The following is a 47,784-nucleotide window of genomic DNA, read 5'->3' as shown; positions in this document are numbered from 1 at the left end:
CACGTATGGCGTGCCGCACGACGGGACCGGCCTCACCCGCCGCCACCCCGACCGCCACAGTGCTAGAGGTGCGAACGACACCCACCCGCACCAGCCGGGGATCACCCCGCCACCCCAACCGTCGGCATCCATCACCACACAAGCCACCCCGCCGGCAAGCCCCTTACAGCGGCCAGCCCCGCCCCCGGGCACCACGCCCGACACGAGCGCATGCCCCACAACCACAGCAGGACCAGGCGCCAAACGCGAGCGGCCCATCGGTGGACGAACCCAGAAGCTGACCGGCTCCGCGAGGTCTTCCGCGGTGATTACGCGAGTCAGCCACAACTGGTCGAAGTGGCACTCGGCAAGCAGGCCTTCGCCCTCCTGCGGCAGTTGGAAGCCGCCTGCCTCGCTGCTGACGAGCTCGCCGAGGCGGGCGACGAGTCTTTTGTCCAACACCCGGATTCCAAAGTCCTCTTGAGCTTCCCCGGTCTCGGGGTCCAGCTCGGCGCCCGGGTGCTGGCCGAGATCGGCGATGACCGCCAGCGCTTCGCAGACGCACGTGGCATGAAGGCCTATGCGGGCTCTGCCCCCGTCACCCGCGCGTCCGGGAAGAAACACCACGTCGGGCGGCGCATGGTCAAAAACGACCGGCTTAACCATGCCGGCTACCTGTGGGCCTTCTCCGCTCTGCGGTCCTCACCCGGCGCGGACGCCCACTACCGGCGTCGACGTGAGCGAGGAGACTGGCACGCGGCCGCCCAGAGACACCTGTTCAACCGCATGATCGGCCAACTCTACCGGTGCCTTCAGGCAGGCGAACTGTTCGACGAACACATCGCCTTCCCCCGCGAACTGACCTCAGCGGCTTGACGACTTGGGATCGTGAGATGTCTACCTCGACCAGCGCTGGCAGGAGGGCTGCACCAACGCGTGGAAACTGTGGGAGGAGCTCTGCGAGCAGGGCTATCCACGCGGCTACAACAGCGTCCGCGACTACGTCAGCCGGGTACTGCGCGGCAAGCCCCAGCCGGTTGGGCCTCGGCCCCCATCCCCCCGTGCCGTCACGCGTTGGATCCTCACGCACCCCGACGCCCTGACCGAAAATGACCGGCTCCAGCTCAAGGCCGCGCTGGCGAACTGCCCTGAGCTGACAACCCTCGTCGAGCACGTGCGCTCTTTCGCCCACATGGTCACCCACCTGCAAGGCGACTATCTCCCGCAGTGGATCGAATCGGCCAGAGCCACAACCGACCTGATCAGTCTCAGCCGGTTCGCCCACCACCTTGAACGCGGCCTCGACGCCGTCACCGCCGGCCTCACACAACCCTGGAACTCGGGTGTCGTGGAGGGACACGTCAACCGCATCAAGATGCTCAAGCGCCAGATGTTTGGCCGCGCAGGGTTCGAACTCCTTCGCAAACGAGTCATATTGGCGTGACCAGGCGTCAGTACATCATATAAAGCAAACAAAAGCCGCAGATCCACTACAAGGCCACGAAGTGCGAGTCGGCGCGTCACTGCTCATCGAGGGATGCCTGCCGGGCAAGGAAGTCCTCGAACGCCGCCCTCTGCTTCGGATTCATGAAGCCTTGGCGGACATTGCGGGCCTTCTCCTGGAGCCAGTGAGCCTCATGGGGGTCCAGTAGCTCGGCGACCACCACGCCTTTGCGAGCAACCGCCGTACGCCCTCCTACGCGACGACGAAAGAGCGTGAACGCGCCGAATTCCTTTGGATGGGCCAGTTCCGGCTCCTCTGCCACAGCCTGGTTCTCGTCTCCAGTTCCACTCGTCGGGTACGCGGCGGGGGCCCAGTGCTCCCAGAGCGCCAGCGTGGCCGCGGGCACCAGCACCGCGCGTTCCGACTCTTCACGCCCCTCCCACATGAACGTGACAGAGACGGGCTCGCCGACCGCCTCGGCCAACCCGAGCACCCTCTCCATCTCATCGTTGATCGGGTAACCCGCCACTACATCAATCTGTATGCCCATGGCGCCTGAGGCTACTGGCCACTTCTGACATGCCAAGCCCACAGCTCCTGCGGCTCGTCGACCACGGCCCACCACGTGTACCGTCCGAAACCGGTAATTTCACCGACTGAGCGCATGCCCGAAGACCGCGACGGAGAGTAACCGCTCCACACAATTTGGGCCAGAGCCCGTTCTCGTGGACAAAGCCAGCAATGAGAGAACGCACGGCCTCCTCGGCGAACACCAATGTTGGGCCGTCCACGAACACCTTGACTATTGCCCCACCGGGGTGGACTGCCACGACACGGTCGAGGAGATCGACCTCCATGCCGTCTGGACCCTCGATCGCCTCCACGGCATCGAAGCCTTGATCGAACAGGGCAAGAGCCCCCGTCCGGTGCAGGGGATCCATCTCCGGCTTTCCCGCAGGAACGGAGGTATCTACGGTCACGACGTACACCACGCCGCTAGCGTGCCAGGCAGACGCGTGCTGCGCGGCAGAGCTCCGAGAACTGCACGTAGCCAGGCGCGCGTTATGTGTGGCGGGCGTCACTGATGAAACCGCACTTCGGCGGTGGCGTACGACTCCATCAGGTGCAAAACACCGGTCTCGTACGTGGCGGCTGCAGCGCCGAGCACGACCTCGAAGGCCCGTGTGGCGGCGGTCCGCATCTCGTTCAGCGGCTCATCGGGCCCGAGATCAAAACTGAGCCCACGGCTTGACACAAAGGGGAGCCGCGAGCGGATGCCGATGACAGACAGCTACCGACGCAGTTGGCCGAGTCGGCTGCGGGTCAACCTCCGATACGACGGAGTGCGTCATCAGGCGCCGGCGTGGACGTGTGCGGCCCACACCGACGGCAGGTTCGGATACTTCGTCCTGAGTTGCCTGACCGTGCGATGGACCGCCGCCGACGCGCACAACACACCGGATCGATCCGCGATCAACTCGCCGTAGATCTGCTGACTGAAGGCTGGCGCCACGGCGTCGTCGACGCGCCAGAGTGTGCCGACTACCTGGGAAAACCCGGCTATCTGAAAAGCCGCCAACGGGTGGATCGCCTCGTCGGACAGGCGCGCGGTGGTGCGGGCCGTGTCGCAGGCCGACAGGAAAGCGAACTCCGCGTTCCGCAGGCGCAGCCCGGAAATGTCCAACACCCGAAACGGCGTGCGATTGTGGTCGTGCAGCGCAAGGTGGCTGTCCGAAGGGTTGTCCGGGTCGCTGTACCCGTGGCAGGCGAAGTGCGCCCAGCCACTGGCCGGCAATGCGTCGAGAACGGCGTCACGAGTCGCGTCCGCGCCGACCAGGAGCGTGGCGCCGGGTATGAGAGCGGCCAGGTGGTCGGCTTCGGCCTGTGCGCCGGGCAGGTCCGGGGCGTCCGGGGTGTGCGGCATCGCGACCACCAGCAGCCGCGGCTCGTTCCGGTCGTCGCGGCGGCCCGCGCGGGCGTGCCCCAGGGCGCGGATCGTCGGCGTCGTCGAGGAGATGACGCGGTCGAGGAGCACAGGTCCGCCGTCGCGGTGGTGGCCCGCCGCGTGCAGCGGGAGCAGGCTGAGCGATCCGACCGGGGCCCACCAGATCCTTGGCCACGGACCATCCGCCGCCGGTTCCGCCGTCAGCCCCAGTTCGCTCAGCACAGGGCCCACGACGGTGTCCCACAGCCACTCGAGCGTGTCATGGATCGCCTGCTCGGCGATGAGCCGCCCTTCCGTGAACGCGGTGTGCAGAGCGCGTACGCGGTGACTCACGGTCTCTTCGCTCAGACCGTCCAGCGCGCGTGACCGGACCCCGTCCGCAGTGATGATCAGCGCGTCACACCGGTGCCGGCTGACGTTGATGTACACGATCGGGCCCTCGTGCGCCTGCGCGGTGAGGTCGGTGAGCAGCGGCGGCCGTAGGAACCGCTCCATCCCGGGCAGCGCACGGATCCGGTCGGTCACCGCGTCGAGCTCGTCGGCGAGGGCCACGCGGTCGCTCGTGGTGTCGGTTTCGAACTCCGCGGTGAGCGTCCGGAAGCGCTCGGCCAGCTCGGGTGCCTGCTCGCGCAGACCGGAAAGATCGCTGCGGCTGTCGAGTGCCTGGGCAGCGAGCACGCAGCGCCCGGATTCAAGCAGGGTCACCGCGCTCACCTCGTCGCCGACGGCCAGCGCGCACGCAGCCGCGTCGGCGGCAACCCCGGCGAACCGGCCGAGCCAGTACTGGGCGTCCTCGCGGCCCAGGCGGCGCCCGGCAAGCCGGGGCAGCAGCCGGACCGCGGCGGCGTACCCCTCAGCGGCCACGTCGAACTGCCCCGCCTCGGCTGACAGACCGCCCCACCGGTCCGCCGCTTCCGCCCGACTCGCCGTCGGCGATCCGGCAGACGCCGCGGCCTCCCGATAGCAGCCGAGTGCCTCGGCCAGCGCGTCGCCGTCGCCGAGGTGCCGGAAGCCGAGCGCCAGGACGTCGGCGACGCGGGTCAGCGAACTCGCCCGCCAATAGGCGTCCTGCTCGGGCCTCCGCGCCGCACTCCGGGCCAGGCCGACCGCCTCGGCGAGGACCTGCGGATCCGGCGGCTCCCGTCGCGCGACGGCGGGTGCGACGGGGTCCGTGCACCAGTCGCCGAGCGCAGCGGCCAAGCTCGAGGTGTACCGGGGCCAGTGCGGGCTGTCCTCCGCAGTCGCGGCCACGGACGCGCGCCGCGCGGCGATGGCGTCCCGCAACGCGTTCCGGTCGCCGAACTTCTCGTACGCCATCTCCAGCACACCGCCGAGATTGGCCAGCCGCACTGCCCGGTCCGGGTCGCCGTCCGCCGTCACATCCGTGGCCGCGCGGTGCGCGTCGATCGCCTCGTCGAGCACGCTCGCCTCGCCCGTCCTGGCGAAACAGTCGGACAGCATGGCGCCAAGGTTGGACAGCCGCTGGGCCTGCCCGGGGACGAGGCTCGCGCCGAGGCGGACGGACTCCCGCGCGCGGTCGACCGCCTCTGACAGAACCTGCAGTTCGCCGGTCACCCGGAACCGGGTGTGCAGCACGACGGCGAGGATCTCGAGTAAATCCGGGTGGCGGTCCTGCCCTGCGGTGACCTCGGCGGCACGGCGAGCAACGTCGATCGCGTCTACGACGTGAGCCAGCTCTCCGGTTGCATGGAACAACGCGTGCAGATTGACGGCGAGGTTGCCCATGAACTGGACCCGCCGCGGATTCCCCGCGGATGTGCACGCAACCGCCTCCCGCTCGATCATGACGGCCTCCGCGAGCGCGACGCGGTCCCCGAACGCTTCACCGCGGGTGGCCAGCGCCGCAGCGAAGTGGTCCAGCCGCACGCCGCGGCGTGGGTGCCCGGCGGGGGTTGCCGCCGCCACCGAGCGTCCCAGCTCGATCGCCCGCTCGAGCAGGGCCGAGTCCCGGGTCAGCTCGAACTCGGCGGCGTAGCGGCCGCACGCTTCGGCTTCGGTGTCGGCACGTTCCCAGTCGGGGGTCCCTTTCGGGCCCTCGCCGGTGAGCGCGGCCCAGTCTCGTTCCGTGGTCGTCAGCTCGACGAGGTTCTGCGAGTGCCGCGGATCGGTGACCGGGGTGTGGGCCACCAGCGTCTGCCGGACCCGAAGCAGTTCGGACAGATCATCCCGCGCTCCGCGAGCCTGGTAGCGGTCGTCGAGAAGGTACGCGAGGTTCTTCAACCGGTCGAGCACGTCGGACGACCCGGCCGGCGTGAGCTCCACCGCTCGCCGCGCGGCGTCGACAGCCTCCTCCACGACACCGGTCTCCCCGGTCTCATGGGACCAGTCGCGCAGGACCACGGCGAGGAAGTGCAGACTCCTCGCGGTCAGCACGTCATCGGGGGAGCACTCGACGGCGGCCCGCGCGTGCTCCACTGCTTCCGCCAGGGAGGCGAGGTCCTTCGTCACAGTGAACGCCGTCCGCAGCGCGACAATGAGGTTACCCAGGTAGAACGCCTTCTCCGTGGACGGTTCCTCGTCAACGGCCGTCCGGCTCCACTCCAGCGCGTCGGCCAGGGTTCCGCGGTCCTGGTTCTGCCGGAACGCGGTATGCAGCAGCATGCCGATGTTGTTGGCGTAGCTGGCCGAGTCCTCCGGGCTTTCGTATGCCAGGAAGTAAGCCTCCGTGACAATGCGGACGGCTTCCTGCAGGAACTCGAAGTCGCCGGTCTGGTGGTAGCGGGTCTGCAGCAGGCCCCCGAGATTGGACAGGACCAAGCGGCGCTCGGCCACGTCCTCCGCGGCCAGCACGGCACGGCCGAGGTCGATCGCCTTCTCGACCGACGCGGGGTCCGCGCTGTGCCGGGCCACGTGGAACGCCTCCCAGAACCGCTCGGCCAGGCCGTTCACGGGCCCGCCTCCCACCCGTCAGTCCTCGTTGCCGTTCGAGGTGCCAGCCGGGCCGCCAGGCGCCTCATCCGGCTCGGCGACCGTGCGTTTCGGGGTATAGCCGCGATCCGCGGCCTCCTGCAGCAGTGCCAACTCTTCAGGCGAGAAATCGGGTTCGGGCGAGGGCACGGGTTCGTGCGCCATTATCGCTCCTCCTCCGGCACGGTCACCGGCTCTCCGGGTTCGACGAACTCCAGCACGTCAAAGTCATCCGCCCGCAGCCGCAGGCCCGCCGTCCCACGCACGCGCGCGCCGAACGCCCCGTCGGCACCCATCACGCGCGCCGATTCGAGGTACAGCTCGGCCGGGTGGGGGTACGAGGAAGCGTACGACCGGTTCCCGTACCAGCCGCCCGCCCAGTTGCCGTCCTTGAGCCGCACGCGCACGAAGCATGGTTCGCGGTCGCGGAATGCGTGGTCCCAGGCGCTGGGCGTGCGCAGGAACCTAGCCTTGCGCCGCTGCCGATCCACCAGGGAAACGGTGACCGCCGCCATGGCCGGCACGACGAGGAACAGCACCACGGCGACGAAGCCGACCACTCGCGGCCGGTCCACGAAGCCGTCCCAGCCGCCGCCGGCGCCTCGAGCCAGGCGAACCAGCGCTGGCCCCGCCACCACTGCGTACACAGCGTCCAGCGCGATCGACGCGACGATCGCCCGCAACACCCGCTCACCCAGATCACGCTCACCGGGCACCGGACCACGGCGGCGTTCCCGGACGAACTGATAGGTGACCCCGGGCAGCACCAGAAGGACGAGCAGAGCGAGCTGCACGACGGTCGCAGGCGCCTGCACTCACCACCCCCATGTCTCACGAACTCCGCTCGATCAGGCTACTGGCTTGCGTCTCCGCGGTCGGCGGAACACCCCCTTCCCTTCCCCGGCTACTGCGAGGCAGCGGGCCGACCTCGGCGACGGCGGTCCGCATGAGCCTGTTGCTCTGCGGGACGGGGCTCTGTCCTACGGCCGCGCGGACGTAGCCGACGACGGCTGGGGCCGATGGGGTTCGCCGTAGGGAGGACGCGGCCGTCATCGGGTGTCCACCTGCTCATGGTCGGGACGGCCCAGAGGGCGCCATGAGTAGAACGGCAGGCTGCGGTCGCAGGGCTCTTGCTCGACCCAGCAGATCAGTGGGGCGCGTTCGCCGACGGCTTCGACGCCGTCGTCGGGGACGGCCGACACCGGAAAAGTCGGGTACGTGGCAGCGCCGGGGATCACCGCCTGCCGTCACGTCGGAGGGCTACCTGAAGGCGTGGAACGCGACGATCCCCTGCCACCACACCCGCCGATGCCCCTGCGGCCATTCCGCGCCGCTTTCCAGTACACACTGGCCCGCATACCCGCCGTCGCGAACCGTGGCTGCGGGCGATCTACGACCGCGGGTACTGACCTGCCCGGACGCCTACGCGTGCCAGACCGGGCGGGGCTCGCGGGCGTGATGTGCGGGGGCATCATCCCGTCACGCGCAGCGGATTTACGCCCGCGGTCGAAGGCTCAGAGCCACCCCCGCCGCGCCGCCGCCAGCCCCGTCTGGAAACGGGTGGACGCGCCAAGTTCGGTCATCAGGCGGTGGATGCGCCGCTGCGTGGTCCGGGCGCTCCAGCCCTGCGTGCGGGCGATCGCCGCGTCCGTGAGCCCCGAAGCCAGCAGGCTGATCAGGGCCAGGGTCTCGGCATCCGGCTGCCCCGGCTGCCCCGTTTCCGCCGAAGTCGTGGGCGCCGCCTCCCCCAGCGGGATCGCCCGCTCCCACTGCGCCTCGAAGAGCGACTGCAGGGCCACCAGCATCGGCGACGGATGGATCAGGTACGCCGCGGACTGGCCGCCCGGCGCCAGGCTGAACGGGATGATCGCCGCCCGGCTGTCGCTGATCACCAGCTTCAACGGCAACTCCGGCCGCATCCGGGCCTGTTCCCCGGCCCGCATGCTCGGCATGATGTCGTCCTGCAGCCTGCCGGGCCAAGCCACCGCCTCACGGTCGTAGATCACCCGGTGGGTCACCCCGGTCCGCTGCCGCTCCAGCTGGCCATCAAGGTTGCTGCCGGGCCGGTCGACGTACGGAGGGCGGTCGAAGGCGCACACCTCGCGGCGCGCCCCGGTCGTCAGCCGGTGCACCGCCTTGCTGATGTCCTCGCGGTCCGTGAGCAGTTCCGCGGCCATGTCCGGGTGGCTGATCCTGGCAGCCTCCCGGTGCGTCTCGACCAGCCGCTGCACCTGCGCCCGCGCCTCGCCGAGCTGCTGCTCCCGTTCGTGGATCAGCGCGCCGACCGCGACATCGGGAGCCGTGGCCGAGAATCTCGGCGGCCGACCCGCGCTGCGCACCGCCAGGCCGTCCCTGACCAGGCCGGACAGCAGCTTCCCCGCCGCGGGCGCGGCCAGGCCGCACGCGGCGGCGACCTCCGCCGCCGTGCACCGCGGCATTCCCACCAGCGCCGTATATACGCGCTCCGCGTCCGCCGTGAACCCCAGAACGTTAAAATCCATGCCCTCTCCCACACCTCCGTGGCACCAACCGGCCACCTGGCGGAGGTAGGCCACCTTTCCCACCTTGCGTCTCGTCCGCCGCACTTGACATCTTCCAGCAACGAGCGCGCTGCCCTGCGTTGAGGTGGGCGTCAGCGCGCCACGGTGTGTCCCCCGCACACCCTCGCCCCGCTGAAAAGGTGTCCCATGTCGCGTGCCCATCCGCACGGAAGACGGCGGCTCGGTGCCGTGTCCGTCACATCCGTCGTGTTCCTGGCCCTCACCGCCGCGCTCCCGGCCTCCGCCGCTCCCGCTCCTACCAGCCGTACGCCTCTCGGCGACGCGTCGCCGCAGAAGGTGCCGCCCGCCCAGCGCGCCGGCGTCGTCCCGGGCCAGGTGCTGGTGACCCTCTCCCCGCAGACCGCCGTGACCGGCCGCAAGCTGCCGGGCAACAGGGCACAGGCCCATTCCCCCGGGACCAGCAGCGCCGCCGTGAACGAGAAGCTGAACGCGGTCGGGGCCACCTCGCTCCAGCCGCTCCTCCCTTCCCTGTCGGCCGTGGCCACCGAGTCGATGACCACATCGGCTCGCACGCGCCTGGGCGATGACGCCGCCGACCTGTCGCGCACCTACGTCGTACGGACCGGGAACCGCGACTCCGCCGCCGTCGCCCGCGCCCTCCAGGGCACGCCGGGGATCACCCACGCCGAGCCGAACCGCTACGTGAACACGATGAACACCGGCGGGCAGCGACTGCCCGCCACCGTGAAGGCGTCCGCGGAGCACGCACCACCGGCAGCGCCGAGTGCCTCCCCCATCCCCACCAACTTCGCCCTCACCGACTCCGCCCAGGCCTTCCTCAACGCCGGCGGCGTCAACGCGGTGGGCGCCTTCGGCATCCTCCAGGGCCGCTACGGGCAGCAGCCCGGCGCCGGCCGCACCATCACCAACGTCTCCATCGGCGACCTGACCGACCAGGCCATGGCCGACGCCGGTGACCCCTACGTGCAGGGCCACGGTCCGACCACCGTGCTCAAGGACGGTCAGCGCTACCTCGACCTCCCCTCGATGCCGCTGATCCCCGCCTACGTCGCGGCTCCCGACGGAACCCTCAGCGGTTCGGCGTCCACCAAGGACCAGGACCCCGGCCTCGGCGAAGTCCTCCTCGACTTCAGCGTTTCATGGCGCCCCTGGCCCACGACCGGCAGCGCCCCGACCGGACCGGAAGCGACTACACCGACCTGCTCGGTGTCGCCCCAGGCGCCGAATACCGCCTCGTCGTCCCGCAGCAGCCGACGATGGACCAGATCGCGAACGCGCTCCTGGCCGCCGCCCACCAGTCCCCCAAGCCGGACGTCATTACGGCCAGCCTCGGCTTCGGCACCGACGCCCAGGGCTTCCCGGGACGCTACCTCGAGGACGACCCGTACATCCGGTCCGTGGTCGCCTCGATCGTCCAGAAGGACCACGTCGTGGTGGTGATCTCCTCCAACGACGGAACCCGCCTGTACACCCCGGCCGCCGTCGGCCCCGACGGCGGCAGCACGCCCACCGACACCGCGAGGAACGACAAGAACGGCAAGGAAGCCACCGACATCGACGACGTGGCCTACTCCACCACCCCGTCGCGCGTCCCCGACAGCGGCGCGATAGCCGCCGGCGGCACCACCCTGGACGACACCCTCGCCTCCCGGACCGGGCCCGCCACCACCGCCGAGACCCGGATCAGCGGCTTCGGCACCTTCTCCTCCGGCTTCGGCGCCCGTATCGACCTCTCGGCGCCCAGCGACAACATCGTCGCCTTCACCCACACCGAGCGGGGCGACGCGCAGTCCGTCACCCCCGTCCTCAACGGCGGTACGTCCGCGTCCGCACCCGAGATCGCGGCGGCCGCCGCCGTGGTGCTCCAGGCCGCCGGTCTGGCCGGACACCACCTGACGCCCGCGCAGGTACGGGACGTGCTGAAGCGGACCGGCCGTGAGGTCGCCACCCCGGCGCAGATCGACCGCGAGCTCAACGTCGGCCGGCAGATCGACGTCACCGCCGCCGTCGAGGACGTCCTCGGGCACCACGGCAGCGCTACCGCGACCGTTCGGCTGTCGGTCGCCCACCGGGTCACCAACGCCGGCCTGGGCGGTCAGTTCCTGGAGACGACCGACCCCAACCGCATCGACCTCGGCGACATGGCCTCCGGCGGCAACGGCATGGGCCTGGTGGGCCCGGTCACCTTCGCCGGTGACGTCACCGGCCTCCCCAAAGGCGCCAGCCCCACGTACACGCTCACCGTGGGCGCGCGGACCTGGCGGTCCGCCACCCCGGCGATCCGGGTGACGCCGACGGAACTGCTGAACGCCGCCGGACTCCCCGTGGTCTCCGACTCCGACCGCACGATCACCGCCACCTACCGCGTACAGATCGGCGGCCGGACCCAGGCCACCGTGCGCCGCACCCTCACCGTCGGTCCCAGCGACGGCCGTTACGTGGAGAGCACCGCGCCCAAGACGCCCGCGGTGGTGAAGGCCGGCCATGCGGTCACCGTCACCTACGACCTGACCGGCGTCGCCAAGCTCAACGACCCGCAGCTCGTCGTGTCCACCGTCGGCCACTGGAACCCCGCCCTCGCGCCCCTGTTCAGCGCCGCGTGGCACCAGGCCCTGACGGCCACTTCCGGCACGGTCACCATCCCCGCCGACGCGTTCGGCGCCGGGGGTGGCCTCTACGGCATCGGCATCGCCCAGTCCGGCTTCGGGGGCAACCCCAGCCTGACCACCTACGGGGAGTTCGCGCCGGTCCGCGTCGATGGCGGAACCGCCGAGCAGCGCCCGCAGGCACCGCTGGTCACCGGGCAGGACGGCATCCCCGCGCACAGCACCCAGGTCACCCGTGCCAAGGCCGGCTTCGCCGTCCGGTACGACGTGCGCGACGTGCCGGGGGCGAAGTACGCGCAGGTGGAGTTCGCGGCGCCCGCCCCGACGCTCCACAACTCGCTGAACACCTTCACCAACGCCAACGGCACGGCCCTCGACGACAACGGCGTCGACGCGCCCTCCACAGCCCACCGTGTCCTGCCCGCCACCAAGGGTGGCATCGACCTCGACGCCCTGCGGCTGGGCCTGTCCTCCTCCACTGTCTACGGCGTGCGCGTCATGGCCCTCGACAGCAAGCACCGGGTCATCGGCCAGGCGTCTCCCGTCTCGACCATCGAGGTCGACGACGGCGTCGCCCCGGCCGGAAGCACGGTGCTGTCCTTCGCCGCCGCGGGCGACGACTCGGTCGCCGCACTGCGGACCGTCTCCGGTGCCACCGAGATCCGCCACTACTCCACCAGGACCGGCGTCTACGGCCCGGTCATCGCCTCGGACAGCGGCGACGGATCGGAGTACGAGGTCCTCGGCGTGGCCCCCGCCACGCACCGCGCCCTTGCGGTGCACCAGGCGGAGCCCGGCGGCGATGTGCAGGTGGAGACCTGGAACACCGCCACCGGCACCCTCGTCGGGCGGACCACGCTCGCGGCGGCCGACTACCGCTTCGTCGTCGGACGCGTCGACGCCGCCCGCGCCCGCGGCGCGCTGCTGCTGCGGGCGGTCTCCGACAACACCGACCTGGTGCTGCCCGTCGACCTCGCGAACGGCACCACCGAGGATCCCATCCCCGCCGATCTGCCGAACGTCGCCAAGGGCTCGTACAGCCTCCTGGACATAGACTCCTCCGCCGGGGACGTCTATCTGGCGAAGGGCGCTCCCATCGCCCTCTGTCTGGGCGGCGTCCAGATCCCGCGCGTGAACACGGGGACCCGCAGCGTGACGCTCGTGGGGACCATGTCCGGTTGCAGCAACGGCTTCGGCTCCGACGGCGCGGGCACGCTCTACAACCTGTCGGCCACCGCGATCAGCACCAAGATCGTCCCGACCAGCGTCCTCGGCTCGCTCGACGTGGCGACCGGCGAGACGGACGACCCTGTGGCCGTGCGGCGCGGCCCCGCCACGGGGATGGCCGTGGACGGCGCGAACGGGCTCGCGGTGGCGGCGTTCACGGCGCCGGAGGGCACGAGCTACGCGGGCTCCGGCACCGCCGTCGTCGCGGACAACAACGCCACCGGTCAGATGCTCGTCATCGACGTGACGACCGGGGAGGTGGTGCGGACGCTGTCCGGTTTCCAGATCGGTGGACACGGCGGTCCCCTGGTCCACGGCGGTGTGATGAACTCCGTCCAGCTGGACCCGGCGACCCGCACGGGCTGGACGTACGGGGCCTACGACGGCCAGATCCGCCAGTTCTCCTACTGAGCGCGCGGCGGTACGGTCAGTGCGGCACCGTCCGCTACGCCGCGACCCCCTTCGATCCCACCTCCGGCGCAAGCGAGGGGGAGCTCGTGGGCCTGCAGGACGAGGGCAGCGCGATGAAGTACTCCGCAGCACCTCCGGGAGCGAGTGGACCTACGTCGCCAGCGACGGCTTCCCCGCGGGCCCGCACGGCTGCGGCGACATCCCGCAGATCCCGCGGGCCCTGGCCACGGCCTGGAGGAACTGCGCCGTCGCGGAATGAGGTGCGCCGCCGCGCGGGTCGCGCGGAGCGGCGCTGGGGATCACCGACGCGCGCGCACGCCGCTCGACGCGTGCGCCGCGTCGGCATGATCGGGCCGACTCCGCTGCACAGAACCCGCCCTGTCCCGTGGTGCGAGTGGCAACGGCCGGGGTCAGCGATGCGGACGGCGTTGCCGGCGCCGCCCGGTGTGGTGTCGAAGAGCAGCAGGGAGGGAAGCGCCTCGGCGCTGGTGTGCACGGTGCCGTCGATTTCGTCGCGGCTGGACCGACGCACACCCAACAACGTGACAACGCCGTCGAGCTGTGTACCGCGGTCTACGCGGTGCGGCGGGTGTCAGGACTCGAAGCTCCTGACACCCGCCGCAGTACCGTCCGGACGGGACACGTCACCGGCTGCGGCGACTCACTTGCCGTGCTGCATGTACGCGCGGACCACGGTCTGCTGGACGCTGTTGCCGGCGGCGTCCGTCGCGGTCACCCGCAGCGTCACGTACTTGTCGCCGTGCAGGTCCGACGGGCGCTCCACGGTGACGGTGAACTGCCCGTTGCTGCCGTTGGGCACCGCACGTGCCTTGGCGAAGTTCTTCCCGTCCTCGAACGAGGCCTCCACCTTCAGCTTCACCCCGCGCGGGGCGGCCATGCCGTCCTGCATGCGGGCTGTCAGGCCGAAGGTGTGCGTACGCGCCGAGCGCACCGAGTTCTGCATGTCGACCGGCACGTCGTAGTCCAGCTGGAGCAGCGGCAGCGGGGTCTCCCCGGCCGTGGTGCCCGAGTGGAAGGTCCACGACGTGAAGGTCTTGGTGCCGAACTCCCAGTCGTCCGAGTCGCGCGCGGTCGTCACGTCCAGCCGGTACTCGGCGTCGCCCGCCGGCACCTCGAACTTGCCCGCCGCTCCCCTGTCGGACTCGGCGATCTGCTCCCCGTCGCGGTACAGCACCGCCACGGCTGTGTCAGGCTCGTCGTCGGCCCCGGCAGCCCCGGCGGCGATGGGGCCGAAGTTGGAGAGCTCCGCGAACGACCAGTGACCGGTGCCGGAATCGTTGAACTCCGGGATGTCCACCGACAGGGTGTCACCGTGGCGCACCGACTTCCGGGACCACCCACGCGGGATCGACGGGCGGACCACCGCCCCGAACCACCGCTCCGTGGCGCGCTGGCCGTGCCGGTAGGTGTGCGGGGCATCCTGCGACCCGACCGTCCACGCCCAGCTGGGTATCAACCAGGGGACATCGTGGTGCACCACATGGTTCCACAGCGTGTCCTCGGCGCTGCTCACGTACTCGACGCGTTTCTGTCCCTGCGGAACGTAGCGGGCCCACTGGTTGAGGATGACGTCCTCGTAGGACCGCCACCCGAAACGCTGCTCGATCGCCCAGGACGAGGCGCCGGTGCGGGCGTAGGTGCTGCGCACCACGGCGCTGTTCCGCTCCGAGACGGTGTAGACCGTCTTCTCGGGGATGGAGCCCTTCCAGACCGGCATCACGTCGTACAGGTACGGGCTGCGCACCGTGCCGGTGAACTTCACCGTCGTGGTGCCCTGCTTGATGCGCTCCAGCAGGGCCGTTCCGTTCGTCCAGTCGGTCCGCATGGCCGGCAGCTCCATCCGGTCACCGTCCGGCTGCCAGCGGCCCCACACGGCGTGCCCGACCGGCTCCCACGCGAACAGGACCGCCTTGGCCCCCGCGTCTGCCGCGAGTCGCATGAACTCGGAGTAGTCCTCGGGCCACTTGTACCGTGCGACGGCCAGCTTGCCACGGACATCGCTCAGGTCGGGCTCCTGCACCGATCCGGCGTCAACGGCGGTCAGCTGCGCACCCCGGTCCCCGAAGACGGGGGAGAACGTCTCGTAGAACGGGGCGAACCGCAGCGAGCTGCCGGAGACGTCCGCCTGCAGTTGCGGGGCCGTCATCTGCCAGCGCGAGTAGTACTCGAAGGTGCCGTCGGTGACCGGGGCCGTGGGGGTGACGTAGAGGTGAATGCCGTCGTAGTACTGGGAACCGAAGCTCATGCTGCGGCCGTCGATCTGGCGGTGGAACATGGTGCTGACGACGCCGTGCTCTTCGGCTGGACGCGGAGTGCGGATCTTCACCTCGCTGAGCTTGGTGAAGTCCAGCGTCACCGTCGTGTCCTTGGTGACCTTCACCTCGGGGACCACGATCTCATCTGCCTCGTCGCCCGCATCGGACGCCTGGGTGAACAGGCCGGAGACAAGGTACGTGCCTTCCTCCACCATGGTGAATCCGGCGTCCGGGTCCGTGTAGCTCACGAGTCCGTCCGGACCCCAGATGTTCGCGAGACGACCATGCTGGACCTGGCCGTCGCGCAGGCGGTAGTCCACGGTCAGCCGGTGCTGAGGGGCGTGCACCGCGAGGGAGACCGTGGTGTGGGCGAGTACGGTGCCGTCGGCGGACTTGGCGGTGAGGTATCCGTAGTACTTGCCGCGGACCGCATGCGCCGCGTCGGTGTGCAGCGGGACCTCCGCTGTGGCGCCGGGGGCCAGTCGCACGCTGTCGGAGCCGAGGCCGACCACCCCGTCGGGGAGCGCACGACCGCCCTCGGTGGCCAGGCTGACGGCCAGGGAGAGCGTGAACGGACGGTCACCGGTGTTGGTGTAGTGAACGGTGGCCGTCTCGCCCCCGCTGCCGCCGGTGTGCAGCGGGGCGAGGGTGACCGAGCCGGTGGCGGTGACCGGGCCCGTGGCCGCGGCCAGGTCGATGCGGCCGCCCCCCTGCTCGGTGACCTTGGTGCCGGGCACCGTGTGCGCGGTGCTGGTCAGCGCGTCCTTGAGCTGCTGGGCGTTCCAGCCGGGGTGCTGCTGGGCCAGCAGCGCGGCGGCGCCGGCCACGTGCGGGGTGGCCATGGAGGTCCCGGACAGTGCGACGTAGTGGGTGTCGACCGGGTCGCCGAGGGTGGTGCCGGCCGCGCGGGCGGCGACGATGCCGACGCCGGGGGCGGTCACGTCGGGTTTGACCGCGTCGTCTCCCGAGCGCGGGCCGCGGCTGGAGAAGGGGGCGAGGGAGTCGTCGCGGTCGACGGCCCCCACGGTCAGCGCGGCGTCGGCCGCGCCCGGGGTATTGATGGTGGACTGGTCAGGGCCGGAGTTGCCCGCCGCAACGACGAAGAGCGTACCGGTTGAGGCTGTCAGGGAGTTGACGGCCTCACTCATCGGGTCGGTACCGTCGCTGTCCTCACCACCGAGGCTCATGTTGACGACCTTGGCGTGCTCGCCGACCGCCCACTCCATGCCGTCGATGACGCCCGACTCGTCGCCGAAGCCGTAGTCGCCCAGGACCTTGCCGATCAGCAGGTCGGCCTTGGGCGCCACGCCGCGGCGGCTGCCGCCGGACGCGGCGCCGGTGCCGCCGACGATGGATGCGACGTGTGTGCCGTGCCCGAAGTGGTCGCCGGTGTCCGGGGCATCGGAGAAGTTCCTGGCCTCCGCGATGCGGCCGGCGAGGTCGGGGTGGTTCGCGTCGACACCGCTGTCGAGCACGGCCACCTTGACGCCCTGGCCCTCGTAGCCGGCCTTCCAGGCGGTGGGGGCGTTGATCTGCGCGGTGCTGCGGTCCAGCACCGACTTCACCTTGCCGTCCAGCGAGATGCGCGGGGTGACCGCGGCACGCGCGGCGTCCGAGCCCCCGTCGGAGTTCAGGGTCTTCCAGAACTTCCCCAGGTCGTCGCCGTCGACCCGCACCGACCGGGCGTCGATGCTCTCCAGAGCGCGGGAGGGCGTCCTGGCCGCGTTGAACGCCACGAGCCGGTCGGCGGTGGCCGCGGCGGCCTTCGCCGCCTGCGCGGTGACCCTCGCCCCGGCCCGCGACGGCGCCGAGGAGACGATCAGCGGCAGCGCGGGGGTGTGGGCCTCGTCGTAGCCCTCGGCGATCAGCGCCGTGACGTTGAACAGCCGGCGGTCCAGGGTGCCGGTGGCGACGAACGACTCGGCGTCCGACGGCATCACGGTCAACTGCTTGTCGTCGCCCTCCAGCGTCCGGAAGGCCATCCGCTCGCGGCCGGGTCCGGGCTGCACCGACGCCGTATGGCGTCCGTCGGGCAGCGTGGTCACGGTCACGCGGTCACCGGTAAGCAGCCGCACGGTCGCAGAGTGCGCCCTCGGCACGGCAGCAGGACGCACGGCGGCCCCGGCGTCTGCCGCCTGGGTCGCGAAGGCGGCCGGTACGGCGCCGACAACCAGCGCCAATCCTGTTGTTATCGCCGCCGTCAGGCGGATTCTGGACATCGGTGGGACAACCTCTCGTTTGGGTGGAGGTAAGAACTTTCGAATGAATTGACTGTCGAAGTAGCCAGCGTTACTGACTCGGGTGTCGCAACTACGACATGTCTCCATGGCGAGACAAGTGGCCTGTGCGCCGCCGCGCTGTCAGCGCGGCCGCGAACGCCCGTGGTGGTGGGCCGAACGCGCGGCTGCGGATCGACTGCTCCGGCTCAGACCACGCCGTCTCGCGAACGGGGTGCGCACGAGGTCCCCAGTGATCTGGCGTCAAGGAGCCGGAGCGAGCCCGGCGCGACGAGGTTCGCCATGGCAGGGTGGACCTCGTTGAGTGGGACTGTGACCAAGAGGCTCTGATCCGACCGCGAGGAACGGCGGTCAGAAGGTGAGCTTCCAGCTGTTGATGTAACCGCTGTCGTGGCGGTACGCGTCCTGGACCTTCAGTTTCCAGGTGCCGTTGGCGGTCTCGCTGGAGGCGTTGACGGTGTAGGTGGCGACGACGTTGGCGGCCGAGTCGAAGCCGTCGGACCTCTTCAGCCGGTACAGAGTGCCGTCCGGGGCCACCAGGTCGATGGCCACGTCACCGCGGTAGGGGTGGACGATGTTGACGTCGATCTGCAACGTGCTCGGCGCATGGCCTGCGCGACCGGTGATGTTGACGGTGGAGTACACGGCGGCGCCGGCGTCCGGGATGGCCACGTCGGTGGTGTTCTGGAAGATGTTGCCGCCGACGGTGGAGACACCCCAGCCGAACGTCGCCGATCCGGTGAGGTTGAAGGAGTCCTTGACCGTGACTGTCACATTGCTGAGGCCCACGCTGGTCGGTGTGCCGGAGATCAGACCGGTGCTCGCGTTGATCGACAGGCCGGCCGGTAGACCGGTGGCCGAGTAGGTCAGCGCTCCGGGGTTGTTGGTGCCGGCCTCGATCTGCAGGCTCGAGGCGGTGTTGACGACCGTGTTCTGGTCGACCGGCTTGGTGACCGTGACGCGGCCTGCGACGCCGATGGCGGCCCAGGTGTCGGCGACCGTGTTGTAGGTGGCGCTGCTGGCGCCCCACAGGTCAGCGGCAGCCTGCAGGGTTCCGGCGCGGGCGCCCGAGTAGTCGGTGGTGGAGGTGAAACGCTCGGTCAGGGCCTTGTACCAGAGCTTGGCGGCGTTGTCCCGGCCGATGCCGGGGACCGGGCGGCCGTTGGCGGTGGGGCTGTTGTAGCCGACGCCGTTGATCACCTTCGCACCGCTGCCCTCGGACAGCAGGTAGAAGAAGTGGTTCGCCGGGCCGGACGAGTAATGGACGTCGAGGTTCTTGAGGCCGGCATACCAGTTGTCGACCGATGCGCCGTCCCGCGAGGGCTTGTCCATGTAGCGCAGCGGGCTGCCGTCACCCTGAACGTCGATCTTCTCGCCGATGAGGTAGTCGCCGACGTCGCCGGCGTTGTTCGCGTAGAACTCGACCGAAGTGCCGAAGATGTCGGAGGTCGCCTCGTTGAGGCCGCCGGACTCGCCGCTATAGATCAGACCCGCGGTGGCGGCAGTGACGCCGTGGCTCATCTCGTGGCCGGCGACGTCCAGCGTGGTCAGCGGGTGGCTGTTGTGGGGGCCGTCACCGTAGGTCATGCAGAAGCAGTCGTTGTCCCAGAACGCGTTGAAGTAGTCGTCGCCGTAGTGGGTGCGTGAGTAGGCGGCGACTCCGTCGTTGCGGATGCCGTTGCGGCCCATCACGAGCTTGTAGAAGTCCCAGGTGACCTGGGCACCGTAGGCGGCGTCCACACCGGCGGTCTGGGCGTTGGACGGCAGGCCGTCGCCCCAGGTGTCCGTGGCGTTGGTGAACAGGGTGCCGGTGCCGTCGGTTCCGCGGTTCAGGTCGTACGTCGAGTGTCCGCCACGAATGTTGTCGGTCATGCTGTACGTCGAGCCGGACAGTGTGGTCCCGATGGTGACCTTGCCGCTGTACTGGCTGTTGCCGACGCCGGTCTCGATCCCCTGGTACTCGAAGAGCTTGGCACCGGTCCTCGCATCCGTGATGACATGCAGCCGGCTCGGAGTACCGTCGTCCTGCAGTCCGCCGACGACGGACTCCCAGGCCAGGGCCGGCGCGCCGGAAGCCGCCCAGACCACCTTGCGGGAGGTGGTGACGGCCGGGCTGGTGCCGCCCTCGGCCTTGGCGCGGCCGATCGCGAAGGTCTTGGCCGAATCGGCGGACCGGGTCGCGGTGGTGCTCGGCACGCTGATGGTCGCGTTGACGGCCTTGTCGACCCCCTTCGAGGTTCCGTCAGCCGCCGTGTGCACGACCAGGTCGCCGCCGAGGACCGGCAGGCCCGCGAAGGTGCGCTCGTAACGGGTGTGCACGGAGCCGTCGGCGTCCTTGAGGACCGACTTGGCGATCAACTGCTCCCGGGCTCCCAGGTGCAGCGACCGGGCAGTGGCTGCACGGTCCGCCTGGGCAGCCTTCAGGAGCTTCGCCTGCTCCGAGGTCGAGAGCTGGACAGGAAGCGCGCCCGCTCGGGGCTGGACCCGGACGGGGTTGGCGTGCGCCTGGGGCGTGCCGGCCGTCGCGCTGCCGGATGACGCGGCGACAGCGAGCAGCGCAGCACTGGCTATGAGTGCGCCGGCGGTGACTGTGCTGCGGCGTGATCGTCTCACTCGGACTCCTACTGCGGCGACCGCTCGATGGCGGCCGGTGACAATCCGAGCAGTGGGTCTTGGTGCTGCCCGGTCAGAACTGGCGGTTTGGTGGGGATATACGGGGTTGCTGCGTCGAGGGCGGTCACAGCGTGTTGAAACACCTTGTGACACCGTTGGGGTGCATCCCTCAGAAATAGGCCACCAGAGCGACACGTGTCACTGACCTCAGGTGTCGTAACCGCGACATGTCTCAACGCCGACATGCACCGTCTGCCACTGCCACCTTGCCGGCGCGGGGATTTGTCATGAATTTGAGCTCTGCTCGGTGGTCAGTGGTGGCGCTGAGTCCCTACCCGCGCTCATGAGGCACCACTGATGTCAACCCTCCTCGCGCGCACCGCGGCGCGGTGGGGGTGTCCACAACGGCCCGAGCAGCATTGGCGGCCGGCATGGCCGCACTGGGAACACTGACGCACCTAACCGACGATTCTCGCCGGCAAGCTGTATCGCCCTGTGAGGTCGGGGACGCGGCCGGCGGGTGGTTGCCCATGCAGCGTGGTGTGTCCGCGGGGTGATTGTAGGTGTGGAGTCACTGCGGGAACGCCTCTCGGCGTTCGGCTTCTGACTGGCAGGGGCGAGCGCAGGCCCACTCGTCCCGCCGGGAGGTGCCCCCGCAGCCGAGGTTGGGGCGGCCGTGGCGGGTGCGGGGCCGGGCGGGGTCGCGGTGTACGGAGCTGTTGCGGCCGCCCTGGTCCTGCCGTGGATCCTGCGTCCGCCGCCGTCGGGGATGCTGCGGGCCGGGGTCCGGCGAGGGCCGTGGAGGGGCCGGCTGGAGCGGTGGGCCCGGCGTTGGGCGGTGGTGGGTGAGACCTCGAAGCGTTCGGTGGCCCGGCGACGCGGCCAGCCGTCGGCCACGAGGCGGCGGGCCAGGCGCAGCCGTCCGGTCTCCGCTGGAGTGCGGTGGCGCCCGGCGACGAGGCCTGCCCGCTCGCCAGGCCACACCGTGGTCACGCCCCGGCCAGCAGCGCCCCCAGTGCCTCAGCCGTCTCCGGGTAACGGTCGAGCAGTGCCGCGCCGGCCAGCTCGGGTTCTGGCGTCGCCCAAGGGTCGTTGCAGCCCAGGAGGTGGGCCAGTGCGTCGGTGGTTGCCGGGTGGGCAGCGAGGAGGCTCACGCCGATGGGGGACTGGTGGGCAGGGGTCAGGGCCGGCGGCGTCGGTTGGGCCGCGCGCCACGGGGGGACCCACTCGTCCAGGGCCGCGAGGCGGCCGGGGAAGATGCGGCCCGCTTCGCGGATGAGGAGGGGGGCCAGCTCCGTGCCGCCCGCGCGGAGGCTCATGATCAGGGTGGGGAGCCACGGGAGGAGGACCTGGTCGGGCAGGCGGGCGAAGGCGTTGGAGACGGCCTCAACGACGACGTCGGCGAGGCCCGGGACCGGCTCCAGGGCGTGCAGGAGGCCGCTGAGGTAGCGGGGGTAGGCGGGGACCACCAGGGGGTTGGCGAGCAGGTCGTCGCACTTGGCACGCAGTTCGGCGCGGGTCAGGGTTCCGAGGTGGACCTGGGCTGCCCACAGCAGGGCCGTCTTCGACGGGTCCTGGGGGTGGGACTGCGCGACGGCCAGTTCCAGCTGGGTGCGGTCGCAGCCCAGTGACAGGGCCAGGGTCTCCATGCTGAACAGGAAGCCCAGCATGGCCGCCACCTGGCGGACGGTGGCGTCGTCGTCGGTGAACGCGGTCGGCAGCAGGGTGCAGTAGTGCGCGTAGCCGGCCTTGGTGAAGGACTCGATCCACGACGGCAGCGCCGGTTCACTGGTGCGGTAGTAGGAGAGGAGACGGCGGACGCGGTGCAGCACCTCCGGGGCGCCGTCGACAGTGCGCTCGGCCGACAGTACTTCCAGGGCGCGGGTGCCGAGTTCGTCGGCGAGGCGGCGGCTGTTCAGGTAGAGGGTGGCGTCCTCGACGGCTTCCAGGACGGTCGCCGCGGTGGCCCTCGGGTCGTAGGCGCGGCGGCGCAGGCGTTGTTCCAGGACCTGCTCGATGCTGACGCCCTCGTACCCGAGCTCGATCAGCGCGCGCTGGTGGGTGCCGAGGGCCAGGTCCCAGGACTCCTGGATCGGGCGCTCGCCGAGCTTCCGCTCCCCCATGATGGGCCGGGCGGTGCCCTCGGGCATCAGGCGGCGGAGCATCCACAGGACGTCGGAGCACGGGCCGAGTTCCGGCCGGCCGGCGATGTCGAGCAGGGCGCGCTGCACGCCGCGTTGCTGGAGCTTGAGGCCCAGGGGTGCGAGCCGGTCGTGGACGTCGCGGGCGAGGGGCGGCAGGGCGTCGTAGCCGACCTGGCCGATGCGGTCGCCGCCCATCATGATCTCGACGATCCGGCGTACGTCGCGCCGGCCGGGCACCGCGTCCTTCTCGATGCAGGTGACGGCCGCGTCCTGGAAGTCGTACGGCGTGGGCTTGGCCCGGTCGCGCATCCCGGCCAGCAGGATCGACGTCTCGAACACGGCGATGGCGTCGGCGGTCGAGGCGAGGTAGCCGTTACGGCGGGCGGCGCGCACGATCTCCACCGACCAGCCGAGCAGTTCGGCCTCGTCCAGTTGGTCCAGGGCGGGCGGGCGCTGCAGGAAGCCGGTCAGCTGGTCGGCGGCCACAGCCTGAGGGGCGGGTGCCGGGGCCTTGGCGGGCGTCGTCTTCTTCGTGCCTGCCTGTCCCGTCAGGCGGTACGGCTTGACGCGGGTGCGCTTGAGGTTCTTCGTCCACTGCGTCGCGGCGATCGACACCGAGCCCGCGGCGAGGCCGAACTGCGCCTCGATCGCCGCGTGGCTGGACGGGATCAGGCCGTGCAGCCACTTGGTGGCGGTGCGCGGGGTGATCTCAAAGGTGTCGGCGCCGTCCACGCCGAACTCGGCGACGCGGCTGGCTGCGTGGAAGGCGCCGCAGACGTAGAGGCAGTCCGCCGGGTCGGTGGCGGTGGCGGACAGGTGCTCACGCATCCGGGTCCACATGTGGCGCTCGCGGTCCTCGTCCACGCGCACCCGGTGCGGGTCGCCGGGGGCGAGGCGCCGGAAGAGGCTGCCAATGAGGAACATGACCTGGCGGTAGGTGTCGTGGTCGGCGTCGCCGAGCGGCAGCTCGACGTACTGGTGCCACCACTCCGACCAGTGCCGCACGCGGCCGTGGCGCAGCAGGTGCTCCTCCAGTTCGGCGAAGCGCGGCCGCAGGTCGCCTATCTCGACGCCGACCGCGTCGCCGTGCAGCGCGGCCTCCTCCTCGGCGGGCGGCGCGTCCGGGTCGTCCGGTCCGGCTGGCTGCTCGGCGCGGGCGTCCCACTGGAAGACGTGGTCGGAGGAGCGGTCGACCAGGACGAGTTCCACGCCCGGGGTGTCCAGGGCGTAGGCGATGGCCTGGTACTCCGCCGAGGCCTCGGTGATCGGGGCGACCACCGACAGCGGGGCCCAGTCGGCGGGGAAGCCGTCGGCCTCGCTCGCGTACGCCTGGACCGCGACCGGCAGCCGGCAGTTGCGCAGCTCGGTCAGCAGCGGTGTCATGTCCTCGCACAGCTCCAGGTACACGACCTTGGGCTGCTTCTCGCGCAGGCGGCGTGCCATGGCGACGGCCGAGGCGGGCGAGTGGTGGCAGACGGGGAAGACCTCCATCGGCTCGCGCACCGCGCGGTCGACGTCGTCGACCATGCCGAGGAGGATGCCCTCCAGGGCGTCGGGCCCGTCGGCGAACGTCGTGGCGGCTTCGCGGAGCTGACTGCGCAGCGCCTCGAAGGTGCCCTCGTGGGTACCGCTCATGACAGCGTGGCGATCGCGTCGCGGCCGCCCTCCAGGAACTCGGGCCAGGCGCCGCCCTCGTCCTTGCTGCGCGGCTCGACGACCCCGTGCAGGTACTTGTTGAGAATCGCCAGGTCCTCGGGCTCGCGCCGGGCCAGCGAACCGACGAGAGAGGACGCGAGGGCGCGGGCGGTCAGGGCCCGCTCACCGAAGAAGTTGCTGTGCAGGATGGAGTCCTCCAGCACGCCGATCTGCTCGGCGGTGGAGAGGGCGGACTCCAGCTTCTCGTCGTCGCTGCCGGCCGCGGCGGCCGAGGCGCGCAGGTCGGCGAAGCTCTGCAGCAGCACGTCGAGCAAGGTCGGCGGCACGTCCAGCTCTATCTGGTGGCGACGCAGCAGCTCCTCGGTGCGGAAGCGCACGATCTCCGCCTCGCTCTTCTTGTTCGTCACGACGGGGATGCGGACGAAGTTGAAGCGGCGCTTGAGCGCGGAGGACAGGTCGTTGACCCCGCGGTCGCGGCTGTTGGCGGTGGCGATGATCGAGAAGCCGGGCTTGGCGAAGACGATGTTGTCGCTGTCGCCGTCCAGTTCGGGGACGGAGATGTACTTCTCGGAGAGGATGGAGATCAGCGCGTCCTGGACGTCGCTGGTGGAGCGGGTGAGCTCCTCGAAGCGGCCGATGGCGCCGGTCTCCATCGCGGTCATGATCGGCGAGGGGATCATCGACTCCCGTGACTGGCCCTTGGCGATGACCATGGACACGTTCCAGGAGTACTTGATGTGGTCCTCGGTGGTGCCGGCCGTGCCCTGGACAACGAGGGTGGAGTTGCGGGAGATCGCGGCGGAGAGCAGCTCGGCGAGCCAGCTCTTGCCGGTGCCGGGGTCGCCGATGAGCAGCAGGCCGCGGTCGGAGGCGAGGGTGACGATGGAGCGCTCGACGAAGCTGCGGTCGCCGAACCACTTCTGTGCGATCTCACGGTCCAGGCCGTCGGAGGGCTCGGAGCCCAGGATGAACAGGCGGACCATCTTGGGCGACAGGCGCCAGGAGAAGGGCTTGGGGTTGTCGTCGACCGACTCCAGCCAGTCCAGTTCCTCGGCGTACTTGGTCTCGGCGGGGGCGCGCAACAGGTCGGACATGAGGGGCCTTTCGGGCATGGTGGGGTGCTGCTCGGGTTGTCTTGGGTGCTTCGTGGTGCCTTGGACTGCCTGGGGGCGCTCAGGCGAGGAACGTCTTCAGCTCGTGGACGAGCTTGCGTATGTGACCGGAGAGCACCGGAGTGCCGAGGTCCTTGAACCGCTCCCGGAACCACGGGTTGACGCTGCCGCGGCCGGAGCTGGTCACCGAGCCGACGGGGATGAACTTGACCCCCGAGCGGTGGAGAGCGGCCATGCTCTCGAACAGCGGCTCCGTCCGCCATTCGTAGAAGTCGGAGATCCACACGACGACGGTGTTGCGGGGCTCGGCGACCTTCGGCTGCGCGAGCGCCATGGCGACCGTGCCGTCGGTGCCGCCGCCGAGCTGGGTGCGCAGCAGGGTCTCGAAGGGGTCGTGGACCCAGGGCGTGAGGTCGAGCGCCTGCGTGTCGTACGCGATGAGGTGGACGTCCACCTTCGGCAGCCCGGCGAAGATCGAGGCCAGGATGGTGCAGTTCACCATCGAGTCGACCATCGAACCCGACTGGTCCACGACGACGATCAGCCGCTGGGGTGTCGTCTTGCGGGCGGTGTGCCGGTAGTAGAGGCGGTCGACGTAGAGCCGCTGCTCCTCCGGGCTCCAGTTGGTGAGGTTCTTCCAGATCGTGCGGTCGAGGTCGAGGTTGCGGAACACCCGCTTGGGCGGGATGGAGCGGTCGATCGCGCCGACCGACGCCTTCTCGACCTGCGTGCGCAGCACTTCGGCGACCTCGTCGACGAAGCGGCGGATCAGGGACTTGGCGTTGGCCAGTGCGACGCCCGAGAGGTTGTTCTTGTCCCGCAGGAGCTGCTCGATCAGGGACATGCTCGGGGTCAGTTGTGCGGCGAGTTTGGGGTCGGCCAGGACTTCGCGCAGGTGCATCCGCTTGACGAGGTCGGCCTCGATGGATCCGAGTTCGGGGCCGATCGCCGGGATCAGCCGGCTGAGGTCGGGGGTGGTGCCCCCACCGCCGGTGCCGGTCGGGCTGACGCCGGGTCCTGCCGCCCGTCCCCCGGCACCGCCACCTCCACGACCGCCCCGCAGCTCGCCGGGGCGGCAGCCGAGCGCGCGCTCCAGCCAGCCCGCGTCGGACTGCCAGCGCGCCAGCTGCCCGGCGGTGACCGTGCCGGAGCCGGAGGCGAAGACGTTGAGCAGCACCTTCGACACCAGTGCGGCGCGGCGGACTTCGGCGGCCCGGTCGCGTGCGCCGTCCTCGGGTTCGGGTTCGGGGGTCATCAGGCCGTCGAGTTCGGAGGCCAGCTCCGGGTGGCGCTGCACGATGGAGTCGACGGAGGTCTGCGGGTCCAGCAGCGCGGGCGGCAGGTCGATGTCCTCGACGACGGCGAGGCTCGCCGCTTCCAGGGTGGCCTGTTCCTCGGGGTCGAAGAGTCGGGCCAGCAGGCGCCAGTACAGGACCTGGCGGCGGTTGTCGTGCGGGTCGGCGACGGGCGGCCCGTCGGGGCCGTCGGTGTGCCCGGTGGTCTGTTCGGTCATTTCCGCAGCAGCCTTCCGGCGCGTTCCCGCAGCACGTCCACGGCGTCGGTGGCGGCCTTCTCGGCCTTGACGCCGTTCTTGTCGGTCGTGCCACCCGCCCAGGCCCCGGCGTGGACGGCGACGGCCTTCTTCCGCACCGTCGTCTCGACGGCCAGCGGCTGGACCCGGTACGTCCCCTCGTCCCAGCGGAGGAGAGCGATGCAGGCGCCCGATGCCGCGACCGCCTCGGGGGTGAGCGGCCCGGCGGCCGGAACGCGGTCGGTCTCGACGGCGAGGGACTGCCCGGCGACGGTGAACGTCACCACGCCGTCCTCGAGCCCGGCGGCGTAGCCCTCCACGAACACCGGTACGGCGATGCGCGCCGGGTGGCGGTCCAGGGGCGCGACGACCGGGTCGGCGGCGGTGGGCAGCACGACGCGGGCGGCGGCGAAGGCGTCGGCGGGCTTTCCCGCTTGGGCGTGCGCGTCGTTCCAGAGCAGATCGCCCTCGGCGGTGACCGGCATGCCGGCAAGGTCCATGGAGCGGCCCTCGCTGACGGCGGCCAGCAGCGACATGTGCGGGCGGAGCAGCTGCCAGAGCCCGGCGCCGACGACGGAGTCGGGCTTGGGCGCGGACACGCTCGCGCGCACCAGGCGGGGCGTCGTGCCGTCCGCGGGTTCGAGCACGGCGTGGACCTGGGCCTGTACGGCGGTCGCGTGCTCCTGGAGGTCGACGCCGAGGGGCAGCAGCCGGCCGGTCGCCGTCCCGGTGGCGGGCGCACCGGCCGCGCCGGGCAGCGTCAGCAGCATCCCGCGCGACCACAGGTCGGCCCAGCGGCGTACGGGGAACCGTTCCATGGTGGCCCCGGGGCACGAGGCGGCGAGTTCGGCGGCGAAGCCGTCGAGGAGTGTGGCCAGACGGCGCAGTGCCGGGTCGGGCAGCATCGCGGAGACGATCTGCGCGGCGCCGGACACAAGGTCGTGGTCGATGCCCTGCCAGCCGGAGCGGGCCAGGTCGGACAGCCAGGACCGGGCGGCGGCCAGCAGGTTCGGCGCCTGGCCGCCCTCGGGCTCCGGGGCGCCCTCCTCGGCGCGGGACCGGCCGGTCGCCTCCTGGATCCGGGCTGTCAGCGCGTCGTGGACGGAGCCGAGCAGCGCGGTGCGGGCGGCGGCGAGCACGACGAGGTGATCCTCGCTCGCGGCTCCGGCCGCCGCCTTCTCGGCCGCTTCGGCGACCCTCGTGGCCAGCGGGGTCCCCGCGACGGCGTGGACGAGTTCCGTGAGGCCGGCGGTCTGGGCGGGCTGCGGACGCAGCAGTCCGCTGACGAGCGTCTGGTCGAAGGCGTCTACGGCCGCCAGGGCCTCGTCGAGCCCGGGGAGGGCTTCCGCGAGCAGGTCGTAGCGCATCACGCCACCGCCCTGGTCGGCGGGAACCACTGCATCTCCGGCAGCGGGGCCGTGGTGGGGGCGAGCTCCAGGTAGGCGAGGTGGCGCAAGAAGCGGCTGAAGACCGGCGCCGCGGCCTGCTTGTCCCCCTGCGACGGGCGTGCGCTCGTCATGGCGGCCGTGAGGCCCTGCGCGTCCGGCTCGCCGCCCGCGGTCTCCGCCTTGATGTAGCGGGCGACGCGCTCGGCGCCGTACTGCAGCACGGCCTCGACGATGAGGGCCCGTATGTGGTTGCAGAAGCCGCCGCGTGCGCCGCCGCAGGGCCGGTTGTTGTTGGTGCTGCAGGTGAACGCGTAGCTGCCCGCGGCGACCGACGAGACGTAGACCCGCTCGATGTCCGAGCCGCTGGACACCACGCCCTGCAGGCGTCCGTCGGCCAGTTCGACGAACGGTACCTTGGCGAGCTTGCGCGGCATCGCGGGTGCCGTCACCCGTGCCGTGCTCGACCTCTCCCAATCTGACAACGCGCCATCTCCTGTGCAGCATGGGGGTATTCCGCGCCACATCGGCGGGACGTCAATGAACATATCCGCGATCACTGACAACGCCGTATGGCTCTGCACAGCCCCAGGTCAGGGGCACAGGGAAGGGCACGGGGCGACCTCCGAGAACACCGCTTCACGGCCCTCCCGGCGGTCGGCGTGCCGGAAGGACCACCGGGCGTCCCGGCGGACACCGCGTCACCGCGGTAAGGCGAGCCCACCGCGCTCCGGGAGCGGGGCGGCGAAGCGCCGGCCGCGGGCGCGCAGCGCGTCGACGGCGGTCACGGCCTCCGAAGGCGTGTGCGCAGGTTCGAATCCTGCCGGGGGCACTCGCCGGGTCGCTCGTTAGATTTACCCGCTGACCAGGGCGAATGCCGACACGAGAGGGCGGGAGCCAGTCTGACTGACTCCCGCCCTCCCTCGTTGTCTCTCGGTGTCCGCGCCCACCTCCGACACACCCCCAAGCCGAGCAGGCGAGCCGGGCGAACCGCACCTGAGCCCCGGGTAACACAGCCTCGTCACCGTCACGACCGCGTGCCGGTCGTGACGGCCGGCGCCCTCCACAACAAGCCACGACATCGTCGATGAGCAGGTCTCGCCTGCAGGAAGGGGTCACGGCCTGCTGCTCATCGGTTTCGCTGGGAGAGTGGGCGTACCAGAGCCTTCGCACCGGCGCTCGGCCCGCGCGAAGGCTCCGACGGTAAAACAGTCCCCAGTAGTACTGCGCGTGTCCTGAAGCTCAGTCGTCACTGTCGCCTCGGTATCGCGCCGGCTTGCTGGGGGCCTAAACCACATCCTGTCCAAGTCACTCCGCCGACTAGACGTCCTCATCGACTTTGCGGCTTTTTCGGTGTTATGGCCTAATAACCACTCATTCACAAAATATGTCGCGAGTCAATAGGTTCTCGGTAAATTTCACAGGAGGCTCCACGCGATCATCTTTGACTGCGGCACCCGGCCCGCCCTGCGCCTACTTCGTGAAGCCGAGCGCAGTATCAGCCCGGCAGTGCGTGCACGCCGGCACCTGCTGCCGCAGCGCATCCAGCGCCTACCCGTTGGATCCGCTGACGGGGGGGCTGATGCACGATCGCGTGACTTCGCGGTCCGACTGCTCGAAGCCCTCGACGGCGAGGCTCCCCATGTGCGGAGCCACGATGGCAAGCGCCTGAACCCCGTCTGATGGCCCTCCGTAGCATGTCCCGGTGACGAGCGAACCAGAGCACACCACGACTGCGGTGATGCGGTCTCTGCCCAAGCCGGAAGCGATCCTCCACGACACCGACTGGGCCAGTCTGGAGCACCTGTGGGGTCCAGCAGGCGACGTACCCGCTTCGCTGGCGGCCCTGCGCGGTACCGATCCCGTCGTCCACGCGCGCGTCATGGACAAGGACCTCGATTGCCTGCGCCACTCAAACGGCGTCTCCCCCGCCACGGTGCCCGCGGCGTTGTTCATTGCCGCGATCCTTCCCGAGCCAAGTACCGAGATTGAAGGGACCTACTACTCCTGGGACGACCCAGTCGGAGGGGAACGGCGCAGCCTGCTCCGTGTGGAACTGCTCGAATTTATAGACGGCCCCGGAGTGATGGGCGACCAAGCGCACGAGCCGTCCAGGAGCGCCCAGAGCTTCCAGGTGCCGTGCACCGTCGACCGGGTGAAAGCCCGTGTCTCGTAGCTCCGGGGCGTAGCCAATGTCGTGCAGCCACGCGGCAGCCACGAGGAGATCACGCTCACCCGCCGGCACAGCCGCGGACACCTCGCGGGCACGCGCTGCAACGGCCTGCGTATGCAGCCATCGGTTCCCAAGCGGCGGCAACAACGACTCGGCCAGTTCGGCCGCTCCCTGGGGCGTGTCCAGCGCAGAAGGCATGAACCGCACGGTAGCTGAGCACCTTGGACACCCGACAGCCCTGGAGCTCCATGAGTTGATCAAGGTGCAGTAGAACCTCGCCCCTCTATGCTTCAGCAGGTGAGTACATCCCAGGTATCAGCGTCAACGACACCACTGCACTCGGTATCTGTGGCCGGAGCCGTGGTGCGCGAGGACGGCCGGCTCCTGGCGATCCGCCGTGCCGACAACAGGGCTTGGGAGCTCCCGGGCGGTGTCCTGGAACTGGACGATGCACCCGAGGACGGCGTCAGGCGCGAGGTCCGGGAAGAGACCGGCATCCACGTCGAGGTGGACAAGCTGACCGGGGTCTACAAGAACACCGCCCGCGGCATCGTTGCCCTGGTCTTCCGTTGCAAGCCCTCCGGCGGCACCGAGCGCACCTCGGACGAGTCCACGGCCGTCGACTGGCTCACGCCCGACGAGGTCGCAGAGCGCATGTCCGAGGTCTTCGCGGTCCGGCTTCTCGACGCACTGGACGGCAACGGGCCCCATGTCCGCAGTCACGACGGACGGCACTTGGCCGCCAACTCCCGTTAGGGACTTCCCTCATGCCGACCTCGATTGCTCTCTGGTTCGAGCACTTGCTCGGAAAGCACTGGCACAACGATCTCCGGTTGCACATCGGAGGTCACCGTCACACCTGCGACTCGTACTACCTGACGCTGAAGTCGCGGCACCTCGGCGCGAATCTGACACGCCTGCTAGAGCAGTGGATAGAGCAGGTCAACGAGCTCAAGGGCGCAGGCGGCACGGCCTACCTGCCCTACGACTTCTCGGACCAGTGCACAGCATGGCTTCGCGTCTCCTCCACAGACGGGCATGCCGCAGTCGTCCAGGCCGGCTGGAGCCTCATCGAGGCATGGGGCATCGACCCCTCGGACTACCGCGCGACAGCGCCAGACATCACGGACTTCAAGCCGATCGCGAACGCTCAGATCGAGTGCTCACTGGACGACCTCGCCACGCATATCGCGATCAACCGAGGCAGCCTCGCGACACTGAGACACTAGGGACTGTTCCGACCGGACGCCGGTGGCGACATCTCAGCTTGTCCGCAGGGTGAGCGCACGGACCAACCGGTCCACTGATCGCCCGGTCTTGGGCGTCAGTTCGATGATCAGCTCATCGACGCCGAGCAGGGCGTATTCATCGATGATGCGGGCCAGATCGTCGGGTGTGCCGGCGAACGCGCTGTCGTTGTCGTCCACTCCCGGGTGGTCGGGATCCGCTACGGACACGCCCACCGTTACGTGTAGCGAGCCCACTTCCCGGTCCTCGTCGGCCAGCGCCCTCTCCATCGCGGCAAGCCGTGCACGCAGCCGGTCGTCGGGCGCGCCATGCCAGGCGGTGTTCCAGGCCTGGGCGTGACGTGCGGTCAACCGCAGCAGGCGTGGGCCGTCTCCGGCGACAAGCAGTGGAATTCGTCGGTCGGGCGATGGCATCAGCAACGCGTTCCGCAACCGGTAGAACTGACCGGGCGTGGTGACGACGGCGCCACGCAGCAGCCCACCGACGATCTCCAAGGTCTCCTCGAAGCGCGCGAGACGGTGATCGTTCGGGAAGCCGTACGCCTCGTACTCCAGGCCAGGGAATCCGGCGCCGAGCCCCAGCACAAGGCGTCCACCGCTGATCCCGTCGACCGTTGCTGCCATCTTCGCCAGCAGCGCCGGATGCCGAAACGAACTGCAGGTCACCAGCGTGCCCACCGTCACCCGCCGGGTGGACGCGGCCAACGCGGACAGGATGGTCCATGCCTCCAACACGCCTTCTGGCGGGTTACCTGGCGGCTCGCTCACGAGATGGTCACAGATCCACACTGAATCCAGCCCCGCGGATTCTGCGTGCAGGGCCAGCGCGCACACGTCCGGCCAGCCTGGCATCCGACCCTGTCCGTCCGACTTGGACATCGGCAGCGTCACACCAATCCTCATGGGTGGACAGTCAACCAGGTTCGCAAGAGCGAGGCCTGGGCCGCGCAGGGAAAGTCGGCGTGACCGAACCGGCTTGTCACGCAGGGCTGTCTCGTTCAGCAATGCGTCGCTGCAGGTCGTAGGGCGTTGGTGGTGCGCATGCGTCACACCAACGTCGTTCCGGACCGGGGTCCCACCACCGGGACTCGATCACAACTCAAGACAGACCCTTGTCGGGTCTCGGTTGATGCTGGACGTTTTGGCGTCGGGTGATGCTTGACGTTTGGGCTAGATGATTTTTCGTTTGTTGCACTCCCCGGATTTGCGGACGACTACTCCCTTGGTGGTGGTGCGGGGGACGGTGGTGATCAGGTCGTTGCCGTGGAAGACCTGGATGACGGTGTCGTCGAGGTGGGCGGTGACGACCTGGCGGGCCCGGATGCGCCCGCCGCAGGTCACACACCAGCGCTTCCACCGCGGACGGGATCCGGTGCGGACACGACGCCGGGCGGTGCGAACGGTCCGCCAACCCTGAAAGGCCGGTCTGCTCGTACTTGCGCACCCAGGCATGCACGGACTGCCGGAAGACCCCGTAACGTGCCGCGACCTCGACCACCGGGGCGCCGGCGGCCACTTCCATGACCGCGTGATACCGCTGCTCGACCACGCTCAACTCCACCAGCACGGCCCCGGCCCTCCCGCGCCGCGCCGAATCAGACGCGTACAGCAAAGCCGAGGCAAGCGGTGTCAAGCATCAGGTGAAGCCACACTGTCAACTATCAACCGAGACAGGACACTCAAGACAGACCCTAGCGCGGTAAGAGTTTCTCTACTTCATCAAGACACCCGGCGTCGCTCACGCTCCGCCGGGCGCGCGGCCCGCGTCCGGCCGCGCCCACGCTCCTGCCTCCGAGCATGGCCAGGGGGGCCTTACGCTGGCCGCGGATCGGGCTGGCTCCTGCCTGCCCGCTGGTCTCCGCGCGTCAGCCCTGCGTCCCGACTGGGAGGTAGCCGTCCTGGGGGGCAGCAAAGCCGGGTGCGGTCGTCCGATCGCCACTGGCAAGATCGAGCCATGGGTTTGAACATTATGGTCGGTGTGCTCGTTGATGCCGAGGACGACTACGCCGAGATGGTCCGCGCTGACTTTGCTGTAATCGGCGAGCTACTGGAGCGTTCGGGGACGCGACAGTGGACCGAGCCTGATCCGGTTGTGGCAGAGGACGCAGAGTTCGAGATGTGGGGCTACTCGGGCTTGCACACCGTTCGTCGTCTTGCCGTCCATCTTGCGGCGGCCGGATGTCTTCCCGAGCCGTTGGATCAAGCCCAGCGTGCGAGTGACGACCCGCTCCTGAACAAGTTCTATGAGGCCCTCCCAGGTGATCCTCCTGGACCGTTCGACCATCTGATCCATCATTCGGACTGCGAGGGCTACTACGTCCCCGTCGACTTCTCCCACGTCATCGTCGACAAGAAGGCGCCGGGCGGCTACCTCGGCTCCTCGGTGCGACTGCTGGCGGAAACCCGTCGGCTCGCTGAAGCCCTCGGTCTTCCTGAAGACCTCGATCCGCACTCCGAAGAGGTCTTCGAAGTCGCCGATGCCGAAGAGCCGGCCACCGAGGGATGGCAACGTTACGGCGTCGAATCGTATGTCTGCCTGCAACTTCTCCAGGCCGCGAAACTCTCGATCGCGACCGGAGCCGCCATCGCCTTTGTCTGAGCCGGGGATCGGGCGTGCCATAGCCGTGCCAGGTGAGGCAGTGCCGAACGGGGAGCCACGGGAAACAGCGGTGACGCGGCAGCGTTGCCGCAGCTCAGCGTCCGCCCAGGTGAGGCAGGGTCCGCAGCCTCAGTCTTCCAAACTGGGGACCATAATCTCCGTGTGACTAAGCCGACAGACATGAGCGAGCGTGAGTACTTCGGCCACCTCGCGAGGCGACCAGGCATGTTCGTTTCGCCGAAGTCCGTGCACTCGGTGATGGCCTTCATCGTGGGCTACGACCAGGCCGCGCGTCGGCATGGCGGGCGTGGCTTGGACGGATGGCGCGAATGGCTAGCGTCGCACTATCAGGTCGGAAGCAATCTGATATGGGAAGCCCAGATCTGGCAGATCGCCTTCCCGGGATGGAAGGGCGGGTGGGAGGTCACAACGGAACAGGAAGACCACGTCCTCCAGGTGCTCTTCGAACTGCTCGACAAGTTCCTGTCCGAACGGGAAGCGCGCCACAGCTGAGTGTCTAACTGCGCTACAACGGCCCCGTACTGGGGCGCACAACCACGGACGCTCGCGGACAGTTCACGCAGGTCGCTGGTGGTCCGGCCGCAGGTCACGCAGGCGCGCCCATTGCTTCGGGACGAAGAGGCCAGCTTCCCAAGGGCCGTCTGACGGCGACGTCGCTCCGCAGGAGTATGCTCCCCGAGCTGACAGGCTCCGCAGTTCCGAGTGAGAAGAGATCGACCGATGCATTCGGGCTTGCGCAGAGTCGGCGGCGCGCTCATGTGGCTTCTCAGCCTGGCATGGTTTGCCCGGAACTCGATGACTGGACACGGACTGTGGAGGATCTTGTCTGCCGTCGTCCTGCTGCTGGGATTGATCCTCGCGGCCCTTGCGCTCTGGGAGCGTATACACCCTCTGCCCAAGCGCCGGCGAGCGCGGGAGCGCGAGCACGATGGCAAGGGCTGACATCGACGGGCGACATCAACGTATCCGTACGGCGACGGATCGCACCGGATGCCGGACGACCTGATGTCGCTGATGACTGCGGGTTTCTGCAGGCGGAATGAGACCGCGATCGAACTCCTAGAGCGGATGTCGCCCGCGCGTCGAGCACCATCTCTGGGCCGTCTCTGGGCCGTGCGAGGACAACCGGTGGCACCCAATGATGACCAATGACGACCACTCCGGGACTGTGGCATAGGCCCGTGACCTGTGGAAATGCAGGTCAGCGTGATCGGTCGCAAGACCCAGGGCAAGAAGAAGTAAGGATCGAGATCACGCCCCGACCTGCGCTTATCGCGCCGATCGGGGGCGTTTTCGCGGCCTGGGCCCGGTCGGGGCCCTCAGCGCCTCGGGCGTCCAAGCCCAGGCTGCTGCTGTCAGAGTGCTATCGCTGGAATCTGCCTGGCGTTCGCGCTCGCCGGCTCTGATTCGATGCCGCAATGCATGAGCTAGGCACTCACCCGGAATCCGGTCTGACGAAGAACATCTGGACCGACGCCGACTTCGACGAGATGGGGTGGCACGACGTCACCATCCACGGTATGTGCGTGCAGCCAGGGGCCTCCGATGACGCACTGCCGCGTCTGCTGCTCGACATTGACTACATCGTCCGCTGGGTGCATCCAGTAGGCCGCTCAAGGAGGAACAGTCAGACAGGCGCCATGATCAGCGGGCCGATCATCCGCTGGCCAACCTGCCTCGCCAGCCACCGCGCGCGCTCCGCCTCGAACTTTTTGACGTGCACGAACACCGTGTGCAGGACGCCAGGCTCGTCCAAGTACAGGTCATGGGCGTTGACGGTCAAAGTCACGTATGCCCCGCGGTCCCCGCACCGGCCCAGACCTACCTCAGGTGCCGCCGGCCATGCCGAGAAGTCCCAACGCGCGATGGCCGGCGCTCTGCCTGACGCGTCCAGCAAGACTTCTACTTCGCTCGTCGACCGGCACCAGTCGGTGAGGTACACCGGCAAGTGGTCGGCTGCCACCAATTCGCCCTTGCCTGAGCGGACCGCCCGGCCAATTCCATACGCGTACCACTCTGCACCGGGCGCAACGTTAAGGATGCTCGCCAGGTCCTCAGCTGAGTGAGCAATGGCTTCGAAGTCCACCGTCATCCCGCCGGTATCAGCGAGCTCAAGGAGGTCGTGGACCACACGGAGCGCTTCAGCAAGGTCTCCGGTCCGAAGAATCGGGGCAGCGTACGAGTTGGACACCCAGGCAGTGTGCCAGGCGAGGTTCGTAAGCGAAGATTTGGGCCCCGACCGTGCCCGAAGCGTGCCCGGCCGGGCGGTCAACTGCGGTCAATCAAGGCCCCGACGAGCCCCCAAGCGACGCTATCGGCGGCTTCTTTGGGCAGGTCAGAGACGGATCGGGGTCCCCGAGACTGGTGATTCCCAAGCTCAAGGCTCCGATTACCCCGGGTAAGGCTTGTCCCGCAATTGATCTGCCACATAATCGTGTCGCTCTGTCAAAACCGCGTGGCATACTCCTCCCTTGATCACGGGGGCGCGCAGCCCCCGACCTGGGAGGGTATGGCTGTGCGCAGGATGATGTGGGCCGCCGTGGCGGTAGCGGTCATGGCGCTCGGAGCCGCGGGTTGCGGCACCAGCGACGCCGACACCGGGGTGTCCGCGGCCCCTGTGACGGCGTCGCCTCAGCCTCGACCTGCGAGCACCGGACCGCTCACGAAGGAGGTCGTGCGGGCGGACCTCGACACCTCGGCGGCGGACGCCGGCCTTCCGGCGAACGTACCGGAATACGCCGGCATGTACGAGGACGCCGAGGCGGGCACGCTACAAGTGTGCGGCATCGGTTTTAAGGGCCTCGGTACCAAGAGCACCCCGCTCGACGTCCCCCGCTGGGAGGCGGTGGTGCGTGAGCTGCGCGAACGCGGCTGGCGGCAGGCCCGGAAGCCGGAGAAGCGCAAGTACATCACCGGGGTGACCTACGAGGCCATCGTGGTCCTCAAACAGCGCGGCTGGACCATCGTCGTGGGCTACCTGAACCTCCATAACGACGGCGCGATCACCCTGACGGCGGACGAGGACGCGTGCATTAAAAAGCTCCCACGCGACGCAAGTCCGGTCGGCTGACCGGCCACTCCTCGCGTGGGAAGGCGAACCCCTGATCAGTACGGGACAGCCCGTAGCCTTGGCATGTGAGCGAATCGGCAGACATCCTTACTTGGCTCCAAGAGTGCTACTTCGCCCACTGTGATGGGGATTGGGAACACCAGTGGGGAATCAAGATCGAAACGCTCGAACCTAGGGTGGACTGTCCGGATCGAGATCAGTGGGAAGGTCCTCGAAGGCCGCAGCTACTCGAAACAGAGCATCGCGCGCAGTGACGATGTTTGGGTTGAGACATGGCGCTCTCACAGCACGCATTCCAGGCTGCCTGCGGACCGGAGAACCTCGCGGAGGTTCTAACCCTGTTCCGGGACTGGGCGCTGACCACTGACATCCAAGCCTGACATCAACGGCGGCAGATGACTATGCATCCCGACACTCCGTGATGGAGGCGACACACCTCGCCGGTTGCCGCTGACTAGAGCAGGCACAACGGGCGAATCGAACTTACAAGGCAGATGTCGGCGACGACGTCAAGCGCCTCAGCCGACGCACGGTCCCGCTATGACTCCACAGGGGCTTCGGCATCCCAGGGATCGATGCCCAGGTCCATGAACCGGCTGGCGTCGCGACCGTGGAGGAACCGTGCCCCTGTATAGGGGAGTTCGAAGGTCCAGTGCTCGGGCAGGTCGCGGGCTGCGTAGCGGCAGAGAAGATCGACCATCCCGAAGTCGAAGGCGGCCCAGCACCCGGGGGCTGCCCACTGCCGGTGCCAGATTACCGTGGTCCACTCGTTGGGGTCCGGTGTGTCCGCGCGCCAGCACAGCAGGTCGGCCTCCGTAGTCAGCCCCCAGCCGACGAGGAGTTCGGGCGCGTCGTACTCCTCCTCTTCAGCCCCAACGCATGGCAAGAGTCGAGGTCAACCGCTACGAGTCCGGAAGCCTGGGCGTTGACCGGCAGTGACACCTGGAGTCCGCAGCTGACCAGAGCGATAGTCCCTCGGGCGTTCTGAGGCTTCAGGGAAGCATGTCACCCCGGTTCACGCAGTTGTACGAGCCGTCGTCATTGCGCCCCACGCTGTCGTACGACCAGCAGTGCAGCATGGGCGCGAGCGTCCACATCCGCAGTGCCATGAGGACGCCGAGGCAGGCGACAGCAGCCCGTCCGCCGTAGGACCGCCATCCGGAGAGCGCCAGTCTGCCGACGGCCACCAAGGCTGCGAACCCCAGCACGTACACGGCCAGCGGCGCCAGGTTGTCCCGCAGCCCGGGAAACGACTCCATCTCGATGGTCCCCAGGAAGCTGAACAACACCACGAGCACGGCAATGGCGAATACGAGGGCGGCCGTGCAACCACGGGCTGCGCGCGCGTATAGCTCGAGCGTGACCTCGCCCTGCTCGGCGGCGTGCTCTCCGTTCACGGCACCTCCTCATCTGCGGTGAGCCGCGATCGTAACGGGCCGACAGGGCCCGGCAGGAGGCGAGCCAACGCCGGCTCACCGCCCAAAAGGCGCACTTGGCAGACCCACTGAGCGCCGTTCCAGGCCCGAGACAGCTTGTCGAATGCGTGTCGGAGTCGGCAAGCAAGGCTCCGTCAGACCACGCGACTGTGCAGGCCAGTCTCCTACTGCGGGCGAACGAGCGGGGCGCCTTGTTAGCGCTCGGGCACATCCGCCGATCACTTGGGCACGATCGGCGCGCCTTGGCCAGGATGCGTATCTGCTGTCTCCCGATGGAGCGGCGTGGTCCTGCGTCCGCCGGCGGCCTGCCGAGAAGCCGCCTGGATCGGAATCCGATTGCCCCGTCGCGGCCGGCTGCGCATCCTGCTGGCATGCGTTTCTCGATCAACATCCCCAACTTCGGTGACTTCGCCGACCCCCGTAACGTCGCGACCGTGGCGGCTGCCGCCGAACAGGCCGGCTGGGACGGTCTCTTCGTCTGGGACCACGTACTGCACCGGCAGCACCAGGGGCGTCCCTTCGGGGACCCTTGGATGCTGCTGACCGCGGCCGCGTTGGCGACCTCCCGGATCCGGCTGGGCACCCTGTTGACGCCGGTCCCCCGTTACCGTCCGCAGCAACTTGCCCGCCAAGTGGCCACCCTGGAGCACCTCAGCGGCGGCCGGGTGATCTTCGCCGCGGGTCTGGGCGGTCCCATCGAGGACGAATACCGCAGTTTCGGCGACGCCGCCGAGCCACATCTCCTCGCCGAGCGGCTGGACGAGGGACTGGAGCTGTTGAGGCGCCTCTGGTCCGGCGAGCCGGTAACCCACCACGGCCGGCACTATGAAGTCCGGGACGTCACCCTGCTGCCCGCCACCGTGCAGCGGCCCGGTCCGCCGGTGTGGATCGGCGGGTTCTGGCCGCGTCGCCCGCCCATGCGGCGGGCAGCGCGGTGGGACGGCGCGGTGCCGCTGTTCGAGACTGCCCGGCATGGCCATGTGCCGGATGCGGCGGAGGTACGGGAGCTGGTCGGCTACGTGCGCAAGCAGCGTACGGCCGGGGACGAACACCCCTTCGAATTCGTGCTCGGCGGTGCCACGCCCCCGGACGCGGCCAGGGCCAAGGACGTGATCGGTCCGCTGCACGACGCGGGCGCCACCTGGTGGGACGAGCGACAGGTCCAGACCGGCCCCGACCTGGATCGTCTGCCCTCGGTGCTGCGCCGCATTGAGGCGGGGCCGCCGGTGGTCTAATCAGCCGTTCGGGGTGCGCCGGTGAGCACCACGTGCGGCAGGCCGTGACAGGTGAGTTCGGCGCGGAAGCGGCCGGTCATCCCGGAGCGCAGGTGCTCCCCGTCGCGCAGCCCGTCGTCCTCGAAGGGCACGCCGGCGTCGTCGGCCAGGTGACTTCGTCGAATGTGGCGTCGGGGCGGATCGTCAGCGGGCGCGCGTACTTCTCCTCGCTGTACGTGCGCCCGCACTCGGGCACCCATCGCGTCGCCTCCCACGCCCCTCCGCGCGCCCGGTAGCGCTCGGCCAGGGCGCGGGCCATGGTGGTGGTGCCGGTCGACGCCGCGCCGACGACCACCGCCCGGCGGGCCAGGGCCGCCCGTACCGGCGCGGCCATGGCGGAGTTCAGGAGGCCGCGCCGCGCAGGAATGGGGCTTGAGGCCACCGGCGCGCGCACGCTGCTCGACGCGTGCGCGGCGTCGGCACGATCGGGCCGACTCCGCTGCAACAGAACCCGGCCCTGTCCCCTGGTGCGAGTGGCAACGGCCGGGGTCAGCCAAACAGACCACCTATACCCCAGGGACACCCGGCCCGGGTGCCTCACGGGATAAGATCCGGTGAACCGGATTTCGTCGTGGTCTCAAGGACAATGGCAGCAGGTCGGCAAAGCAAAGGCAATACCTTTGCGGTGCGATACGGTTCCAAGAATGGCCGCAAAATGCTCATCCTACAGCCGGCCGGAGCCTTGACCTGGCAGTACGGGCCGACCGCACGGAAAGCCGCGAGGCGTGGTTGTCCGGATTTCGCCCACGCTGCCGTCACACGCGAAATCAATTCAGGATACCGGGTGGACCGATCCCCGGCGTGGGCTCCACTCTGCCCATGGAGGCCCCTCACCGCCGGGCTGCAACCCACGGTGACATCCCCGGGGCCGAGCGAGTGGCAACGAGCATGGGAGGTCCCCCGGCGTGCCGCATGACACGCACACAGATCATTCGTCCACCGAAGAACCCCAACAGAGAAGTCGCGGTATCCGTATACCCACAGCGGTCGTTGTCGTCCTGGTCGCATTGGTCCTGGGAATCGCGTTCGCCTCGCGTATCCGGATCGACGTCCACTTCGCGGCACCGACACTGCCGGCCCTGATAGCGGCGGAGCTGATCCGCCGGCTCGTCCGTTCCTTCATCTCACCGAAGGACCGGTAGGCGCCGGAAAGCACGAGTCGGCGCAGCGGCCACGCCCGCTGCGCCCGACGGGCGTCCGTCGGACCTCCGTTGGACCTCTGTTGGACGTCCGGCAGAATGACCCGGTGACCCCCGAATCCGGACCCCACCGCCGTGCCGCAGACCCGGTCCGGACCCGTCTGACGGCAGCCGCGGCCGCGGTGATCACCGTCGGTGCAGGGCTGGGGCTCCGGGCCGTGGCGGAGGGGAGCGTGGCCAAGTACGGCGGAGACGCGCTCTACACCGTCCTGCTCGTCACCCTCGCCGTTCTGGTGGCGCCCCGGGTGAGGCCCCTGACGGCGGCCGGAAGCGCCCTGGCCGCCAGTTGGGTGATCGAGTTCCTGCAGCTCAGCGACGTGCCCGCGGAGCTCGCCCAACGCAGCCTCGTCGCCCGTCTCGTGCTCGGCTCCACCTTCAATCCGCCGGACCTGCTCTGGTACGCCTTCGGCGCGGCGGCGGGCTGGCTCATCCACACCGCGGTGTGCTCCTTCCTGGCACGCCGGCGTACGGGGCACCGCTGACCTAATCCCACCACCCCGGTTCAGCGCGCGGCGAGCCGTAGCGCCATCTCCCGGGCGGAGGAGGGCACTCCGCGGACGGGCTCCCCGTACTGCGGGTGTGCCTGGTCGAGGGTGGGGACCAGGGAGCGGGACCGCTCCTCGGGTACGCGTTCCAGGACCGTCGTGCCCGTCTCCGCCTCCAGGGCCGGGGCGTAGCCCGCCGTGCGCAGGGCGGCGAGGGTCTCGTCCGGGGGCGCCGTGGAGATCAGCACCGTCGGCGCGATCCGTCGCAGGCCCAGCTTGGCGAGGCCGCGCGTCTGCGCGACCTCCGCGATCAGCGTCGTGTCGTCGGAGCGGATGCAGCACGCCGAACGCACCACCCGCAGCCGCCCATGGCTGCGGGCGACGTCCTTGACCGTGTACGTCAGCGGTTGCGGCAGTTCCGTTCCCGGCCGGCATACGGCGGTGAGGCGTTCGAGGATGCCGTCGGCGTCCCATCCCGCGTCGAAGGCCCGGCGCAGGGAGGCGGGTGTGATGCGCCAGACCACGGCGTGCCCCTCGGACTCGATGTCGCCGACCGCCGACAGCAGCGCCGCCAGATCGGGCGCGGGGGTGCCGGTGACGGTGGCCGTGGAGTCGGCCTGGAACCGGGCCGTGGTGCTCGGCGGCGGCAGCAGCGAGCGCAGGGCCTCGCGCAGCGCCGCCACCGCCTTGGCCAGGGCCGGGCGCTCGGCCAGGCCCTCCCCCAGCCGGTCGGCACCCTCGGCCGCCGGGTCGGCGTCCGCGCCGGGCACAGCCGGGTAGTGGCGGGCGGCCCCGGCGCCCAGGAGGCCGGCGACCGCGCGGCCGACTTCGGTGAGCGCGCCGTGGGTCACCAGGCCGAGCAGCTCCGCCTCCGCCAACGTGGCCTCGAGGCGCCCTTCCAGGTCCTCGTCCTCGTAGGGCGCGATCAGCACCGGCCGGAACCAGACGGCGCACTCCAGTAGTTCGTCGCGTCCCTCTCCCCCGGCGGTCAGCCCGTACCCGTCCGGCAACGTGGCCAGCGCCTGGAGCACGCCGTGCCGCAGTGGCGCCGCGTACGGGTCCTGGGGGCTGATCAGCGCGACCGGGGTCTCGCCCTCGTCCGGCCAGTACGTGAACACCTCCGGGACCACGGCCCAGGCGGCCGTCAACGGCAGCAGCTTCCCGGCGGGCGTGGCCGCGGCCCAGGCGTCGTAGCGCTCGCTGGGCAGCAGCCGCGCCGGTTGCGGCGGAGTGGCGGGACGTCGGCGCCCCCGGCCGCGAGGGGCGGGTTCCGCCTTCTCGGCCTGAGGAGCGGCAAGGCCCGCGTTCACCGCCAGGTCCAGCCACAGCCGGGTGTGTGCCTCGCTCGTCCCGGCCGCCTTGGCCAGTCTCCTGGTGTCGCGCACCGCGATCCCGCCGGCCTTGCGCACCGCCACCGGTCGCGCGGCCAGTTCCCGCAGCACCAGTTCCGCCCGCCATGCGGCGGCTCCCGCCGCCACCGCGCCCTGGGCCGCCCAGTCCGGGGGCAGCCGGGTGACGCACGTCAGCGGTTCCGGGTCCAGGCTCGGCGTGGGCGCGGGCTGATCCCCGCGCAGTGCGTGACCGACCTCGTACGGCAGTTCCACCAGATCCGGCCCGACCGGCACCACCATGCCGTGTTCGGCGAGCCAGTCGGTGCCCTCGTCCCCGCTGCCGCCCTCCCGGAACGTGTACTTGCGGTCGGGTCCCGCGTAGTCGCCGTACCGGGACACGAAGCAGTGCGTGCGCAGGAGCGGGGGTCCCTGCAGCATGTGGTCGAGCAGTTCGTGAGCCGCCGCCGGGGCGGTGGCCACCAGCTCCCGCACCCGGCCGGGGTCCGCCAGCAGTGCGCCGACCGCCGCCTGTGCGTCCGCGCGGGTGCGCTGCTCGATCCCGAGGGCGGCGGCGATCCGTTTGATCTCCGGCGCGTTGTACGCCTGTGTGAACAGCAGGTCGGCCGGCCTGCCGTAGCCGTCCATCCGGGCCGCCGACGTGTGCAGCAACGACGGCAGCGCCAGCCGGCCGCGCGGCGCGGGGAGCACCAGCGCCCGCTCCCGCAGCCGTTGCAGCGCTTCCGCCGTCCTCTCACGTGGCGTGCCGCCCTGCTCCAGCCAGTCCAGCACGTCCGCCTCGGGCACCAGCCGGGTGTAGGGGTCCACCGGCGGCGGCGCCGGGCGCCAGCCGTACGCGTGCTGCTCGGCCGCGGGCACCGGCCCGTACGTCTCCAGGGCCCGGGCCGCCACGCACGCCAGCAACTGCGCCTCGCCCCCTGTCCCCGCAGCGACGGCGCGCTCCACGGAGTCGTCGGTGAGGAGGTGCTCCGCCAGTTGCCGGAACGTGGTGACCGGCGCATAGCCCGCGGCACGCGGCAGTTCGCGCTCTTCCAGCAGGGCGGTCAGGGGCTCGGCGGAGAGCCCGGCGAGCCACTGTTCCAGGGCAGTACGTGCATGCACCCCCTGAGCCTAGAACAGTCCGAGTCCCCCGATGGCACCCCTCTCGCGATGCACTTCGCCTCGGAGGCGCCGTACCGGCGGGAGCAAGGTGCGGCCTCACGACACGGCATGCCGCCGTGCCGTGGGGCCGCGCCCCGCAAGGAGGCTGGTCAGAAGCCCAGGCTCCAGGTGTCGAGGTAGCCGGGAAGGACGATGAAGTTGCCGGGGGTGTTGTCCCTGACCCGGAGCTTCCAGGTGCCGTTGGCCGGGACGGTGGAGGCGTCGACGGTGAACGTCTTGTGCAGTTCGGGGATCGCGACGGGGCCCTGCGACCAGCCCTTGACCGGGATCACCCGGCCGTCCTCGCTGACCAGGTCGATGACGTAGAAGCCGACGTGGACGGCGTAGAGGTCGACGGTCACCTTGAGGTCGGCCGGGGCGTTGCCGTTGCGGCCGCTGACGGTGACCGGGCTCTCGATCACCGCCCAGTTGGGGATGTCGTACCGGTTCGGGTTGACGAAGACGTCGCCGCCGGAGGCCAGGACGGTCCACTGGTAGCCCACCGTGCGGCAGTTGCCCGCCGCGTCCTTGACGGTGATCGCGGGCCGGTACTCGCCGCCCTTCACCGGAGTCCCGGAGACAAGGCCGGTCCTGGCGTTGATGGACATGCCGCGAGGGAGGCCCTTGGCGGAGTAGGTGAGGGGGCCGGGGCGGGAGCTCTGTGCCTGGATCTGCCAGGTGACCTGCTGGCCGGTCGCCGTCCCCCGCGGGTTGGTGCTGTCGATCGCGAGGTGGTCGACGAAGCGGTACCCGACCTTGACCGCGGCCCAGGCGTTGCCAACCGCCTCGTACTTCTTGCTGCCCATCCCGTAGAGGTCGGCGGCGGCCTGGAGCGTGGCAGTGCGCGCACCGGCGAAGTCCGTGGTGCTGGTCATGTAGACGGTCAAGGCGCGGTACCAGATGTCGGTGGCCGACTCGCGGCCGATGCCGGAGACCGCCTTGCCGTCGAAGGTCGGGCTGTCGTAGCTAACGCCGTTGATCGTCTTCTTGCCGCTGCCCTCGGAGAGCAGGTAGAAGAAGTGGTTCGCAGGGCCCGAGCTCTGGTGCGGGTCCAGGTACTTGGTGCCGGTGGTCCAGTAGTCCTGCGACCCGCCGTAGCCCACGTCGTCCTTGGACGGCTGGTCCATGTAGCGCAGCGGTACGCCGGTGCCGTAGACGTCGACCTTCTCGGCGATCAGGTAGTCCGGCACGTCCTTGCGGCTGTTGGTGAAGAACTCCACCGCGGTGCCCATGATGTCGCTGGTGGCCTCGTTCAGCCCGCCGGACTCTCCGCTGTAGATCAGGTCCGCGGTGGCCGAGGTGATGCCGTGCGTCATCTCGTGGCCGGCGATGTCCAGGGCCGTCAGCGGCCGCTGGTTGTCCTCGCCGTCACCGTAGTTCATGCAGAAGCACTCTTCGTCCCAGTACGCGTTGACGTACCCGTCGCCGACGTGGACGTAGGAGCGCGCTCCGACGCCGTCGTCCGCGATGCCCTCGCGGCCGTAGCGGGAGTGGAAGAAGTCCCAGGTCTGCTGGGCGCCGTAGGCGGCGTCCACGGCGGCCGTCTGGAGGTCGGCCGGCGTGCCGTCGCCCCAGACGTCGTCGTCGTCCGTCATGACCTGCCGGGTGTCGTAGTCGTACGTCTCGTGGTTGCCGCGTGCGGCGTCCACCAGCTCGAAGACGTCACCGTTGCGGACGGAGCCGATCTGCACGCTGCCGTTGTGCTGGCCGGTACCCGTACCCGCGTGGACCTGCTCGACGCTCGCGAGCTGCTTGCCGGTCTTCGCGTCGGTCACCACCTGGAGCCGGCTGGGGGTGCCGTCCTTCTGGACGCCGGTGACGACGGACTCCCAGGCCAGGGTCGGTGCGCCGGTCGACGCCCAGACCACCAGGCGCGGCGCGCGGTCCACCGCGGCCTTGCGGGTCTCCTCCCGGCCGGCGATGTCCAGGGCCACTTTCCGCGCCTTGGCCGCCGCGAGCGCCGGCTTGGTTGTCGGCACCGTGAGCTTCGCGCCGGACGCCTTGGTGACCGTCCGGGCGCCGGCCCGCTCGTGCACCACCAGGTCGCCGCCGAGGACGGGGAGACCGGCGAAAGTCCGCTCGTACCGCGTGTGGACGGTGCCGTCGGCGTCCTTGACGACGTCCCTCGGTATCAGCTGCTCCTCGTCGCCCAGCTTCAGCGACTCGGCCGTACCGGCGCTCGTCGCGGCGGCGGCCTTGAGCATCTGCCCGCGCTGCGCAGCGGTGAGCGGGACCGTCCGCGCTCCGGGCACGGAGGACGCCGCGGTCCCCTGCGGGCTCTCCTGCGCGCCCGCCGAGGCGAGGGGCAGGACGGACGCGATGAGCGTGGCCATGGTGACGGTCGCGGTCGCCACGGCGCGTCTGCGCCCTGACGACCGGGCTGCGGATGGCGTGGACCGGGTGGCGCGGAAGGTGCTCGTCACTCCTGGGACTCCTTGTGAGTGGGGGCGATGCGGGGGCGGGTGAGGACGTGGCTGCGTCGGAGCCGCCCTCGCCCCCTGAAGTGGCCCGAACACAGCCCCAGATGCTTGCAGCGGCCGGTCCCCCTGTCACGAGTGCGGAGATCATTGTCCGGATTCCGGAGAGAGGCTCGCTGGGGTGTCACAAAGCGGCGGCCCATCTGGTCTGTTCGACCTCGCGGGAGGTACTCGGCGCTGCTCGGCAGCCCGCTCCGGACGTCGACTGCCGCCTGCCGCGGGGCCCGCCCCGCGAAGGCACCGTCGGTGCACGAAGCTCCCGCCGTCGCAGGTCAGCCGGACACCGACAGCTGCCCACTCGCACCCCTCCGGACCGGTGGCGGTCCCCGGCCGCAAGGGCAAGCCCCCGGAGCCGGTTGCCTCGCACCGCCGCGCCGACGCCTGGGCCCGCATCGTGGGCACGTCACCTCGCGCCACGTGAGGACGGGACGGTTTCCGGCCAATTTGGCCGCCGGACGACCCTGCCGCACACTCGGCGCGACACCCCCGCCGCGCGCTCTGGACGTCGCGCCGGGCGCTGTGCGAGCATCACTGCCGGTCAGGTGCACGGCACTTGGCCTGCTTGATCCCGCCGCGCCCGCGGCCCGCAGATCTCCCTGCCCGGCAGGTAAGGGGGTCCCTTTCAGAGGAGACCCTTGTGCCCGTCGCACCTCGTCCCGCCCGGCCGACGCAGTGGCCGTTCTACCTGCGCGCGGTCGTGGACATCGTCTTCCCCGCCCACACGCTCCGCGTCATGCCCACCGCCGGACGGCCGGGCCGGCCGGGTCTCGCGTACCCGCTCCACGGCGGTCGGACGATCCACATCGTCACTGAGCCTTTTCCAACCTGATGGAGTGCGTGGGTAGTTGGGCTGGAGGGGTGGTGTCTGGACGTGAAGAAGCTCCTGGTAGACGGGTTCACGACCAAGATCCCCTGTCCACAGGAGCTTCCGCGTGCTTGTCGACCCGTCCGGCGTCGATGTGTCCACCTCGACCCTGCGCTACCTGTCCGCTCTCCTGCGGGCCCGCCGCCAGGAACGCGGAACACGTTGGCGTCGCGTGAGCGTGGGCCGCCAGGCCCTGCTGGTTCTCGCGCACCTGCGTTCCGGCCATACCTACGCCCAGCTGGCCGCCGGGTTCGGCGTCGGCACCACCACCGCCTACCGGTACATCGCCGAGGCCATCGACGTCCTGGCAACCCTCGCACCCACTCTCACCGAAGCGATGAATACCGCCTCCCACCAAGGCATTCGTGATCCTGGACGGCACGCTGCTGCCGATCGACCGGATCGCAGCCGACCGGCCCTTCTACTCCGGGAA

The 47,784-nt window shown here is 69.9% G+C and carries 32 protein-coding genes and 5 pseudogenes; 13 read left to right on the top strand and 24 right to left on the bottom strand.

Annotated features, from left to right (window positions below; all coding sequences use genetic code 11):
• Window positions 1–273: 273 nt before the first annotated feature.
• Both PV341_RS12450 and PV341_RS12445 read left to right on the top strand, forming a co-directional pair.
• Window positions 274–855 (top strand): annotated as a pseudogene (locus PV341_RS12450) (transposase); the annotation flags it as partial.
• Window positions 856–922: 67 nt separating this feature from the next.
• The gene (locus PV341_RS12445; protein ID WP_396571042.1) at window positions 923–1,423 is read left to right on the top strand and encodes a transposase; all 501 of its coding nucleotides are present in this window, start codon (window positions 923–925) and stop codon (window positions 1,421–1,423) included.
• A gap of 76 nt (window positions 1,424–1,499) precedes the next feature.
• Here PV341_RS12445 and PV341_RS12440 read toward each other — a convergent pair whose 3' ends face one another.
• From PV341_RS12440 to PV341_RS12420, 5 genes are all read right to left on the bottom strand, one after another.
• Window positions 1,500–1,973 (bottom strand): hypothetical protein, encoded by a 474-nt coding sequence (locus tag PV341_RS12440; protein ID WP_500329754.1) that lies wholly within the window; start codon window positions 1,971–1,973, stop codon window positions 1,500–1,502.
• Window positions 1,974–2,774: 801 nt separating this feature from the next.
• Window positions 2,775–6,278 (bottom strand): CHAT domain-containing protein, encoded by a 3,504-nt coding sequence (locus tag PV341_RS12435; RefSeq protein ID WP_500357747.1) that lies wholly within the window; start codon window positions 6,276–6,278, stop codon window positions 2,775–2,777.
• Between the two features lie 18 nt (window positions 6,279–6,296).
• Window positions 6,297–6,461, bottom strand: coding sequence for a hypothetical protein (locus tag PV341_RS12430; RefSeq protein WP_500357745.1), 165 nt, complete (start codon window positions 6,459–6,461; stop codon window positions 6,297–6,299).
• Window positions 6,461–7,090 carry a DUF6338 family protein gene (locus tag PV341_RS12425; RefSeq protein WP_500357744.1) on the bottom strand — a complete coding sequence of 210 codons (630 nt, stop codon included), beginning with the start codon at window positions 7,088–7,090 and terminating at the stop codon, window positions 6,461–6,463. The genes PV341_RS12430 and PV341_RS12425 overlap by 1 nt, the downstream gene beginning before the upstream one ends.
• 720 nt (window positions 7,091–7,810) lie before the next feature.
• Window positions 7,811–8,797 (bottom strand): helix-turn-helix domain-containing protein, encoded by a 987-nt coding sequence (locus tag PV341_RS12420; RefSeq protein WP_500329760.1) that lies wholly within the window; start codon window positions 8,795–8,797, stop codon window positions 7,811–7,813.
• Window positions 8,798–10,074: 1,277 nt separating this feature from the next.
• Here PV341_RS12420 and PV341_RS12415 point away from each other — a divergent pair.
• Window positions 10,075–13,062, top strand: coding sequence for a S8 family serine peptidase (locus PV341_RS12415; RefSeq protein ID WP_500357743.1), 2,988 nt, complete (start codon window positions 10,075–10,077; stop codon window positions 13,060–13,062).
• A 661-nt stretch (window positions 13,063–13,723) separates the two neighbouring features.
• Here PV341_RS12415 and PV341_RS12410 read toward each other — a convergent pair.
• From PV341_RS12410 to PV341_RS12365, 10 genes and pseudogenes are all read right to left on the bottom strand, one after another.
• Entirely contained in the window at window positions 13,724–17,557 is a 3,834-nt protein-coding gene (locus PV341_RS12410) for a S8 family peptidase (protein ID WP_500357741.1), read from the bottom strand.
• Window positions 17,558–17,926: 369 nt separating this feature from the next.
• Window positions 17,927–20,188, bottom strand: coding sequence for a M4 family metallopeptidase (locus PV341_RS12405; RefSeq protein WP_500357740.1), 2,262 nt, complete (start codon window positions 20,186–20,188; stop codon window positions 17,927–17,929).
• A gap of 458 nt (window positions 20,189–20,646) precedes the next feature.
• A pseudogene (locus PV341_RS12400) lies at window positions 20,647–21,172 on the bottom strand (hypothetical protein).
• A 5-nt stretch (window positions 21,173–21,177) separates the two neighbouring features.
• Entirely contained in the window at window positions 21,178–23,967 is a 2,790-nt protein-coding gene (locus PV341_RS12395; RefSeq protein ID WP_500357738.1) for a DUF5682 family protein, read from the bottom strand.
• Window positions 23,964–25,082: an ATP-binding protein gene (locus PV341_RS12390; RefSeq protein WP_499514984.1), complete on the bottom strand. Its 1,119-nt coding sequence runs from the start codon at window positions 25,080–25,082 to the stop codon at window positions 23,964–23,966. The genes PV341_RS12395 and PV341_RS12390 overlap by 4 nt, the downstream gene beginning before the upstream one ends.
• 79 nt (window positions 25,083–25,161) lie before the next feature.
• Window positions 25,162–26,613 (bottom strand): VWA domain-containing protein, encoded by a 1,452-nt coding sequence (locus PV341_RS12385; protein ID WP_500357736.1) that lies wholly within the window; start codon window positions 26,611–26,613, stop codon window positions 25,162–25,164.
• Window positions 26,610–28,028: a hypothetical protein gene (locus PV341_RS12380; RefSeq protein ID WP_500357735.1), complete on the bottom strand. Its 1,419-nt coding sequence runs from the start codon at window positions 28,026–28,028 to the stop codon at window positions 26,610–26,612. The genes PV341_RS12385 and PV341_RS12380 overlap by 4 nt, the downstream gene beginning before the upstream one ends.
• Window positions 27,998–28,543 (bottom strand): hypothetical protein, encoded by a 546-nt coding sequence (locus PV341_RS12375; protein WP_500357749.1) that lies wholly within the window; start codon window positions 28,541–28,543, stop codon window positions 27,998–28,000. The genes PV341_RS12380 and PV341_RS12375 overlap by 31 nt, the downstream gene beginning before the upstream one ends.
• A 946-nt stretch (window positions 28,544–29,489) precedes the next feature.
• Window positions 29,490–29,564 (bottom strand): DUF6233 domain-containing protein, encoded by a 75-nt coding sequence (locus PV341_RS12370; RefSeq protein WP_500329840.1) that lies wholly within the window; start codon window positions 29,562–29,564, stop codon window positions 29,490–29,492.
• Between the two features lie 364 nt (window positions 29,565–29,928).
• Window positions 29,929–30,387 carry an HD domain-containing protein gene (locus PV341_RS12365; RefSeq protein ID WP_500357733.1) on the bottom strand — a complete coding sequence of 153 codons (459 nt, stop codon included), beginning with the start codon at window positions 30,385–30,387 and terminating at the stop codon, window positions 29,929–29,931.
• A gap of 87 nt (window positions 30,388–30,474) precedes the next feature.
• Between PV341_RS12365 and PV341_RS12360 the strand changes: the two genes are divergently transcribed.
• Together PV341_RS12360 and PV341_RS12355 are read left to right on the top strand one after the other, a co-directional pair.
• The gene (locus PV341_RS12360) at window positions 30,475–30,945 is read left to right on the top strand and encodes an NUDIX hydrolase (protein ID WP_500329778.1); all 471 of its coding nucleotides are present in this window, start codon (window positions 30,475–30,477) and stop codon (window positions 30,943–30,945) included.
• 11 nt (window positions 30,946–30,956) lie between these two features.
• The gene (locus tag PV341_RS12355; RefSeq protein WP_500357732.1) at window positions 30,957–31,418 is read left to right on the top strand and encodes a hypothetical protein; all 462 of its coding nucleotides are present in this window, start codon (window positions 30,957–30,959) and stop codon (window positions 31,416–31,418) included.
• A 33-nt stretch (window positions 31,419–31,451) separates the two neighbouring features.
• Here PV341_RS12355 and PV341_RS12350 read toward each other — a convergent pair whose 3' ends face one another.
• The 3 genes and pseudogenes from PV341_RS12350 to PV341_RS12340 all read right to left on the bottom strand — a co-directional run.
• Window positions 31,452–32,339 carry an LLM class flavin-dependent oxidoreductase gene (locus tag PV341_RS12350; protein ID WP_500357730.1) on the bottom strand — a complete coding sequence of 296 codons (888 nt, stop codon included), beginning with the start codon at window positions 32,337–32,339 and terminating at the stop codon, window positions 31,452–31,454.
• Between the two features lie 267 nt (window positions 32,340–32,606).
• Window positions 32,607–32,777 (bottom strand): hypothetical protein, encoded by a 171-nt coding sequence (locus tag PV341_RS12345; RefSeq protein WP_500329843.1) that lies wholly within the window; start codon window positions 32,775–32,777, stop codon window positions 32,607–32,609.
• Window positions 32,755–32,991, bottom strand: a pseudogene (locus tag PV341_RS12340) (helix-turn-helix domain-containing protein); the annotation flags it as partial. The gene PV341_RS12345 and the pseudogene PV341_RS12340, both read right to left, overlap by 23 nt.
• Window positions 32,992–33,390: 399 nt before the next feature.
• Here PV341_RS12340 and PV341_RS12335 point away from each other — a divergent pair.
• Both PV341_RS12335 and PV341_RS12330 read left to right on the top strand, forming a co-directional pair.
• Window positions 33,391–34,035 carry a putative DNA-mimic protein gene (locus tag PV341_RS12335; RefSeq protein WP_500357729.1) on the top strand — a complete coding sequence of 215 codons (645 nt, stop codon included), beginning with the start codon at window positions 33,391–33,393 and terminating at the stop codon, window positions 34,033–34,035.
• Between the two features lie 180 nt (window positions 34,036–34,215).
• Window positions 34,216–34,548 carry a hypothetical protein gene (locus PV341_RS12330; RefSeq protein WP_500329783.1) on the top strand — a complete coding sequence of 111 codons (333 nt, stop codon included), beginning with the start codon at window positions 34,216–34,218 and terminating at the stop codon, window positions 34,546–34,548.
• A gap of 1,135 nt (window positions 34,549–35,683) precedes the next feature.
• On the opposite strand, the gene PV341_RS12325 is transcribed toward PV341_RS12330, so the two are convergent.
• Window positions 35,684–36,247, bottom strand: a complete 564-nt coding sequence (locus PV341_RS12325; protein WP_500357728.1) for a hypothetical protein — start codon at window positions 36,245–36,247, stop codon at window positions 35,684–35,686.
• A 483-nt stretch (window positions 36,248–36,730) separates the two neighbouring features.
• Between PV341_RS12325 and PV341_RS12320 the strand changes: the two genes are divergently transcribed.
• Window positions 36,731–37,126, top strand: coding sequence for a hypothetical protein (locus PV341_RS12320; RefSeq protein ID WP_500357726.1), 396 nt, complete (start codon window positions 36,731–36,733; stop codon window positions 37,124–37,126).
• 65 nt (window positions 37,127–37,191) lie between these two features.
• Window positions 37,192–37,380: an Imm53 family immunity protein gene (locus PV341_RS12315; RefSeq protein ID WP_500329789.1), complete on the top strand. Its 189-nt coding sequence runs from the start codon at window positions 37,192–37,194 to the stop codon at window positions 37,378–37,380.
• Between the two features lie 284 nt (window positions 37,381–37,664).
• Here the strand turns inward: PV341_RS12315 and PV341_RS12310 are convergent, their stop codons facing one another.
• Together PV341_RS12310 and PV341_RS12305 are read right to left on the bottom strand one after the other, a co-directional pair.
• Window positions 37,665–38,012 (bottom strand): hypothetical protein, encoded by a 348-nt coding sequence (locus PV341_RS12310; protein ID WP_500329790.1) that lies wholly within the window; start codon window positions 38,010–38,012, stop codon window positions 37,665–37,667.
• A gap of 106 nt (window positions 38,013–38,118) precedes the next feature.
• A complete protein-coding gene (locus PV341_RS12305) occupies window positions 38,119–38,523 on the bottom strand; it encodes a hypothetical protein (RefSeq protein ID WP_500357725.1) in 405 nt (134 codons plus the stop codon).
• 410 nt (window positions 38,524–38,933) lie between these two features.
• On the opposite strand from PV341_RS12305, the gene PV341_RS12300 reads away from it, so the two are divergent.
• Window positions 38,934–39,797 (top strand): LLM class flavin-dependent oxidoreductase, encoded by an 864-nt coding sequence (locus PV341_RS12300; RefSeq protein WP_500357723.1) that lies wholly within the window; start codon window positions 38,934–38,936, stop codon window positions 39,795–39,797.
• Between the two features lie 11 nt (window positions 39,798–39,808).
• Here the strand turns inward: PV341_RS12300 and PV341_RS12295 are convergent.
• Window positions 39,809–40,161: pseudogene (locus PV341_RS12295) on the bottom strand (AAA family ATPase); the annotation flags it as partial.
• 921 nt (window positions 40,162–41,082) lie between these two features.
• On the opposite strand from PV341_RS12295, the gene PV341_RS12290 reads away from it, so the two are divergent.
• Window positions 41,083–41,517 (top strand): ribosomal maturation YjgA family protein, encoded by a 435-nt coding sequence (locus tag PV341_RS12290; protein WP_500357721.1) that lies wholly within the window; start codon window positions 41,083–41,085, stop codon window positions 41,515–41,517.
• 20 nt (window positions 41,518–41,537) lie between these two features.
• Here the strand turns inward: PV341_RS12290 and PV341_RS12285 are convergent, their stop codons facing one another.
• A complete protein-coding gene (locus PV341_RS12285) occupies window positions 41,538–43,970 on the bottom strand; it encodes a helicase-associated domain-containing protein (RefSeq protein WP_500357720.1) in 2,433 nt (810 codons plus the stop codon).
• A 149-nt stretch (window positions 43,971–44,119) separates the two neighbouring features.
• Window positions 44,120–46,363, bottom strand: coding sequence for a M4 family metallopeptidase (locus PV341_RS12280; protein WP_500357718.1), 2,244 nt, complete (start codon window positions 46,361–46,363; stop codon window positions 44,120–44,122).
• A gap of 760 nt (window positions 46,364–47,123) precedes the next feature.
• Between PV341_RS12280 and PV341_RS12275 the strand changes: the two genes are divergently transcribed.
• Window positions 47,124–47,315 (top strand): hypothetical protein, encoded by a 192-nt coding sequence (locus PV341_RS12275; RefSeq protein ID WP_500329799.1) that lies wholly within the window; start codon window positions 47,124–47,126, stop codon window positions 47,313–47,315.
• A gap of 103 nt (window positions 47,316–47,418) precedes the next feature.
• Window positions 47,419–47,784, top strand: a pseudogene (locus PV341_RS12270) (transposase family protein); the annotation flags it as partial.

Source organism: Streptomyces sp. PA03-1a (genome assembly GCF_033792805.1).
Lineage (GTDB): Bacteria > Actinomycetota > Actinomycetes > Streptomycetales > Streptomycetaceae > Actinacidiphila.
The sequence above is the reverse complement of the archived record's forward strand: the minus strand, read 5'-3'. Positions and strand labels throughout refer to the sequence as shown.

Bases quoted from the DNA above. Each gene is read 5' to 3' on its own strand.
- PV341_RS12390 (WP_499514984.1), bottom strand. From the start codon at position 25,082: ATGTCCGACCTGTTGCGCGCCCCCGCCGAGACCAAGTACGCCGAGGAA.
- PV341_RS12410 (WP_500357741.1), bottom strand. From the start codon at position 17,557: ATGTCCAGAATCCGCCTGACGGCGGCGATAACAACAGGATTGGCGCTG.
- PV341_RS12300 (WP_500357723.1), top strand. From the start codon at position 38,934: ATGCGTTTCTCGATCAACATCCCCAACTTCGGTGACTTCGCCGACCCC.
- PV341_RS12375 (WP_500357749.1), bottom strand. From the start codon at position 28,543: ATGTGGCGCGGAATACCCCCATGCTGCACAGGAGATGGCGCGTTGTCA.
- PV341_RS12355 (WP_500357732.1), top strand. From the start codon at position 30,957: ATGCCGACCTCGATTGCTCTCTGGTTCGAGCACTTGCTCGGAAAGCAC.
- PV341_RS12430 (WP_500357745.1), bottom strand. From the start codon at position 6,461: ATGGCGCACGAACCCGTGCCCTCGCCCGAACCCGATTTCTCGCCTGAA.
- PV341_RS12420 (WP_500329760.1), bottom strand. From the start codon at position 8,797: ATGGATTTTAACGTTCTGGGGTTCACGGCGGACGCGGAGCGCGTATAT.
- PV341_RS12440 (WP_500329754.1), bottom strand. From the start codon at position 1,973: ATGGGCATACAGATTGATGTAGTGGCGGGTTACCCGATCAACGATGAG.
- PV341_RS12330 (WP_500329783.1), top strand. From the start codon at position 34,216: ATGAGCGAGCGTGAGTACTTCGGCCACCTCGCGAGGCGACCAGGCATG.
- PV341_RS12415 (WP_500357743.1), top strand. From the start codon at position 10,075: ATGGACCAGATCGCGAACGCGCTCCTGGCCGCCGCCCACCAGTCCCCC.
- PV341_RS12335 (WP_500357729.1), top strand. From the start codon at position 33,391: ATGGGTTTGAACATTATGGTCGGTGTGCTCGTTGATGCCGAGGACGAC.
- PV341_RS12385 (WP_500357736.1), bottom strand. From the start codon at position 26,613: ATGACCGAACAGACCACCGGGCACACCGACGGCCCCGACGGGCCGCCC.
- PV341_RS12360 (WP_500329778.1), top strand. From the start codon at position 30,475: ATGCTTCAGCAGGTGAGTACATCCCAGGTATCAGCGTCAACGACACCA.
- PV341_RS12365 (WP_500357733.1), bottom strand. From the start codon at position 30,387: ATGCCTTCTGCGCTGGACACGCCCCAGGGAGCGGCCGAACTGGCCGAG.
- PV341_RS12395 (WP_500357738.1), bottom strand. From the start codon at position 23,967: ATGAGCGGTACCCACGAGGGCACCTTCGAGGCGCTGCGCAGTCAGCTC.
- PV341_RS12350 (WP_500357730.1), bottom strand. From the start codon at position 32,339: ATGAGGATTGGTGTGACGCTGCCGATGTCCAAGTCGGACGGACAGGGT.